The organism is Thalassospiraceae bacterium LMO-SO8 (assembly GCA_031655335.1).
Taxonomy (GTDB): Bacteria; Pseudomonadota; Alphaproteobacteria; order Rhodospirillales; family Casp-alpha2; genus UBA1479.
On the sequence record CP134226.1, the window covers coordinates 2536763 to 2594433 of the forward strand.

The window sequence follows — 57671 nt, forward strand, 5'->3', positions numbered from 1 at the left end:
CGCATCGGGCGGCCCGACGCGGCCCACGCCCTGGCCGACATGGTGGCGGACATGATGCCCAACGGGCATTCCGGCGAAGGAAGGCAGGCGGCATGAGAGCGCTTCCCCTCGACATCGGCACCCTGCATTTCGTCGGCATCGGCGGCATCGGCATGAGCGGCATCGCCGAGGTTCTGCATTCCCTGGGATATTCCGTCCAGGGGTCGGACATCGCCGACAGCGCCAACGTGAAACGCCTGCGCGATATGGGCATCGACGTCCATGTCGGCCATGACGCGGCGAACCTGGGACAGGCCCAGGTCGTGGTCGTGTCGTCCGCCGTGAAACCCGACAATCCCGAGGTCGTGGCCGCGCGCCAGAACCTGATCCCCGTCGTTCGCCGCGCCGAAATGCTGGGCGAACTGATGCGCCTGAAATGGTCGATCGCCGTCGGCGGCACCCATGGCAAGACCACGACAACCTCGCTGGTATCTGCCGTGCTGGACGGTGCCGGGCTCGACCCCACGGTCATCAACGGCGGCATCATCAATGCCTACGGCACCAATGCCCGTTTGGGCACCGGCGACTGGCTGGTGGCCGAGGCCGATGAAAGCGACGGCACCTTCCTGAAACTGCCGTCGACCATCGCCGTGGTCACCAACATCGACCCGGAACACATGGAACATTACGGCGACTTCGAAACACTCAAGCGCGCCTTCGTGCAGTTCGTCGAAAACATCCCGTTCTACGGCTTCGCGGTGCTGTGCATCGACCATGCCGAGGTTCAGAACCTGATCCCCCGGGTGTCCGACCGCCGCGTCGTGACCTACGGCTTCAGCCCCCAGGCCGACGTGCGCGCCGTCAACATGACGCCGGGCCTGGACGGCATCGCCTTCGACGCCGTGATCCGTGACCGCAAGACCGGCGAGACCCGCGAGATCGCCGACCTGCACCTGCCCATGTACGGCCAGCACAACGTGCAGAACGCCCTGGCGGCCATCGCCATCGCCAATGAAATGATGTTGTCCGATGCCGACGTGGCGCGGGCCCTGGCCAAGTTCGGCGGCGTCAAGCGGCGCTTCACCCGCACCGGCACGGTCGGCGGCATCACCGTGATCGACGACTACGGCCACCATCCTGTGGAAATTTCCGCCGTCCTGGCCGCCGCCCGCGACGCCACCAACGGCAAGGTCATCGCCGTGGTGCAACCGCATCGCTACACCCGCCTGCGCGACCTGTTCGAGGATTTTTGCACCTGCTTCAACGATGCCGATGCCGTGGTCGTCGCCCCCGTCTATGCGGCGGGCGAGGCGCCGATCGAGGGCATCGACCGGGATTCCCTGGTCGAGGGACTGAAGGTCCACGGCCACCGCAAGGTGATTGCCTTGGACGCCCCCGAGGACCTGGCCCGCATCACCCTGGATCTTGCGAAAAGCGGCGACTTCGTTGTCTGCCTGGGCGCCGGCACGATCACGGCCTGGGCCAACGCCCTGCCGGAACAGCTTCAGGAACTGGGCGGCGGGCTGCGTGAAATTCCCGGCGGCAGCAAGAGCGGGGAGATCAGCGCATGATGGCGGCGCGCTACGATACGACGTTGTTCGACCGGCTGCCGCCCGTACGGGGCCGGCTGACGGCCAATGCCGCGCTGGCGGGGTTCTCCTGGTTCCGCGTCGGCGGCCCGGCCGAGGTTCTGTTCGAACCCGCGGACACCGACGACCTTGCCGCCTTCATGGCGAACCTTCCCGCCGGCGTGCCGGTCACGGTGATCGGCGTGGCATCCAATCTTCTGGTTCGCGACGGCGGTGTCGCCGGTGTGGTGATCCGTCTGGGCAAGGCCTTTGCGGATATTTCCATCGATGGCGACACGGTCACCGCCGGGGCCGGTGCCATGGACGTCAACGTGGCCCGCGCGGCGCGCGACGCGGGTCTTGCGGGGCTTGAATTCCTGATCGGCATTCCGGGCACGGTGGGCGGTGCCTTGCGCATGAACGCCGGGGCCTACGGCGCCGAAGTTTCCGATATTTTCGCGGCCGCATGGGCAGTGACCGGCAGGGGAGAGGTTGCGGCCCTCTCCCCGGCCGACATGGCCTTCGCCTATCGTCACTGCGGCCAGCCCGAGGACGTGATCTTCACCCGGGCGACGTTCCGGGCCACGCCCGGCGACGTCGATGCCATTTCACAACGCATGGCCGAGATTCAGAAAGCGCGGGGCGATACCCAGCCCGTGAAATCGCGCACGGGCGGGTCGACCTTCGCCAATCCGTCATCTGGTGGAAAAGGGGGCCATAAGGCCTGGGAGCTGATCGACGAGGCCGGCTGCCGTGGCCTGACGCGGGGCGGGGCCCAGGTGTCGCCGCAGCATTGCAACTTCCTGATCAACACGGGCAACGCCACGGCGGCGGACCTGGAGGGTCTGGGCGAGGAAGTGCGTCGGCGGGTGCTCGAGGAAACCGGCGTCGAACTGCACTGGGAAATCCGCCGCATCGGCGTGCCGTCCCTGCCCAAGGCGCGGGAGGTCACGCCATGACCGGCCACGTCGCCGTGCTGATGGGTGGCTGGTCCGCCGAACGCGAGGTTTCCCTGGTGTCGGGTGCTGCCTGCGCCAAGGCCTTGCAGGACGCCGGGTATCAGGTCACGACCATCGACGTGCAGCGCGACGTCGGCGCGCTGATCACGCGCCTCTACCCGCGCCCGGACGCCGTGTTCAACGCCCTGCACGGCCGCTTCGGCGAGGACGGCTGTATCCAGGGCCTGCTCGACATTCTGGGCATCCCCTATACCCATTCGGGCGTACTGGCCTCCGCCGTCGCCATGGACAAGCCCATGGCCAAACGCCTGTTCGCGGCCGAGGGCATCCCCGTCGCCGACCATGTCGTCACCACCATCGAAGCGGCCCGCGCCAAGGAGCCCATGGCCCGGCCCTATGTCGCCAAACCCATGAACGAAGGGTCCAGCGTCGGTGTGCATATCGTCCGCGAGGGCGATAACGAGCCGCCGTTCGAGGGATCGGGGTGGAGCTACGGCGAGGAAGTGATGATCGAGCGCTATATCCCCGGGCGTGAGTTGACCGTCTCGGTGATGGGCGGCAAGGCCCTGGCGGTCACCGAAATCACCACCGCGCGCGGGTTCTACGACTATGACGCCAAGTACGCCAACGGCGGGTCGATCCACGTGATCCCCGCCGAGGTCGACAAGGGCGTCTACGACCAGGCGATGGACCTGTCCGAACGCGCGTTCAAGGCGATCGGCTGCCGCGGCGTGGCGCGGACCGATTTCCGCTACGACGGCGACACCCTCTACATGCTGGAAATCAATACCCAACCGGGCATGACGCCCACGTCCCTGGTGCCGGAACAGGCCGCCCATGCGGGCCTGTCCTTCCAGGACCTGGTCGTCTGGATGGTTGAACAGGCGGAGTGCGATTGATGGCCGAAAAGAAGACCGAAGCGAACGACACCCAGGCGGCGGGCAATCGCCGCGCGCGTAAACCGGGCGCGCCCAGAAAGCGCGTGCTGCGCGGGCAGGTGAGCCGCGCCGTCGGCGTGGGTGCCTTGGTCGCCGTGCTGGCCGGCGCGGGCGGTGGCGGATGGTGGGTGTGGTCCAACGACGTCGTGCCGCAGTTGTACACCAAGGCCCAGACCTGGACGGTCGATCAGACGGCCGAGGTCGGCTTGCGCATCGACGACATCTTCGTCACCGGGCGCTCGCAGACCACGCGCGACGACCTTTTGGCCGCGCTCAGGCTGACCCGGGGGGCGCCGATCTTCGGCTTCGATCCGGACGAAGCCCGCGAGCGGGTTGAGAAACTGCCCTGGGTCAAGCGCGCGGTGGTCGAACGCATGCTGCCGGGCACGGTGATGTTGCATATCGAGGAACGCTCCCCGCTCGCCCTTTGGCAGAACAAGGGGGTGTTTCACCTGATCGACGACGAAGGGGTGGTGATCCTCAACACGGGGTTGGAGCGGTTCTCCGACCTGCCCATCGTGGTCGGCCCCGAAGCGCCCCGCCATGCCAGGGCGCTTTTGGAAACGCTCAAGGCCGAACCGGATTTGATGAACCAGGTGCGGGCGGCTGTCTGGGTGTCCGGGCGTCGTTGGACGCTGACCCTGGAAAACGGCATCGACGTGCAGCTGCCCGAGGACGACCCCGGCGGCGCCTGGCTGCGGCTGGCGGAGTACGAACGCCAGCACAAGGTTCTGGACCGTGACGTGGAGGTTCTCGACCTGCGCCTGCCGGACCGCCTGATCGTACGCAAGGCCGCCAAGCCGCGCCCACCCCGAAAGCCCAAAGGCCAAGAAACGTGAGACTGACCAAGAACCATATGAGACGACGGCCATGAACAAACCATTGGGAAATGCAAAACCGCGCAGCGGACTGATCGCGGCCCTGGACTTGGGTTCGTCCAAGGTCACCTGCGTGATCGCGCGCCTGGCCACGGGCGTGTCGAGCAACCAGATGACGGCGCGGGTCGTCGGCATCGGCCATCAGAAATCCCACGGCCTGAAGTCGGGCAGCGTGATCGACCTGGAGGCCGCCGAGGCGACCATCCGCGCCACGGTCGAGGTCGCCGAGTCCATGGTCGGCGAAAACATTCACAAGGTCTTCGTCAACCTGTCCTGCGGCAAGCCCAAATCGAAGCTGGTTGCCCATGAAGCGGAAATCGGCGGCCGTGAGATCGAAGAGGCGGATTTGTACCGCGTTCTGACGGCCGATCAGGTCACCGCCGGCACCCCGGCCGACCGGGAGATGATCCATTCCATCCCCGTCGGCTATTCGGTCGATGACAACCGCGGCGTGCGCGATCCGCGCGGCATGTACGGTTCGCGCCTGGGCGCCAATGTGCATCTGGTGACGGCGCAACGGGGCCCGGTCAAGAACCTGCGCACGGTGATCGACCGCTGCCAGCTTGAGATCGACGCCATGGTGGCGACGCCCTTCGCCTCTGCCCTGGCCTGTTTGGTCGACGACGAACGTCAGCTCGGCACCACCTGCATCGACATCGGCGGCGGCGTCACATCGCTGGCCATCTTTTGCGACGGCGAACTGGTCCATACGGACGTTATTCCGCTCGGCGGCGGCCACATGACCAACGACATCGCGCGCGGCCTGTCGACGCCCCTGGAAAGCGCCGAACGGATGAAGACGCTGTTCGGCTGCGTCATTCCGTCGCCGTCCGACGATGCGGAAATGATCACCGTGCCGTTGATCGGCGAAGACAAGGAAGCGGCCCAGACGCAGGTGCCGCGGTCGGTCCTGGTCGGCATCGTCCGGCCCCGGGCCGAGGAAATCATGGAACTGGTGCGCGACCGTCTGGCGGCCAGCGGGTTCGACAAGGCCATCGGCCAGCGCGTGGTGCTGACCGGCGGGGCGAGCCAGCTGTCCGGATTGGCGGAACTCGCCGGAGACGTGCTCGGCCGTCAGGTTCGCCTGGCCCGGCCGCGCGGGGTCGAGGGGCTATCGGAAGCGGTTTCGGGGCCGGGGTTCGCAACCTCGGTCGGGTTGATCCGCTATGCGGTGGAAAACCCCTTGGAGGTGGCTGGGGGCGATTTTCAGCCGATCAAGGAACGCAGTGGCGCCTTCGGGCGGTTCGGCCAGTGGCTGCGGGAGAACTTCTGAATGAGCAATCAACAACGTGTTTTCAACCAATCCCCTGAATGTACCCACGGCGGGTCCGGTCGTAGTTGCATTTATTCAGGCGGCAAGTAATCATCGGAGGCAGAGAAATGACCATTAAAATTACAGTACCGGAAGATCACGACGCGCCCGAATTGAAACCTCGGATCAGCGTGATCGGCGTCGGCGGGGCCGGTGGCAACGCCGTCAACAATATGATCGCGGCCAATCTTGAAGGCTGCGACTTCATCGTCGCCAACACGGACGCCCAGGCCATCAAGGGCTCGAAGGCCGACCGCCGCATCCAACTCGGCACCGGCGTGACGAAAGGTCTCGGCGCTGGGTCCAAGCCGGAAGTCGGCAAGGCCGCCGCCGAGGAATCGATCAGCGAGATCCTTGACGAGTTGCACCAGTCCAACATGGTGTTCATCGCCGCCGGCATGGGCGGCGGGACGGGCACCGGCGCCGCGCCGGTGATCGCCAAGGCCGCGCGCGAGCACGGCATCCTGACGGTCGGCGTGGTGACCAAGCCCTTCCAGTTCGAGGGCAGCCACCGCATGCGTCTGGCCGAACAGGGCCTGGACGAACTGGCGGGATACGTCGATACCTTGATCATCATCCCCAACCAGAACCTGTTCCGTGTCGCCAACGAAAAGACGACCTTCGCCGACGCCTTCAAGATGGCGGACGACGTTCTGTATTCGGGCGTGCGCTCGATCACCGACCTGATGGTGATGCCGGGCCTCATCAACCTGGATTTCGCCGACGTGCAATCGGTCATGCAGGGCATGGGCCGGGCCATGATGGGCACGGGCGAGGCGGCCGGCGAACGCCGGGCCCTCGACGCGGCGGAAGCGGCCATTTCCAACCCGCTTCTGGACGACGCCTCCATGCGGGGCGCGCGCGGCGTGCTGATCAACATCACGGGCGGCGAGGACATCACGCTGTTCGAGGTCGATGAAGCCGCCAACCGGGTCCGCGCCGAAGTGGACGAAGACGCCTATATCATCATCGGTTCCGCCTTCGACCAATCCATGGAGGGCACCATGCGGGTGTCCGTCGTGGCCACGGGTCTGGAGGCCGCCGAAGGCGAACAGCCGTCGCACCTGCATATCCTGAACCAGGCCCAGCGCATCGCGCCGGTCCGCGTGCCCCGGCCTGAGGAAGAGCCGAAGGCCGCCCAGCCGGCCATCGTCACCATGCGTAACGAGCCGGTCCCGGCACCCGAGCCGGCCCCCGAAATCACCGACGACGTCGCCGAATCGGCCGCCGATTCGTTCGATTCCGAGCCCATGGACGCGGTCGCCGAAGCCGACGCCGAGCCCATGGACAGCCTGCCGGAAGTCGCCGAAGCGGCCCCGGCGGAACTGCAGCCCCGGGTTCCGGCGGCCATGCCGGGCGCGGGCAACGTGGAATCCTTCATTCCGCAGCGCGCCGTCGAGGTCGAAGACGACGACACCCTGGACGGTCCTGCTGCCGGTGCCGACCCCTTCGAAGTGGCGGCCATGGTCAACGGATCCCACGCCGAGGATGACGCGCCCAGGATGGGCGGGTTGCTGCGGCGGCCCAAGAAGGAAGGCGGCGGCCTGTCGCTGTTCGAACGGGTCACCGGCACCGGACGGGCCAAAAAACCCGAGGAAACCGCCGTTTCCGAACCTGCCCCGGCGGCACAACCGGCGGCGGTGTCCGAGCGGGGCACCATCGACGCCCTGATTCGGTCGCGCGCGGCGACCCCGCAAGCGGCGGAAAATCCCGCCCCGGCCCCCGTTCAGGCCCCGGCTCCGGTGCAGGCGGCCCCGGTTCAGTCGGCTCCCAAAGCGCCTTTGGGCGGGGTCGATCCGGCCGATCGGCTGCCCTCGGCGGACACGGAAGATGACCTTTTGGACATTCCGGCCTTCCTCCGCCGTCAGGCCAACTGAAGGGACGGTGGAACACCGTAACATTCGGAAACAATTAGTGATTTGAGGGGATCCCAGGTTCTGTTTATTCATGAGCCTGGGATTTCTTCAATTCTGCCGCACCGTGTCGAACGAAAATCGCGCGACCGGGGATGCGGTTGAAAATTACGACTTTGGGGGCCTGCGCCGGACATTCCGGGCAACAGTCTCGAAAAAAAACGAAAGAAACGGGGAACCTGATGGGTTTGATCACCGTCGGCCAGAAAGACCAGCAGACCAAAGCATCGTTTAAGGAAGCCGTTCGTCAGCGAACCTTGAAGGAAGCGGTGTCCCTGACCGGGATCGGTCTGCATTCCGGCGCGCCGGTCACCCTGACCCTGCATCCCGCCCCGGCCGATTACGGCATTCATTTCCATCGCACGGACTTGTCCGAAAACGGCGCCGTCGCCGCGCGCTGGGACTGTGTCTCTGACACCCGCATGTGTTCCGCCCTGGCCAACGACCAGGGCGTGTCCGTGGGCACGGTCGAACACCTGATGGCGGCCCTGGCCGGCTGCGGGATCGACAACGTGCGGATCGAATTGGACGGCCCGGAAGTGCCCGTCATGGATGGCAGCTCTCAGCATTTCGTCGATATCATCCGCGCCGCCGGCGTGGTGGCGCTTGTCGCCGACCGCCGCGTGATCCGCGTTCTCAAGCCGGTTTCCGTGGAAACCGACCAGGGCCGCGCCGAGCTGACCCCGTCGCCGGTGTTCTCGGTCGATTTCGAGATTGAATTCAAAAGCCAGGCGATCCGCCGCCAGCATCTGCGGCTCGGCGTCGTCAATGGTGCTTTCTGCAAGGAATTGGCGAATGCGCGGACCTTCGGCTTCATGCACGAGGTCGAAGCCATGCAGAAGGCCGGTCTGGCCCGCGGCGGCTCCCTCGACAACGCCATCGTCATCGACGGCGATAAGGTTCTGAACGACGGCGGTCTGCGCCACGACGACGAATTCGTGCGCCACAAGGCCCTGGACGCGATCGGCGACCTGTACCTGGCCGGCGGCCAGATCATCGGCGCCTACCGGGCCGAACGGGCGGGGCACGCCATCAACAACGCGCTGCTGCGCAAGCTGTTCGCCGATCCGGACGCCTGGTGCTACGACGTTCTGCGCGGCGACGAATCGAAGACCGCCATGGACGGCGGCATCAAGGCGGAAGCCGCCCTCGCCTGACGGACCGGAAATGACGCGGATTGCGGCGGCGCCTTGGGGCGCCGCTTTCGTTTTCCCGGGCCCCTGCCTTGCAATCCCGCGAAACCGGGCCAAATCCCGTGGAAAAGGGGATATTGGCCTTTTTCAATTGGTTTCCCCGCGTGATATATTCGCCGCTCCCGGCACGCCCCGGTTCGACCGGATAGGGAGTGCCCGACCTTGAGACCTGACACAGCAGATCATCCGCCGATGCGCATATCCGACCGGATCAGAATCCTCATTCCCGTCCTGGCGGTATCGCTGGCCGTTTCCGCCTGCTCGATCTTCGAGGACGACAAGCCCGCCTACGTGGAAAAGCCCGTGGACGAGTTGTACAACCGCGGCGTCGATCAAATGGGCGACCGTAAGTTCGCCGATGCGGCGCTGACCTTCGAAGAGGTCGAGCGCCAGCACCCCTATTCGGTCTGGGCCACCAAGGCGCAGATCATGGCGGCCTACGGTTATTACAAGTCGAACAATTATCAGGAAGCCGTCGCGGCGCTCGACCGCTTCATTCAGCTGCATCCGACCCACGAGGACGTGGGTTATGCCTACTATCTGAAGGGCCTGGCCTATTACGAGCAGATCTCCGACGTCACCCGCGACCAGCAGATGACGACCCTGGCGCTGCAAAGCCTGAAGGAAGTCGTCACCCGCTTCCCCGATTCGAAGTTCGCCCGTGACGCCAAGTTCAAGATGGAATTGACCTATGACCATCTGGCGGGCAAGGAGATGGAGATTGGCCGCTACTACCACAACCAGCACCAGTATTTGGCCGCCATCAACCGCTTCCGCGCCGTCGTCGACAAGTATCAGACGACGACCCACGTGCCCGAGGCCCTGCACCGCCTGACCGAGGCCTATCTCGCCCTCGGCCTCAAGGACGAGGCGCGCAAGACCGCCTCGGTCCTGGGCCATAACTTCCCGGGCAGTGAGTGGTACATGGATTCCTACGAAATGCTCACGGGCGAGCAGGTCCGGCCCCAGGCGGCGGAAGAGAAGGCCTGGTACGACCGTTTGAAGTTCTGGTAACCGGCCCATGCTGACGCACCTGACCGTCAGGGATGTCGTGCTCATTGACCGCCTTGCGCTGGATTTCCCGGCCGGGCTCTGTGTGCTGACCGGCGAAACGGGGGCCGGTAAATCGATCCTTCTGGATGCTTTGGGGCTGGCGCTCGGGGGGCGGGCCGAGGCCCGCCTTGTGCGCGCCGGCGCCGGTCCCGCGACCGTCACGGCGGCCTTTCAGATCGCGCCCGGGGCGCCGGTCCTGGCGGAGCTTGAGGAACACGGCATTCCCCCCCTGGACGACAGCGGCGACGGCGGCGGTCTCATCATCCTGCGCCGCACGTTGGGGACGGATGGCCGCTCGCGCGCCTTCATCAATGACGCGCCGGTCAGCGTCGCCCTGTTGAAACGGGTCGGCGAGGATTTGGTCGAAATTCATGGCCAGTTCGACAATCAACGCCTGTTGAACCCGGTTCAGCACCGCGCCTTGCTGGATGCCTTCGGCGGCCTGGCCAAGGCCCGGGAGGCCTGCCGCACCGCCTGGAACCTGTGGCAGGACGCCGCCCAGGCCCGTGCCCGGGCGGCCGAGGCCCTGGAAACGGCCCGCCGGGACGAGGAATTCCTGCGCCACGCCGTGGGCGAATTGTCGGCCCTGGCGCCGCAGGCCGGTGAAGAGACGGAATTGGCCCAGGAACGCTCCATGATGATGCACGGGGAAAAGGTCGTCGAGGCCATGAACCGGGCCAAGGCGAGCCTGAGCAGCGGCAAGGGCGTCGAAAGCGCCTTGCAATCGGCGCTCCGCGATCTGGAAAGCGTCGCCGAAAAGGCGGCGGGGGCGCTGGAAGCGCCCATCGCGGCCCTTGGCCGGGCGCTCGACGAGACGGCGGAGGCGGAGACCTTGTTGGACCGCGCCTTTCAGTCCGTGGACCTGGACCCCCGCAAGCTGGAGCAGACGGAGGAACGCCTGTTCGCGCTGCGTGCCCAGGCGCGCAAGCATAACGTCCCGGTCGACGGTCTGGCCGACCTGCTGGCGGGAATGGAGGCGCAGCTTGCTGCTCTGGATACGGGGTCCGGCGATCTGCAACGTTTGGAACAGGCCGAGGCCGAGGCCCGCAAGGGCTATATCCGCGCCGCCGGCGACCTGAGCCAGGGGCGTAAGACGGCGGCGGCGAAGCTTGACGCGGCGATCCTCCGGGAACTTGAGCCCCTGCACCTCAAGGGCGCGCGGTTCGAAACCCGGCTGACGCCGCTCGACGAGGACGCCTGGGGCCCCGCCGGGACCGAAAAAGCGCAGTTCCTGATCGCCACCAACCCGGGGGCCGAACCGGGGCCTTTGAACAAGATCGCGTCCGGCGGCGAGCTGGCGCGTTTCATGCTGGCGCTGAAGGTCGTGTTGGCCGACGCCGACCCGGTGCCGACCCTGATTTTCGACGAAGTGGACGCCGGCATCGGCGGCGCCACGGCGGCGGCGGTGGGTGAACGCCTGGCCAAGCTGGGCCGGGCCGTGCAGGTCCTGGTCGTCACCCATTCGCCCCAGGTCGCGGCCCAGGGAGGCAGTCACCTGAAGGTTCAGAAGGCGTCCCAGGACGACAGCGCGGCGACCACCGTGGCGGTGCTGGACGCCCAGGCCCGGCGCGAGGAAATCGCCCGCATGCTGGCCGGCACGGAAGTGACCGAGGAAGCCCGCGCGGCGGCGATTTCCCTGTTGGACCGCCGGGCGTCGTAATGTCGGTATCGGACGGCCTGCGCGACATTCCCGTCGACCGCCTGCGGCCCGAGGACGCGGCGATCGAACTGGAACGTCTGGCGGCGGAAATCGCCGCCCATGACGAGGCCTATTACCGGAACGACGACCCGGCAATCAGCGACGCCGCCTACGATGCCTTGCGTCAGCGCAACGCGGCCATCGAGGCGAAATTCCCCAAGCTGATCCGCGCCGACAGCCCGTCCAAACGGGTCGGCGCCGCCCCGGCGGAGGGCTTCGCCAAGGTCGTCCACTCCGTGCCCATGCTGTCCCTCGCCAACGCCTTCAGCCAGGAAGACGTGGCCGACTTCCTCGACCGCGTGCGGCGGTTCCTCAACCTGCCGGGCGACGAGGCGGTCGAGGTCATGGCCGAGCCCAAGATCGACGGCCTGTCGGTCACCGCGCGCTATGAGAAGGGCCGCTTCGTCATGGCGGCGACCCGAGGCGACGGCCGGGAAGGGGAGAACATCACGGAAAACCTGCGCACCCTGAAGGACCTGCCCGACCGCATCGCGGCCAAGGACCTGTTGGGCGCGGGCGTGCCCGAGGTGCTGGAGGTGCGCGGCGAGGTCTACATGGCCAAGTCCGATTTCCTTGCCCTGAACCGGCGCCAGGAAGCCGCCGGGGCCAAGATATTCGCCAATCCGCGCAACGCCGCCGCGGGATCGCTGCGCCAGAAGGACCCGGCCGTCACCAGGGCCCGGCCGCTCCGCGTGTTCTTCTATTCCTGGGGCGAAGTTTCGGACGTCACCTGGGCGACCCAGGCGGAATTCAACGACCGGCTGGTCGACTGGGGCTTTCAGGCCAATCCCCGGGCCAGGCTCTGCCGCTCCCTCGACGAGATCATGGCCGAATACACGCGGACGGAGGCCGACCGCGCCGGGCTCGACTACGACATCGACGGCATGGTCTACAAGGTCAACCGCCTTGACTGGCAGGAACGCCTGGGCCAGGTGTCCCGGGCACCCCGCTGGGCGACGGCGCACAAGTTCGCCGCCGAAAAGGCGACCACGGTGCTGGAAAAGATCACCATTCAGGTCGGGCGCACGGGCGTGTTGACGCCGGTCGCCAACCTGACCCCGGTCACCGTCGGCGGCGTGGTGGTCGGCCGCGCGACCCTGCATAACGAGGACTACATCGCGGAAAAAGACATCCGCGAGGGCGACACGGTGGTCGTGCAGCGGGCCGGCGACGTCATCCCCCAGGTGGTCGAGGTCGTCATCGACCGGCGCCCGGCGGCGGCCGTGCCCTTCGTCATGCCCGACACCTGCCCGGAATGCGGCAGCCTTGCGATCCGCGAGGAAGGGGCGGCGGCGAAACGCTGCACCGGCGGGCTGATCTGCCCGGCCCAGGCGGTCGAGCGGCTGAAGCATTTCGTGTCCCGCGACGCCTTCGACATCGAAGGCCTGGGCGCCAGGAACATCGAATCCTTCTGGGTCGAGGGTTGGCTTAAATCCCCCGCCGACATCTTCGACGTGGCGGGCCTGACGGCGAAGCTTGAGGGCCGCGAGGGATGGAAGGAAAAATCCATCGACAACCTGCGCAAGGCCATCGAGGACCGCCGCACGATCGGCCTCGACCGCTTCATCTATGCGCTGGGCATCCGCCAGGTCGGGCAGGCGACGGCGCGGCTGCTGGCCCGTACCTACGGCTCCTTCAAGGCGCTCAAGGCCGCCATGGCGGCCGCCCAGGACCGGGAGTCGGAAGCTTACGCGGACCTGATCGACATCGACCAGATCGGCCCCGCCGTGGCCGACGACCTGCTGGGATTCTTCGCCGAGGACCACAACCAGGAGGTCCTGGCGGCGCTCGAGGCCGCGCTCGACATCCAGGACATGGTGGCGGCCGATACCTCCGACTCACCCGTGGCCGGGAAGACCGTGGTGTTCACCGGCACCCTGGAAACCATGGGCCGCTCCGAAGCCAAGGCCCGGGCCGAAAACCTGGGTGCCAAGGTATCGGGCAGCATCTCCGCCAAGACGGATTTCCTCGTCGCCGGGCCGGGGGCGGGCTCCAAGCTGAAGAAGGCGGAAGACCTGGGCGTCACGGTACTGACGGAAGAGGAATGGTTGGCCCTGATCGGCTAGACCGCCAGTCCCCACCGCCGCCAGCCGGCCTTTTCGGCAGCACCGAGGCTTTTATAAAACGCCTGGGCCCGGGCATTGTCCGCCAGCACGTTCCATTCCACCCGTTCGCAGTCCGTTTCCCGGGCGTGCGCCAGGACCGCATCCATGAGGGCGCGGCCGACGCCCTGGGCGCGCCAGGGTTCCATCACGTAGAGCATTTCCAGTTCCAGGGACGGCCTTGCGGCATAGGCATAGGGAATTTCGAACACGGTGGCGAAGCCGACCGGGCTTCCCGCCGGTGCCTCGGCCAGGACGGCCCGCAGGGCAGGCGGGGTGGCGCGGATGCGGCTGGCGATTTCCGCCGCGGTGATGGACAGCAGCTCGGGCCAGCCTTCGAACACGGCGAGATCTCGCATCAAGGTGAGCAGGCGGGGCGCGTCGTCCTCGGCGCGGTCGGCGGTCATCCAGCGGGTTGTCGTGTCGGTTTTCATGGAAGGCGAGTCTATCAGCAGTGCCAGTTCGGGCATACGGGAGAGGTGCGGACTAACGTCCCAGGCCGCTCGAACGGGCGTTGGGGCAAAATTTTTTCAGTCTGGGGAAAGGCGCAAAAAGTGCGTGTCGGGCGTGTCCGGAAGGGCGCGAAAAGCGTCCCGAAAAATCCGGATAATATTGTTTTAGTTCAATTTATTACCTGGGGTTCGAAACGACAGGTTCGCTGAGGGGGGCGCTGCGGGCGGTCCGCGCATCGGTGCAATGCAAAAAGATGTGATCTGTTTTGAGAATTAGTTCTTTACAGCGGGGGCGTTCGACTTTAAATCGCCGGGTTCGGGCTCCTCGTGAGGCCGATTGGTGAGGCTGTTTTGGGAGTTTCCCATGCGATGGAAAAGTTCCCCTCTGCACGTGCGCTGGCTCGTTCACTAGCGCCTATCAATCCGGTAACGTGTCTCCGGCCGCATGCGGTCCGACGCGCGGTTCACTTTTTCCTTAACGAGTTCCCCGGCGAAATCCTCTACGCCGTCAAGACCAACCCCAGGCCGGAAGTCCTGGACGAAGTCTATGACGCGGGGGTCCGGAATTTCGATGTCGCCTCCTTGGCGGAAATCGAGCTGATCGCCGGGCGATACCCCGACGCCAAAATGGCCTTCATGAACCCGGTGAAGAACCGGGACGTGATCCGCCGCGCCTACGAGGAATTCAGGGTGCGCCACTTCGTGCTCGATTCCGAGGAGGAGTTGAAGAAGATCGTCGAGGCGACGGGCCATGCCCAGGACCTCAGCCTTCTCGTTCGCCTGGCCGTTCCCAACCATCATTCGGAACTGGAACTGTCGTCCAAGTACGGCGTGCAGCCCGAACAGGCCCCCGATCTGCTGATCGCGGCCCGTCAGGTCGCCAGCCGCCTGGGCGTCGCGTTCCACGTCGGCTCGCAGTGCATGCAGCCGTCGGCCTGGGGCACGGCGCTGCACATGGTCCGCGACCTGATCCTGAAATCGGGGATCATTCTCGACATCGTCGATGTCGGGGGCGGCTTTCCGTCGGTCTATCCCTACATGACGCCGCCGCCGCTGACCGACTACATGCGCGAAATCACGGCCGCCGTCGATAAACTGCCGATTTCGGAAGCCTGCGAAATCTGGGCCGAACCCGGCCGCGCGCTGGTCGCCGAAGGTGCGTCCACCCTGGTACGTGTTGAAATGCGCCGGGGCGACAACCTATATATCAACGACGGCACCTACGGCAGCCTGTTCGACGCCGGGTCGTTGAACTTCATCTACCCGGTGCGCCCGATCCGCACCGAGGGGCGGTTCCAGAAGCCGCTGATCGGTTATGCCTTCTACGGCCCGACCTGCGACAGCCTGGACCACATGAAGGGGCCGTTCTACCTGCCCGCCGACATGCGGGAAGGCGACTATATCGAGATCGGCCAGACCGGCGCCTACGGCTGCGCCATGCGGACCAAGTTCAACGGCTTTCATTCCGATGAAACAGTCGTGGTCCAGGATGAGCCCATGTTGACGGCCTATGGCGACCGCATCGCCGCGCAAAACGACACGGTTCCCGGGCTTTCCGGCGCCGTGCTGCTGGAGCAGATGAAATGAAAACCTCGGAACAGAAGATGGCCGACGAAAAAGCGGCCCTGCTGAGCAAGACCGTCGAACACGTCGACATCACCAAGATCGACGCCCGGCCGATCATCGACAGCATGTCGAAGATGTCGTTCACCTCGCGCGACCTGGCGCGGGCGACGGGCATCTACAACGACATGCTGGCCGACAAGGACTGCACGATCTTCCTGACGCTGGCGGGGTCGACCTCGGCCGGCGGCTGCATGAAGGTCTATGCCGACCTGATCCGCTACAACATGGTGGACGCCATCGTCTCGACCGGGGCCAGCATCGTCGACATGGATTTCTTCGAGGCCTTGGGCTTCCGCCATTATCAGGGCTCGCCGGACATCGACGACAACTATCTGCGCTCGCAGTACATCGACCGCATCTACGATACCTACATCGACGAGGAAGAGTTGCAGGCCTGCGATCACGCCATCGGCGAGATCGCCGACGGGCTGGAGCCGCGCGCCTATTCATCGCGCGAATTCATCCGCGAAATGGGCCGCTACCTCGCGGAAGGCGCGGCGCGCAAGAAGGATTCCCTGGTGCAACTGGCGTACGAGCACGACGTGCCCGTGTTCTGCCCGGCGTTCACGGATTCCAGCGCCGGGTTCGGCCTGGTCCTGCATCAGGTGCGCAATCCGAAGAACCACATGACCATCGATTCGATCGCCGATTTCCGCGAACTGACGGACATCAAGATCAAGTCCGGGACCTCGGGCCTGTTGATGGTCGGCGGTGGCGTGCCCAAGAACTTCGTGCAGGACACGGTCGTGTGCGCGGAAATCCTCGGCCACGAAGTGGACATGCACAAATACGCCGTGCAGATCACGGTCGCCGACGTGCGTGACGGGGCGTGCTCCTCCTCGACCCTCAAGGAAGCGTCGTCCTGGGGCAAGGTCGACACGGCGCTGGAACAGATGGTCTATGCCGAAGCCGGCAGCGTTATCCCGCTGCTGTGCAGCGACGCCTATCACCGGGGCCATTGGAAAGATCGGCCCAAGCGCCGCCACGCCAAGCTGTTCGACTGAACCTGGGTAGTAACCGTGAACATTCTGCCTCCTGAAGAGGGCTTCCTCGGCCTGAGCGGGGACGACGTTGCCGATGCGCAGGGCAAGCCCGGCGTGACGATCGTCCCCTATGGCCTGGAGGCCTCCGTCAGCTACGGTGGCGGCACGGCGGCGGGGCCGCAGGCGATGATCGACGCCTCGCACCAGGTCGAACTGTTCGACGAGGAACTGTGGCGGGAACCCTGCCGGGATTTTCACCTGGACACCCTGGCTCCCTTCGACATCCCCACTGATATTCCGGCCGCCCTCGACCAGTTGGCGGGCGTGGTCGGCGGGATTCTCGACGCGGGACGTTTTCCGCTGACCTTCGGCGGCGAGCATTCGATCACGCCGGGCGCCATCCGGCCCTTCGTCGAACGTTATCCCGACCTGTGCCTGCTGCAATTCGATGCCCATGCGGATCTGCGCGACGGGTACGAAGGCGAACATTTCTCCCACGCCGCCGCCATGCGCCGCTGCCTGGATCACCCCGGCCTGTCGATCGTTTCGGTCGGCATCCGCAACATCTCGGCCGGGGAAATTCCGTTCCTCGACGCCAACCGGGATCGCATCCACATCTACTGGGGCAAGGACCGGCGGGACTGGGACGTGGACCGGATCGTCTCCCATCTTGCCGGCAAGACGGTCTACATCACCTTCGATCTCGACGGCTTCGATTCCAGCCTGATGCAGGCCACGGGCACGCCGGAGCCGGGCGGCGTGTTCTGGGACGACGCCGTGCGCATCATCCGCGCCGCCAACCGGGTCGCGGGCAAGGTCGTGGGCGCCGACATCAACGAACTGGCCCCCATCGAGGGCCTGCATTCGTGCAACTTCCTGGCCGCCAAGCTGGCCTACAAGATCCTCGCCTACAAGTTCGCGGACGGCCTGCCCCAGGCCGCCTAAGTCGTCGATATCCCCCCCTCACCCTGCCCTCTCCCCCCGGGAGGGGGAGAGGGATAAGGAGGCTTGGCGAGGCGACGCCGCGCCTAGCCGGAGTTGGGTGAGGGGGTAAATTCGCGCAGCGGACAAAATAAAAGGGGCTCCGGTCGGAGCCCCTTTCGTTTGCTTGGATGTTTCTTCGAAAGCTTAGTGCAGCTTGCCGGGCAGGGCGCCGATGGCGTCGTCGATCAGCTGATCGGCCTTCTTGCCCTTGATGCTGTCGGCCAGAACCTGGCGCGTGGCCGCCATGGCGACCTCGACCGTATGGGCCTTGAGGTGATCCAGGGCGGCGGCCTCGGCCTGGGACAGACGGTCCATCGCCTGCTTTTCGCGGCGGGCCAGGGAATCCTTCAGGCGCTGCTCGCCAAGCTTGGCCATGCGGGCGGCCTCTTCCTTGGCGGCGACGACGATCTTCTCGGCTTCCTTCTGGGCGTCGCGCTGCTTTTTCTGGTAGTCGGCCAGCAGCTTCTGCGCTTCCTCGCGGAGTTTTTCCGCCTCTTCGATGTCGGCCTTGATCTTGGCCGCCCGCTCGTCGAGGGCGCCGCCGATCAGGCCCGGCACCTTGAGGTAGACCAGCACGCCGATGAAGGCGGCGAAGGCGGTGGCGACCCAGAATGTGGGATCCTGCAACATGTGGTCCATGATCCGCTTCCTTCCTAGGCCTGACGCGCTTTGGCGGCGCCGGCGACGGCCTTTTGCAGGGCCTTGGCGTCGGGTGCTTCGCCGGTCAGACGTTCGCAGGCGGCCGTCGCGACCTCGGTCGCCATGGCGTCAAGACCCGCCAGGGCGTCCTGCAAGGCCTTGTCGATGGCTGCCTCGCCTTCCTTGATGCGGGCCTGCAGGGTCTGGGAAAGCTTGGCTTCCTCCGCGTCCTGCTTGGCCTTCAGGTCGGCCTGCACCTTGACGATTTCCTCGTGCGCCGTGGCGCGCGCCTCGGTCAGGGCCTTTTCATAGGCTTCGATGGCGGCCTCGGCCTCGGCCTTCAGGTCCGCCGCGCGCTCCAGGTTCTGCTCGATCTTCTTCTGCCGCGCCTCAAGGGCGCCGCCGATCCGGGGCACGCAGACCTTCCACATGACCAGGAACATGGCGGTGAAGGAAATCACCAGCCAGATGATCTGGGGCACGTAGGTTGTGAAGTCCAATTGAGGCATGGAAAGACCTCTTTATCCGAAAGCCGTTGATCCTTGGGTCAGCCGTCCGAAGACGAAACGCCGTGGCCGGGGCGGTAACCGCCCCGGACCCGCGCAAGACCGAAAGATCAGCCGAACAGAATGACCAGGGCGATAACCAGCGCGAACAGCGCGATGGCTTCCACGAGGGCGAAGCCCAGCATGGTCATGGGGAACACGGCGCCCTGAGCGGAGGGGTTGCGGCCCACGGCCTGAATGAACGAGGCAAAGATGGTACCGATGCCGATACCGGAACCAATCACGCCGATAACGGCCAGGCCGGCACCGAGCAGCTTCGCAGCTTGAACTTCCATGGGGTTGATCCTTTCTTGATGCTAGATCTTGAGTGTTTGAGTTGACTGGTGAATGGGGTCGTTTGGTCGCCTGTCCGGTTCGCAGCGCCTTAGTGAAGGTGCAGGGCGTCGTTCAGGTACAGGCAGGTCAGAATGGTGAACACGAAGGCCTGCAGGAAGGCGATGACGATTTCCAGGCCGGTCAGCGCGACCACGAACAGCCAGGGCGCCACGCCGAACACGCCGAGCGAGATGATGAACCCGGCGAACACCTTCAGCAGCGTGTGTCCGGCCAGCATGTTGGCGAACAGACGGACGCTGAGGGAAATGGGACGCGACAGGTAGGAAATGATCTCGATCGGGATCAGCAGCGGCGCCATGAGAATCGGCACGCCCGGCGGCATGAAGAACGAGAAGAAGTGCATCTTGTGCTTGGCCAGGGCGATCAGGGTCACACCGATGAAGATCACCGCCGCCATGGTGAAGGTCACCACGATGTGCGAGGTGAAGGTAAAGCTGTAGGGGACCATGCCCAGCAGGTTGCCGAACAGCACGAACATGAACACCGTGAAGATGAACGGGAAGTAGTTGCGGCCCTCGGATCCGACCGTGTCCTTCACCAGATTGGCGATGAACACATAGGAGAGTTCCGCGATCGACTGCCAGCGCCCGGGGACCAGGGCGTTGCGGCGCATTCCCAGGATCAGGAAGGCGCTGACCACGACCACCGTCGCCACCATCATAAGCGCCGAATTGGTGAAAGAGGCATCGAGGCCGCCGAAATTCAGCGGCACAAGTGTTTTGATCTCGAACTGTGCGAGCGGGCTGTGCTTCTCGGCCAAGGCTCGGTTTCCCGTCTGTCTATAGCGCGTTTAAGCGGGTGCAAGTTATCGGCGGTCTGTGTCGTCAGTCGGATTTTCATCCTGCTGATAACCCGCGGCGTAACCGTAGCCACGGGCCATCCGGTAGACGTTCAGAATGCCGGCGCATCCCCCTAGGATTATGAACACCAACATGAGCCAAGGCTTGGTATCGAGCCACTTATCAAGCAGCCAACCGATACCCAACCCAACGGCGACGGCGGAAACTAACTCAATGCCGACACGAAATGCAAGGCTAAGAGCGCTATTTGGCGGCTCCTTGTCGCGATTTTTCTGCGCTTGCGAAAACCCGCCCTTGTCGAGGGCGCCGTCGATGCGCTTTTGCAGGCCGTCCAGGTCCGAATGGGGCCGTTCGTCGGTCATGTGAAATACCTAGGCATGAAGGGGGTTAGGGCTCTGGCGGGAACAATAGCACCCGCGGGGGGTGGTTGTCAGGCGCTCTCGCGGAAGCTTTCCGCCTGTTGCAGATCGACGGAGACAAGCTGCGACACGCCGCGTTCCTGCATGGTCACGCCGAACAGACGGTGCATGCGGGCCATGGTCATGCGGTGGTGGGTGATGACGATGAAGCGGGTCTGCCCCGTGGCCGCCATTTCGTCGAGCATGGAGCAGAATCGGTCGACGTTGGCGTCGTCCAGCGGCGCGTCCACTTCGTCGAGCACGCAGATCGGGGCCGGATTGGTCTGGAACACCCCGAACAGCAACGCCAGGGCCGTCAGCGCCTGTTCCCCGCCCGACAAAAGCGACAGCACCTGCAGGCGTTTGCCCGGGGGGCTGGCGAAGATTTCCAGGCCGGCTTCCAGAGGATCGTCCGATTCCACCAGTTCCAAATGCGCCTTGCCGCCGCCGAACAGGCGCTGGAACAGGACCTGGAAGTGGCCGTTGACCTCTTCGAACGAGGCCAGCAGCCGGGCCCGGCCCTCGCGGTTCAGTTCGTTGATGCCCTGGCGCAGCTTGTCGATGGCGGCAAGAAGGTCGGTCTTTTCCGTTTCCAGGCCGGTGATCTGTTCCGACAGCTCGGTCATTTCCTGTTCGGCGCGCAGGTTGACCGGGCCCATGGTGTCGCGTTCGCGCAGCAGGCGGTCGACCCGGCTTTCCGCGTTCTCCAATTCGGGCAGGTCCTTGCCGTCTTCCGCTTCCGCCAATTCGGCCAGCTTGTCGGGGCCGACGTGCAGGCGGTCGTTGATGCGCTCGATCAGGCCACGGCAGCCCTGTTCGGCCTGCTCCACAGCACCCTCGGCACGGACCCGGGTTTCGCGGGCGAAGGACAGATCGTGTTCGGCCTGGCGCATGTCGCGGTCGGCTTCGGCCAGGGCGGCTTCCGCCTGGGCCAGCTGGTCGGCGGCGGTGTTGCGGCGTTCCTCGGCGCCCTGAATGGCGGTCAACAACTCGTCGCGCTTGGCCGCGATCTCGGCCGGTTTCTGTTGCAGGGCGTCCAGATCCGCCTGCAAGGCCGTGGCCCGTTCCGCCAGTTCGCCGAGCTGGCTTTCCGAACGCGAGCGGCGGGTCACCCACATCTGGGATTCGGAGGCGACGGCGAGCAGGCGTTGCTTGCGGGCTTCCGACGCCTGGAACAGTTGGTCGTGGCGCGACCGGCATTCCATCTGATGGGTGCGCTTCTCGGCCAGGGCCGTGCGCTTGTCGGCCAGCGCCGTGCGCGCGGCTTCCAGGTCCGGCAGTTCGCCGCGTTCGGTTTCAATCGCCGCCTTCTGGGCCCCGGATTCTTCCTGGTCGGCGGCGATGGACGCCTGGGTTTCGGCCAGGGCGGCCAGCTTGTTCTGTACGGCGGCGGCGCGGTCCTTGACCTCGGCCAGGCGGTCGCGGGCGGCGTTGAAGGCGCGGTCGGCCTCGTTCAGGGCCTGACGGGCGTCGCGTTCCTGGGCGCGCAGGGCTTCGGCCTTGGCCTTGGCGGCCTCGGCGGTGGCCCGCAGGGCGTCCAGGGTTTCGCGCGCGGCCGCGGCCTGGGCCGCGACCTCGTTCAAACGGTTGCGCTGAGCCAGGCGTTGGGCGGCGGCGGTTTCCGCCCCTTCGGCGACGCGGAAGCCGTCCCAGCGCCACAGGCCGCCGGCGCGGCTGACCAGGCGCTGGCCGGGGGCCAGGCCGGCCTGTAGGCGGGTGCCTTCGGCGGCGTCCTCGACGATGCCGATCTGCGACAGGCGGCGGTCGAGGGCGGCGGGGGCCTTCACGACGTCTGACAGGGCGCGCACGCCGGCGGGCAGGCCAGGGGCCGTCGCCATGGGCCCCAAGGCGCGCCAGCCGATGACGGCGCCGTCGTCGTCGCCCAGGGCCGGGGCCGACAGATCCTCGCCGAGCGCGGCGCCCAGCGCATCCTCGAACCCCTTGTCGACGCTGATCTGGTCGAGCATCGGCGGCAGGTCCGTTTCCGGCCCGGCGGCGAGGACGCGCTCCAGGGTGCGGATTTCCGTTTCCAGGGCCGTTTGCTCGGTCGCCTTCTCCCGCGCGGCCTGGGCGGCCTGTTCCGATGCCTGATCGGCCTCGGCGCGGGCGGTCTCTGTCGTGGTCAGGGTCTCGCGGGCCGTGTCGGCGGCGGTGCGCGTGGTTTCCACGGCGGCATCGGCCTGGGCCAGATCGACCAGATCGGCGGATCGGGATTCCAGGTCGGCCTTCTGGGCCTCGGCGTCGGCGGCGCGCTGGGCCAGCCGGTTCAGGCGGTTTTCCAGTTCGGCCAGGCGCTGGTTCAGGGCGTTGCGGCGGGCTTCGGCGGCGGCCAGATCGTTGGTGTCGCGGTCGACCTCGCGGTCCATCTCGGCGACGGCCACGTCGGCGGCGGCGCGGGCCTCGGCGGCGGCCGTCAGGTCGTCGGCTTCCTGCGTCTGGGCGGTCTCGATGTCCTGCTTTTCGGCGGCCAGGCGCTGGATGGCCTCGGCCGCGTCGGTCATCAGGCCCTGTTCGCGCTCACGGTCGCGGGCGGTCTGCTCCAGCCGGCCCCGGGTTTCGGCCATGGTCTGGGTGATGCGGGCCTCTTCCTCGTCCAGGCCCTCGCGGGCCAGGGTCAGGCGCTGCAACTCCGCCGCCACCTGGGCCTCGCCCTGGCGCAGTTCGGGCAGGCCTTCGGCCGCCTGGGCCTGGCGGGTCGTCGCCTGGGCCGCGCGCTGGGTCAGTTCGGTGACCGCGTGTTCGGCCTCCTTCAGTTGCGCACGGGCCGTGTCGCGGGCGGTTTCCGCGTTCGACCACAGGATATGGAACAGGGTCGCCTCGGCCTTGTGGATATGATCCGACAGGTTGCGGTAACGGGTCGCCTGGCGCGCCTGTTTCTTCAGGTTGTTCATCTGGGCGTCCAGGGTGACCAGGATGTCGTCCAGGCGCTCCATGTTGGCTTCGGCACCCTTGAGGCGCAGTTCCGCCTCGTGGCGGCGGGAATGCAGGCCGGTGATGCCGGCGGCTTCTTCCAGCAGAAGTCGCCGTTGCGCCGGCTTGGCGTTAATCACGGTGCCGATGCGGCCCTGGCTGACCAGGGCGGTCGAGCGCGCGCCGGTCGCCTGGTCGGCGAACAGCAGCTGCACGTCGCGGGCGCGGACCTCCTTGCCGTTGATGCGGTAGTTCGACCCCTTTTCGCGTTCGATGCGGCGGGTGACCTCCAGTTCGTCCGTGTCGTTGAACTGGGCCGGGGCCTTGCGCTCGCTGTTGTCGAGGGTCAGGGTGACCTCGGCGATGTTGCGCGACGGCCGGTCCTGCGTTCCGGAGAAGATGACGTCTTCCATCTCCGTGCCGCGCATCTGCTTGGCCGAGGTCTCGCCCATCACCCATTTCAAGGATTCGACCACGTTCGATTTGCCGCAGCCGTTCGGGCCGACCACGCCCGTCAGGCCCGGTTCGATGAACAGCTCCGTGGGGTCGACGAAGGATTTGAACCCCAGAACGCGGATTTTCTTGAAATTGAGCAAGTCGCCTCGCCGATCCTGATTGCCTGTTTGCGCCGCTTATTTCTTCAGGGCACGTTCGATGATGTCCTCGAATACCTTGAAGTCCTGCGCGCCCGAGACCTTTTCCCCGGCGACGATGAAGAACGGCGTGGAATCGACGCCGTGATCCTTGTTGCCGGCTTCGGCGGTCTTCTGGATGCCTTGCAGAAGGTCTTCGTTGCGCAGGCAGGCATCGACCTGGGCCGGCGACATGCCGCCTTTCTTGGCCGTGGTCTGAATGGCGGCAAGGCCATCCGGCGCCTGTGCCCAGATCGCCTGGTCGCGGAACAGGATGCTGATCATGGCGAAATAGCGCACGGGGCCGGCGCAGCTGGCGACCATATGCGCGGCCAGGGCGCGCTGGCCCAGGGGAAAGTCGCGGAAGATCAGTTTCACCTTGCCCGTGTCGATGTACTTTTCCTTGATCTGGGGCAGGGTCTTTTCATGGAACTCGCGGCAATGGGGGCAACTCAGCGAGGCATACTCGATCATCGTCACCGGCGCGTCGGCCTTGCCGAGCACCTTTTCCGCCAACATGTCCTGAGCGCTCTGCGCCTGTGCCGAGCCCGCGAAGGGGCCGGAAAGGGCCAAAATCAGTGTCATTGCGAGCGCAAGACCTTGTGCTAATTGCAGCAAATTAACCTCCTGAAACACAAGATGTTGATGACTATAGAATCGGCCCCGAGACGGAGTCGACTCCTTTTGCTAAATCGTTGATATGGGCCGCCGATCCGCAATTTATCCACCGTCCCCGCGGCGCCGCCGGACGGCCTGTCCCAGGCCTTCGAGGGCGCGGCGCAGGTCCGGGTCCGTCACGGCCTTCAGGTCGCGCTCCAGCGCCGCCCGTTCGGCCGGGCTCAGCGTTCGGGGCGGGGTCGGGGTGGTGTCCTCGCGCGGCGGCAGGGGGCGTTGGAAAATGTGGATGCCCCTGACGGCGCCATAGCCGAAATAGGTGTTCACCTTTTCCACGATCAGGGGCTCCAGGTGCTGGACTTCGGTCGCCACGGCGGAATTGCCGGCCTGCAGGTGCAGAAGCCCGCCCGTGCGCTGGCCGCGGGGAAAGATGATGCGGTCGGGCAGGGTATGGCGGGCCAGCAGTTCGCCGGCGATTTCCGGCCAATGGCGCAGGATGTCGCCCTGGGCGAAGCCGCGCTTGCCATAGGCGGCGGCGGTCACCTTGCCCAGCGCCTGGCCGACGGCACGCACCCCACCTTTGCGGCGGCGGGGCGGCTTGGTCGTTTCGTCGTCCTGGGCCATGGTGTTCCTTTCGGGCCGTCGCCGCCCTTTTCCGCGTGCAGGCGGCGTGGCATTAACGGGGGATGCATTTAAGAGTGCCGACCCAGGGCCCCGCAAGGGCCTGCCGGCGGAAGCCGGGGGATAACACGGATATTGCCGGAATCGGGAGCCTGCCATGAGTCTTGCGTCCGCCGATGATGCCCTGCCCGGGGCGTTGCTGGGCTGGTACGACCGCCACCGGCGGGTATTGCCGTGGCGCGCACCCGCGGGCCGGCGGGCGGACCCCTACCACGTCTGGCTGTCGGAAATCATGCTGCAACAGACCACCGTGGCGACCGTAAAAACCTATTTTGACGACTTTGTGGCGCGCTGGCCCCGGGTCGAGGACCTGGCGGCGGCGGATCTGGACGACGTCCTGCACGCCTGGCAGGGGCTGGGTTATTACGCCCGTGCGCGCAACCTGCACAAATGCGCGAAGGCCGTCGCCGGAGATCACGGCGGCCGGTTTCCCGATACGGAAGCAGGGCTTTTGGCCCTGCCCGGCGTCGGCCCCTATACGGCGGCGGCCATCGCCGCCATCGCCTTCGACGTGCCGGCGTCGCCCGTGGACGGCAATATCGAACGGGTCACCGCGCGTCTGCGGCGCATCACCGAACCGCTGCCGGGCGGCAAGAAGGCGATCCAGGCGGCGGCGCGGGACCTGACCCCCAACCGGCGGCCCGGCGATTTCGCCCAGGCAATGATGGACCTGGGAGCCATGGTTTGCACGCCGCGGGCACCCAAATGCGATCTCTGCCCCTGGCGCGACCCGTGCGCCGCGCGGGCGGCGGGAGATGCGGAGGAGTTGCCAGCCCGTCCGCCGAAAAAAGCCAAGCCGACGCGCCACGGCGTGGTGTTCTGGATCAACGACGCGCAGGACCGGGTGCTGCTGCGCCGGCGGGCCGAACGGGGACTTCTGGGCGGCATGATGGAAGTGCCGTCGACGGACTGGCGGGAAGATTCCTGGAATCTGGACGAGGCGTCGGGCCGCGCGCCCCTGCCGGCGGCGGCCTGGGCCGAGGCCGGTGAGGTCCGCCATACCTTCACCCATTTCCATCTGCGCCTTACGGTCGTGCACGGGACGGTGGCGGGCGGAGATATCGCCGACGGAATTTGGGTGCATCCCAGCGATTTCGGCGCCCAGGCCCTGCCGACCCTGATGAAGAAGGTGGTGAAGGCGGCCCTCGGCTAGTCCAATTCCAAGGTCAGGAAACAGCTGTGCGGGTCGGGGCCATAGCCGGGGATCGGCCCGGTCTCGGTGAAACCGGCGGTGCGGTAGAGCATCTGCGCCGCCTGGAAAGATGCCGTGGCGCCCGTCTCCAGACTAAGCCGGCGATATCCCCGGCGCTGTGCTTCGGCCAGGATGTGGGACAACATGGCGCGCCCGTACCCCTTGCCCCGGAACCGCGCCAGGGTATGCATGGATTTGATCTCGCCGTGGCGGGGGTCGAGTTCCTTGAGCGCCCCGCAGCCGACGATCTCATCCCCGTCCCAGACGGACCAGAAGGTGACCTCGGGCGCGGTCAGGCCGGACAGGTCCAGGGCATAAACGCTTTCAGCCGGCGTCTGGCTGAACATCTGGTCCAAGTGCGCGCGGATCACGCCGCGCGCGGCGTCGCCCCTCAGGTCGTCTTCGCGGATATCCACTGGGCGGTCCGCCGCCGGGTCAGTCGTCGTAGGCCATCAGCGCGCTGAACGGCACGTCCAGCTTGTCACGGCCCTTCAGGAAGGTCAGTTCGATCAGGCAGGTCGCGCCCACGACCTCGGCCCCCGCACCCCGCAACAGGTCGATCGACGCGGCCATGGTGCCGCCGGTCGCCAGCAGGTCGTCCATGACCACCACGCGCTGGCCCGGTTCGATGGCGTCCTTTTGAATCTCGATGGTGTCGGTGCCGTATTCCAGGGCGTATTCGTGGGCGATGGTCTCGCCGGGCAGTTTGCCCTTCTTGCGCACCATGATGAAGCCGCAGCCCAGCCGGGAGGCCAGGGGGGCGGCCGTCAGGAACCCGCGCGATTCGATGCCGACGAGAAGGTCCGGCCGAAACCCGGAGACGATCTTGGCCAGGCGGCCCAAGGCCACCTGCCAGGCGTCGGGATGCCGCAGCAAGGTCGAAATATCGTAAAACAAAATACCGGGAATGGGAAAATCGGGAATGCCCCGGATGTGGTCTTTCAGGTTCATATGCCCCCCTGGGGAAAAATCTATCTGTGTGAATGCCGGACGCATCCTATTGGATTGACGCGCGGCCATGCAATCGCGTCCTATGGCCGGGTGGGTTGCGCAGCGGACGATCCGATGACCAACGTTTTTTATCGCGAACTCAAGTCCGACATGCCGGTCGCCGTGAAGGGCGACGGCATCTACCTGATCGACGAGACCGGAAAACGCTATCTGGATGCCTCCGGCGGGGCCGCCGTATCCTGCCTGGGGCATAGCGACGCCGACGTCATCCAGGCGATCAAGGATCAGGTCGACAAGGTCGCCTTCGCCCATACGGGGTTCTTCACCACGCAGCCGGCGGAAGACCTGGCTGAATTTCTGGTCGGCGCGGCGCCGGACGGCATGTCGATGGTCTACTTCCTGTCCGGCGGGTCGGAAGCGGTGGAGGCGGCGCTCAAGATGGCGCGCCAGTATTTCCTGGAAACAGGCGCGCCGGAGCGCACGAAGTTCATCGCTCGGCGGCAGAGCTATCACGGCAACACCCTGGGGGCGCTGTCCGTCGGCGGCAACGTGTGGCGGCGGGAGCCCTATAAGGAAATGCTCATGCCGGCGTCGCACATCGCGCCCTGTTATCCCTACCGCGACATGCGGGACGGTGAGGGCGAAGAAGAATACGGACATCGCGTCGCCGACGAGCTTGAGGCCGAAATCCTGCGCCTGGGCCCGCGCAACGTGGCCGCCTTCATCGCCGAGACCGTGGGCGGGGCGACGGCGGGCGTGCTCGCCCCCGTGCCCGGATACTTCAAGCGCATCCGTGAAATTTGCGACAGATACGGCGTGCTGATGATCCTGGACGAGGTGATGTGCGGCATGGGCCGCACGGGCACCTTGTTCGCCTGTGAGCAGGACGGCGTGGCGCCGGACATCATCTGTATCGCCAAGGGCCTGGGCGCGGGTTATCAGCCGATTGGTGCTACCCTGGTGTCTGGCGACGTCTACCGCGCGTTCAAGGACGGCTCTGGCGCGTTCCAGCACGGCCATACCTACATGGGCCATCCCGTGGCCTGCGCGGCGGCCCTGGCGGTTCAGCGCAAGGTGCGGGACGCCAACCTGCTGGACAGCGTGAAGGCCATGGGGGCGGTTCTGGTCGACCAACTGCACGACCGCCTGGGCAATCACCCGCACGTCGGCGACATCCGGGGGCGGGGGCTGTTCCAGGGGATCGAGCTGGTCGCCGACAGGGCGACCAAGGAAACCCTCGACCCGACCCTGAAGATTCACGCGCGGGTGAAGAAGGCGGCGTTCCAGCGCGGGCTGATCTGCTATCCCGCCGGCGGCACGGCGGACGGCGCGCGCGGCGACCATATTTTGCTGGCCCCGCCCTTCATCATCGACGTGACCCAGGTCAAGGACCTGGTCGAACTGTTGGGCGAATCTATCGACGCAACGTTGAAGGAGGCGGGGATCATGTGATCCGGGGGGAGGAACCGGATTAACATCAAAAGAGGCGATTGAAATATGGCCATTCAGGGCGGCCCGGGCGGAACCCGGTTCAAGGGGATGTTGGTGAACGGCATCGCCATGGCGGGTTGCGCCGTGTTCCTGACGTGGGGCGTTCCGGCTTCGGCGCAGGCGAAGACCCTGACCATCGGCACCGGCAGCAACAGCGGTGTCTATATTCAACTCGGCAAGGCGATCTGCGACATCGTGCGGCGGGAAATGCGCGGCACGCAATGCCGTGCCGTTACCAGCACGGGGTCCATCGACAACCTGATCGGCATCAAAAAGGGCACCTTCGACCTCGGCATCGTCCAGTCGGACGTCCAATATCACGCGGTGAACGGAACCGGCACCTTCGCCAACATCGGGGCGGTCAAGGGCATCTATTCACTGTTTTCGGCGCATCCCGAATCCCTGGCCATCGTGACCAAGAAGGGCAGCGGGATCGAGGATCTGGACGACCTGTCCGGAAACCGCATCGATATCGGCAAGGTGAAGTCGGGCACCAATGCGACCATGCGCCTGCTGTTCGAGGCCATGGGCAAACCGCTTTCCAGCTTTCCCCTGATCGCGACCCTGGACGTTAAGGATCAGTACGGCGCGATCTGTGGGCATCAGGTGGACGCCACGGCGTTTCTCGCCGGCCACCCCAATGCCGGCATCAGGAAGTTGATCAAGCTGTGCGATATCGGTTTCGTGCGGGCCGACGGCGTGGCGGTGGACCGGCTTCTGGCGTCCAATCCTTATTATGTGCGGGCGCTGATTTCCAAGGATTCATACGACGGCATGCAAGAAGACGTGCCGACGGTGGGGCTGGTCGCGACGGTCATGGCCTCGGACAAGCTTGATTCCACGACGGCCTATTTCCTGACCAAGGCGGTGTTCGAAAACCTTTTCTTCATCCATTCGAAACATCGCGCGTTCCTGCGGCTGCACCCCCTGGAAATGGCCCGCAAGGGCATGACCGCCCCCCGCCACCCGGGGGCCGAACAATATCTGCGCGAGGTCGGACGCCTGCCTTGATGCCCCAGCCTTGATGTTGATGTCCGCGTCTTTCTGAGGAACAAGCCCGCACAGCATAAGACAAGGTTAATCTTCGCCGTTGGCCTTTCCCGGCGATGTGTTACACTTTGGCACAACGACATGGTTCAGGGAATCACATGGCATTGTCAGGGGGGAGTCTGAAGAGGACGCCTGCGGTGGGAATTTGCGCACCGGCACCGGCAAGGCCGCCCCGATCCCTGGTATACCAAGACAATCGCCAGCCTTGCAGGTCGCGTCGTTTCCCGTTCATTCATCGAAATTCGGTCCCGCGGGACGGCTTCGGGGCTGCAACCCCAGGATTCCGCATGACCGATACGCCGGGGTATTCCCGGCAACTCCCCCTGCCGGACGGCTCGGCGCATGCCGCGTCCCGGCGTTTAATCATTACCCAACCCGAAAAAATCCAAGGAGGAATGGAGATGTTCCTGAGAAAAACTCTGGCCGCGGCCGTCGCCGTCGCCGCGATGGCGGCGACCGTCGGCGGCGCCCATGCGGCGGATGAGAAATTCATCACCATCGGCACCGGCGGGCAGACCGGCGTGTACTTCGTCGTCGGCCAGTCGATCTGCAAGCTGGTCAACCGCAACACATCGAAGCACGGCATCAAGTGCACGGCGCCGTCGACCGGCGGCTCGATCGCCAACATCAACGCCATCAAGGCAGGCAACCAGGATATGGGCGTGGCCCAGTCCGATTGGCAGTATCACGCCTATCACGGCACGTCGAAGTTCAAGGACGACGGTGCCTTCAAGGACCTGCGGTCGGTGTTTTCGGTGCATGGTGAGCCGTTCACCGTGGTCGCCCGCAAGGATTCCGGCGCCACCAAGTTCGACGACCTGAAGGGCAAACGCGTCAACGTCGGCAACCCCGGTTCCGGCCAGCGCGCGACCATGAGCGTCGTGCTCGAAGCGCTCGGCTGGGACGAGTCCGCGTTTTCCCTGGCTTCCGAGCTGAAGTCCTCGGAACAGGCGGCGGCGCTTGGCGACAACAAGGTCGACGCCATCGTGTTCACGGCCGGTCATCCGAACGGCTCGATCCAGGAAGCGACGACCACCACCGACGCGCTGCTGATCCCCGTGGTCGGTCCGGCCATCGACAAGCTGGTCGCCGACAATCCCTACTACGCGCACGCCACGGTTCCGGGCGGCATGTACAAGGGCAACGCGAAGGACACCAAGACCTTCGGCGTGAAGGCGACCTTCGTGTCCTCGGCCAAGGTGCCGGATGACGTGGTCTATCAGGTCGTCAAGGCCGTGTTCGACAACTTCGGACGTTTCAAGAAGCTGCACCCGGCCTTCGAACACCTGAAGGAAACGGACATGATCTCCGCCGGCAACTCTGCCCCGCTGCATAACGGCGCGGCCAAGTACTACAAGGAAAAGGGCTGGTTGAAGTAATCAGCGACCGCTTCCCCGCCGGGTGACCGGCGGGGAAGCCCTTCGCCCAACCGTCCGCGCGGCATCGCCTTTATTGGGGGCCTTAAGAAAAAAGCGAGAAGAGCATGAGCGAACAGACGAACGATACCGGCGCCAGCGCCGACGAGTTGGCCGATCTGGTAGCATCGACCGATACCGGCGGGCGGCATCCCGGCAAGGCCTGGACGGCGGTTCTGTTCTTCACCGCCCTGGCCTGGTCCCTGTTCCAGCTTTGGTTTGCGTCGCCGCTGCCTTTCGCCCTGCACATCGGCGTGTTTAACGATACCGAGGCCCGCTCGATCCATCTGGCTTTCGCGATTTTCCTGGCATTCCTGGCCTATCCGGCGTTCAGCCGCTCGCCCCGCAATTACATCCCCGTTCTCGACATCGCCTTCGCCTTCGTCGGCGCGGCGGCCGCGGCCTACCTGTTCGTATTCTACCGCGACATCGCCGACCGCGTTGGCGCGCCGATCGAACAGGATTTCGTGGTCGCGGTGATCGGGGTGCTGCTTCTGTTGGAAGCCACCCGCCGCGCGCTGGGTCCGGCGCTGGCCATCGTCGCTTCCGTATTTCTACTCTATACCTTCCTCGGTCCGTACATGCCGGGGATCATCGCCCATAAGGGCAATTCCCTGGCCGAGGTGGTCAACCATCACTGGATCACCACCGAAGGCGTGTTCGGCATCGCGCTCGGCGTGTCGACCAGCTTCGTGTTCCTGTTCGTGCTGTTCGGCGCGTTGCTGGACAAGGCCGGGGCCGGCAACTACTTCATCCAGGTCGCGTTCTCGCTGATGGGGCACATGAAGGGCGGGCCGGCCAAGGCCGCCGTCGTCGCCTCGGCCATGACGGGTCTGATTTCCGGCTCCTCCATCGCCAACGTGGTGACCACGGGCACGTTCACCATCCCGCTCATGAAGCGCGTCGGGTTTTCCAGCGAGAAGGCGGGTGCGGTCGAGGTCGCGTCCTCGGTCAACGGCCAGATCATGCCGCCGGTCATGGGGGCTGCCGCGTTCCTGATGGTCGAATACGTGGGCATTCCCTATTTCGACGTGGTCAAACACGCCTTTATTCCGGCCCTGATCAGCTATATCGCCCTGGTCTACATCGTGCATCTGGAAGCCATGAAGCTGGGCATGGAAGGCCTGCCGCGCGCGGTCGAGCCCAAGCCCTGGGTGCAGCGCCTGGTCGGACTGGCCTTCGGCATCGCCATGGTGTCCGGCCTGTCGCTTGCGGTCTATTACGGGCTCGGCTGGATGAAGCCGATCCTGGGCGGTTATGCGTCGATCGTCGTCGCGTTGGGCATTACCGTCGTCTATGTCCTGCTGGTGCGCTTCGCGGCCCAGTTCCCGGACCTCAAGATGGACGACCCGAACAAGCCGGTGGTCAGCCTTCCCGAACCGGCGCCGACCATCAAGTCGGGCCTGCATTTCCTGCTGCCGGTCATCGTTCTGGTGTGGTGTTTGATGGTCGAACAGCTGTCGCCCGGCCTGTCGGCGTTCTGGGGTTCGGTGCTGATGATCTTCATCCTGCTGACCCAGCGCCCGATATACGCCTATTTCCGCAATCAGACGGATTTCAATGCCCAGATCAAACGCGGCTGGCACGAACTGCTCGACGGCCTGGTCACCGGGGCCCGCAACATGATCGGCATCGGCATCGCCACGGCGACCGCCGGGATCATCGTCGGCGTGGTCAGCCAGACCGGCGTCGGATCGGCGCTGGCCGACGTGGTCGAGGTGCTGTCCGGCGGCAACCTGATGGCGATCCTGTTCCTGACCGCCTTCCTGTCGCTGATCCTGGGCATGGGCCTGCCGACCACCGCCAACTACATCGTGGTGTCGGCGCTGCTGGCCCCCGTCATCGTGACCCTGGGACAGCAGAACGGCCTGATCGTGCCGCTGATTGCGGTGCATCTGTTCGTGTTCTACTTCGGGATCATGGCCGACGTGACGCCGCCCGTGGGCCTGGCGTCGTTCGCTGCCGCCGCCGTGTCGGGCGGCGATCCGATCCGCACGGGCTTCGTCGCCTTCTTCTATTCCCTGCGCACGGCGGCGCTGCCGTTCCTGTTCATCTTCAACACCGATCTTCTGCTCATCAACGTCGATGTCCTGCACGGGGTGTTCGTGTTCATCACGGCGACATTGGCGATGCTGTTGTTCGCGGCGGCGACGCAGGGATACTTCCTGACCAGAAGCAAGATATGGGAGACGGCGTTGCTGTTGTTGCTGGCGTTCTCGTTCTTCCGGCCCGGGTTCTGGATGGACATGATCTCGGCGCCCTATATCGACCACAAACCGGCGGAGATGGCGACGGCCTTCGAAAACACGCCGGAGGGCGAAAAAATCCGTCTGATGATCGCCGGCAAGGACGAGGTCGGCAATCCCCGCGAATGGATGGTCGTGTTGCCCATGGGGCCGGCGGCAAGCGGGGCCGAACGCATCAAGGCGGCCGGCATCACGCTCCGCGAAGACGACGGCAAGGTTCTGATCGACGACGTCGCCTTCGGCTCCGAGGCCAAGAAAGTCGGCCTGGATTGGGACCAGGAAATCACCCATGTCCTGCAACCGGCCGATCAGTTGAACAAGTACTGGGTCTATCTTCCCGCGTTTCTGATCTTGTGCCTGGTTGTTCTGGCGCAGAAAGCACGTATCCGCAAAACATCGGCCCAGGCGGCCTGACCGAGGAGCCCGCAAGACATGTATAAGGACATCCTCCTTGCCATCGACATCGACGACAAATCGTCCTGGACGGCGTCCGCGCCGATCGCCGTCGAGCTTGCCGAAAAGTTCGGGGCGACGCTTCACGTGATGGTCGTCATCCCGACCTTCGGATCTTCCCTGGTCGCCAATTTCTTTCCCGAGGGCTACGAAAAGAAGACCATGGAGGAAGCGGCGGCCCGCCTGCATGCCTGGACCAAGGCGAACATCCCGGGCGGGATCAAGAAACAGCATATTGTCGGTCACGGCCGGGTCTATGAGGAAATCCTTCGCGGCGCGCAGGAAACCGACTGCGACCTGATCGTCCTGTGCGACCGGCGCACCGATGCGGACATGCTCGGCCATAACGCGGACAAGGTCGCCCATCAGGCCAAGCAGTCGGTGCTAATCGTCCGCAACTGATCCTCGGCGGCATTCCCGTGCAGATCGGCCCTCATCAAACGTCATAGGAACGGCTATCATCCGCGCGAGCGTGGGGCTGGCGGTGTTCTCCGCGCGGCACATGGACGGCAGGCATCCACCAGGGAGCAGACGAATGTGGGTTAGACGGGGCGCTTTGATCGTGGCGATGTCCATCGCCTGGGCGGCGGGGCCGGGGGCCGCGCGGGCGGCCGAATTCGTTTCGATCGGCACGGGCGGGGTCACGGGGGTCTATTTTCCCGCCGGCGGCGCCGTCTGCCGGCTGGTCAACAAGGGCCGCAAGGACCATGGCGTGCGCTGTTCGGTCGAATCGACCTTTGGGTCCGTATTCAACATCAACGCGATCAGATCCGGCGATCTGGACCTGGGGCTGGCCCAGTCGGATACCCAGTACAGCGCCCTGCGCGGCGAAGGGCCGTTCGACAAGCGCGGCCCCTATGGCGAACTGCGCGCCGTGTTCTCGCTGCATGCCGAGCCGGTGACCCTGATGGCGCGGGCGGATTCAGGCATCAAGCACATCAACGACGTCAAGGGCCGGCGCATGAACATCGGCAATCCCGGCTCGGGGACGCTGGCGACCTGGCAGGTGATCGAACAGGCGCTCGGCTGGAAGCGCCGCGACTTGGCGCTGGCCGCCGAGTTCAAGGCCAACCAGCAGGGCGAGGCCTTGTGCGACAACAAGATCGACGCCTTCTTCACGCTGGTCGGCCACCCGTCCGCCGCGACCCGCGAGACGGCGAACGCCTGTGCCGCGGTTCTTGTGCCGATCGACGGCCCCGGTATCCAGGCCCTGGTCAAGACCAGCCCCTTCTACCGCTGGGCGGCGATTCCGGGCGGCATGTACCGGGGCAATCCGAAGGACGTGAAGACGTTCGGTGTCGGCGCGACATTGGTCAGTTCGACCAAGACCAAGCCCGAGACCGTCTACACCATCGTCAAGGCCGTGTTCGACAACTTCGACGCCTTCCGCGAGATGCATCCGGCGCTCGCCAATCTGCGGAAAGAGGAAATGGTGCGCGACTCCCTGACCGCGCCCCTGCATGAAGGGGCGGCGCGGTACTTCCGAGAAAAGGGATTGATCAAGTGACCGACCCGCGGCCGGCGAGCGGCCGCGGGCGCCGATCATTTCGCGCTTTTCAGGTATTCGATGATCAGCGCGCGCTGATCTTCTTTCTTCAGGCCCGGATAGGCCATCTTGGTCGTCGCCTTGGGGTCGCCCAGATAGTCTTGCAGGAACTTTTTGGGGTTGGTGATATAGGCGTCGAGGGTCTTGGCGTCCCACACCAGGCCTTTTTCGCCGGCGGCGACCATGGAGCTGGAATAGCGCGACGTCTTGAAGCCTTCGGCCGTACCGGCCTTGCGCCCGATGATGTTGTTCAGGGACGGGCCGATGGTGTGCTTGCCGGAAACCGTATGACACTGTGCGCAGCGGTTGCCCTTGAACGCCTTGGCGGCGTCGGCCTGGACGGGGGCGGCGGCCACCATCATCGAGGCTGTGATGCCGGCCACCGCGGCGGCCATTAGGGAAGCGTGTTTCATGAGACAAAACCTTCCATCGTGTTTTGGTTGGAAATCTTAACCACACCCTTGCGGGTGGGGCCGCATTATCTGCATCCCGTCCGGGATGTGCAATCGGCAACCCTGGCAGCGGAGATGATTTCATTCATCCGGCGATCCGCATTATACTGTTCGCCATGGAAGTCGTGGGCGCAGTCATGGGGGATATCCCCCGGACTGTGAAAGGAGTGTTGCATACTCATGCCGGTAGATAATCTAAGCAAAGCGGATGTTGCCAAGCTTTTGTCCGACCCCACGCCGGACAACCGCGCCGCGACCGCCGCCAAGGTCGCCGGGGCCTTCGATCCCGGCAAGCTGAGCCCCACCGAGCGGGCCCTTGCCGAGGAAATCTTTCGCCTGATGGTCAAGGACGCGGAGGTCCGCGTGCGTCAGGCATTGACGGAAAACCTGAAGCAGAACGGCAACGTGCCGCACGACGTGGCGGTGGCTTTGGCCAACGACATCGACCAGGTGGCGCTGCCGATGATCGAGTTTTCCCAAGTCCTGAACGACGACGACCTGATCGCCATCATCGGATCGCAAGACCCCGCCAAGCAGGAAGCCGTCGCCGGCCGCGCCACCGTGTCGGAGGCATTATCCGACGCCCTGGTCAGTTCCGGCAACGAGGCGGCGGTGACCCGTCTGGTCGCCAACGAGGGGGCGGCCATTTCCGAAAGCACCTTCCAGAAGGTGGTTGACGATTTCGGCGACCGCGCCGGGGTGCAGTCGGCCATGGTCAACCGAGCCTCCCTGCCGGTGACGGTGGCCGAACGGCTGGTGACCCTGGTGTCGGAAAACCTGCGTGACCAGTTGGTCAAACGCCACGAACTGCCCGCGTCGATGACCACGGACATCATCCTGCAATCGCGCGAGCGGGCGACCATCAGCCTGTCCTCCGATTCCGGTGTCGATGACGTGATGATCCTGACCCGCCAGTTGAATGACAATGGCCGCCTGACGCCGTCGATCACCCTGCGGGCGCTGTGCATGGGCGACATCACCTTTTTCGAATGCGCGATGGCGACACGGGCGGGGGTCACGCTGGAAAATGCGCGGCGTCTGATCCACGACCGCGGCCCCCTGGGCCTGCGCGCGATATTCGACAAGGCCAAGCTGCCGCCGGCCCAGTTCATGGCCGTGCGCGCGGCGCTCGACGTCAGCCGGGAAACGGAAATGGATGGTGGCGAGAACGACCGCGAACGCTATGCCCGGCGCATGATTGAGCGGATCATGACCCAGTACGACGACCTGGGCGTCGAGTTCGAGTCCTCGGACCTGGAATACCTGTTGACCAAGATGGATGAATTGCCCGCCGACGTGCTGGGCGACGACGGGCCGGGCACCGTGGCCGGCGCGGGCCAGTAAGCAAGCCGAAATCAGGGTGAATGAGCGGAGCGGGGCCTATCTGCCGCCCGCGTCGCGCCATACGGCGTAATCCTTGCGGAACCGATCAAGCGATTTCCACACCTTGGCGAAATCCTTGTCCTGCTTCGCGGTGTCGCGCGCGACTTCGTCCCAGGCCTTGGACAATTTGCCGAGAATCTCCCGCGGCCAGCGACGTACGGTCACGCCTTCCTTGGTCAGGTTCAGAAGAGCGCGATACTGCGAGGCCTCGCCCTCGGCCAGGCCGTGGCGCACGTTGTCGCCGCACACGGCGCGCAGCTGCGAGCGCTGCACCGGCTTGAGGGCGGCCCAGCGGTCATTGTTGACGACCAGCGCCAGCAGTGTCGCCGGTTGATGCCAGCCGGGGAAATAGTAGTTCCGCGCCATGCGGTGCAGGCCGAGCTGCACGTCGATGGCCGGCATGGAATACTCGGCGGCGTCGATCGCGCCGGTTTCCAGGGCGTGGAAGATTTCCCCTTCGTTCAGGGTGACCGTCTTGGCGCCCAGGCGGTTCATTACCCTGGCCCCCAGGCCCGTCATGCGCACCCGCAGCCCCTTCAGGTCCTCGACCGTGGTCAGCGGCCGGCGGTACCAGCCGGCCCCTTCGGGCGACACCAGTCCGCAGATTACGATCCGCACACCAAGGCCCTCGGCCAGGCCGTTCAACAGCTTTTCGCCGCCGCCGAAATAAAGCCAGGCCAGGTATTCCTCGGCCCGCGGGCCGAATGGCACGGCGCCGAACAGTTGCAGGGCGGGGATGGCCGCCGGCCAGCTTTCGGGGGCGACAAAGGCGGCATCGACGGTGCCGTCCTTGACGGCGCTGATCATGTCCTTGCCCTGCACCAGGGTTCCCGGCTCGTTGAAGGCGATCTCCATCCCGCCGGCGGACACGCGCCAGATCTCCGTCTCGATCCGCTTGGCCTGGGCGCCGAGCTGCGGCAGGCCGCTGGCGAAGGCGCTTTCCATGCGCCAGCGCACGATGGGATCGGGGGTGATGGCGGGGGCCAGCAGACTTTCCGCGGCGGCGGTCGGGCCGGAGGGCTCTGCCGCCGGTGCGGGGGAGGGCTCGCTTGGCGCCGAGGGCTCGGGGGTAAGCCCGGCCACGGCCTGGGCGGCGGTTTCGGGCAGCGATGCGTTCAGGCGGGGGGCGATGATGGAGACCCCCAGGACAACGCCGACAACCAACCCCACGACGATGCCGATGACGGCATTGCGCATGATGATGACCTTTCCGTTCCGCCCTCCCTTGGGCGGCCCTCCACGGGCGCGCAAGTGTACCCGAAGTGGCCCGGGGCTCGGAGTCCTTAGGCCACGGGGTTATTCACAATCTGTGGATATGTCCGAAGCGCTCCGTGCCGGAAACCTCCGAGGTGTTGATTTAGATCAATGCCGGCGCCTTTCCCGGCGCCCTAAAGTCATGCCATTGGAACCACGGGAATTTCGAAAGATGACGACAGGAAGCATGATTTTTCTTGGTGTTTGCATCGCCGCCGCCGTTGCGTTCATGGCTGCGGCCGCCTACGGCATTCGTCACACCAACAACCCCCGCTAGGCGGGTCCGCATTCGTTAGGGCATTACGCCCGATCCGACCCCAAGGATTGGCAAACCCACGGCCCCGGTCCGCGTTCGCGCGGGCCGGGGTTTTGCGTTTGGCGGCGAATCGGACGGGGCGCGAAATTCGAAGGGGTCGGGCGGCCGTCAGTCGCACTTGCGGTAGACGAGGTCCACCTGATGCCATTGGTCGTTGTACTTGACGGCGTAGGACCGCAGTTCCGTCGCGCTGACGATCTTGTCCTGGTAGATCAGGCCGTCGGCCTCCAGCACCAGGATGTCGTCCTCGCGGCGTACGGCATAGACGGCGGCGCTGCCGTCGTCTCGGATGACCCGGACCTTGCCGGCATCGACCTGATTGTAGGTGACGCCGTTGCCGCCTTCCTTGCGCGAACAGTCGATGGCCCAGCGGCCCAGGACCCAGGGCACGGGGAACTGGCCCGGCGGGGCGGGCGGCGGCATCTGCCCCGTGGTGTGGCGAACCTGGGGCGGCCGCGGCTGTTCCGTCGCATAGGTCGAGGGAACATGCGTTCCCTGGGTCGGCTGCAGGGTCGCCAGCCGGCGGCGTGCCAGATGGGTCAGGGCGCTGTCCGGATAGGTTTCGATGAAAGTCTGGAACACGGTCGGATCGTCGGATTCGCGGATGCGTTCCCATTTCTCCACGTCGGCGCGGCGTTCGCGGGTGGGGTCGCGGCTGAGTTCCCTGTCCTCGCCCCGGGCAAACGGCGATGACATGGTGTTCCACAGTTCCGCGGATTTGTCGGCAACGGTCGAGAGGGCGTTGTTGGCCGTCTCGCAGCCGCCGAGCAGCAACAGGACGGCCAGCATCGGCGCGGCCGCCAGACGGCGGGTCCTGGCGGCGCGGCGCGGCGTTTCGGTCAAAGAAGTCATGGCACGGCCCCGGCGTGTGGTTCTTGAATCTGCAAGGAGCGGTGCTCCTCCCCTTCGGCCGCCTAACCTAGCCAATTAAACGCGAAAGCGAAAGCGCCCGGTCCCGGCCCGGCGGGCCGTCAAATGCATTTAAGCGATTGCTGTCATGATGTTCTTGCGGGGGATTTGGCCCCGGATTTCCTGGGGGTTGGTTCGCGAAAGGCGTATTATCCGCAATTGAGGACTCTGGGATTGAAGACCTGTCGCGCGCGTCCCCGCAAAAATCGGACGCGCCGCTCGCGCGGGCCCCGGGAAACCGGACGGGCCCGCGGTGTCAGGCGCCACATGCTGCTTGTTCAGCCCTTAATGCGTCACTCTCAGCGCCCCTGGTTGGAACCGGGGAGCGCCTTTGATGGAGCACTTCCATGTCGCTTTCGAGCGCCAAAAAGACCGCCGCCGTTCTTGGTTTTCTTTCTTTCGTGCCGTTCGCCACGGCCGTTTCCGCGCAGGAAATCGCCACCCTGCCGGTATGTGAACAGGTCATCGCCGATACGCTGAAGACGAAGGACGAAAACCCCGTCGTCGGCGAACAGTCGGAACTGCTGTTCAACCAACTGATCGAGCGGGCCCGCGTCGAATGTGCCGACGGCAACTTCCGCGACGCCGGCGCCACGCTGAATCAGGCCCGCACGGTGGTCGCCGCCGAATAACGGCAGGCCTATAAGACACGTTCCGCCCGGCGCGGGTTAGCATCCGCCGCCGGTAAGAGCGCCGACCGCTGGCGAGAGGCTGGTGGGAAAGATTAGCGCCCGGAACGGAAAAACGGCCCCTGGGGGATAAAATCCCCAGGGGCCGTTTCCGTTTCAACACATCGGGCTTCCGCCCAGAATGGTCGGAGTGAGAGGATTCGAACCTCCGACCCCCGCCTCCCGAAGACGGTGCTCTACCAGGCTGAGCTACACTCCGGCATGGACGCCGCGGACAAGGCCGGCAGGGACGTGACGTCCGTTGCCGCCGGGCCGCGACGGGCGCCCGTTATAGCGGTGCTTGAGGGCCAGAGCAAGCGCCGGGACGCGGCAGGCGGCAAGTGTTTTGGCGGGGGCATTCGGCGGGGCAATCGGCGGGCTTCGCGCCGGCCGGCGGCGGACGAATTTCTTGATTGATCGGGCCGGGCGCGGGCTGTAGTCTGAAAATACGCACTTTGTGCGGTTTTGTGCGGCGAATGACGCATCGCGAACGGTCAAACAGGGAAGAATCGCGGGACGATGATTGTCCGGCGGGGGGCATTTTGACGGATAGCACGCAGCGCGGCCGGGGGGGAGAGACCATGACGGCGACGGCGTCCCATGCCGCTGGGCATGGCGACCGGGAATACGAATGCAAGCTGGGCGGCACGGTTGCCCAACTGCGCGCCGTCCGGAAGGCGGCCCAGAACCTGTCCAGCGGCCGCATCACCTGGGTCACCGACGATCTGGAAAGCGTCTATTACGACACCCCGGACATGCGCCTCGGCCGGCGGGGGGCGACCCTGCGCGTGCGCCGCAAGAAGGGCCGGTTCATCCAGAACGTGAAATCGCAAAACGACGGCACCGGCGCGCTGTTCGCGCGCGGCGAATGGGAACAGGAAGTCGACAGCCTGACCCCGCGCCTGGACCTTTTGCCCGAGGCGGCGGTCGAGGTCATGGGCCTTGTTCTGCCCGGCGAGTTGCAGGAAACCTTCCGCACCCGCTTCACGCGCGAGCGGGCGGTGGTGACCCGCCGTGGCGCCATGGGCCCGGAAAGCCGCATCGAAATCGCCATCGACAACGGCGAGGTCGTCGCCGTCAATCGCAACGCCGCGGGCATTCCGGTAAAGGGCGCCCGCGCCAAGCTGCGCGAGAAGATTCAGGAATGCGAACTGGAACTGTTGCAGGGCGACCCCCGCGACCTGTTCGAGGTGGCGCTGGAATTACAGCAGACGGCGGGCCTGACGATCATTCAGGAAACCAAGGCGGCGCGTGGTTACCGGCTGCTGACGCCACCCGTGGTCGCTCCCGTGCGTGCCGGGCGCACGGCCTTGCGCCCTGATCAATCGGTCAACGCGGCCATCGCCGAGATTTTGCGCGCCGGTACCCGCCACATGTTGGCCAACGAAGGGCCGGCCATAGAGGGCACGGACCCAGAAGGCGTGCATCAGTTCCGCGTCGCCGTCCGGCGCATGCGGTCCATGTTGTCGGTGTTTTCCAAGCTGCTCGATCCGGCCCGGGTGGACTGGTTGAAGGCGGAATTGAAATGGATCGCCGACCAGTTCGGCCCGGCCCGCGACTGGGACGTGTTCACCGCCGAAATTCTCGGCCCGCCGAAAAAGGCGGGGGTCGAGCCGGCGGCCATGATCGAGCTTGCCGCCGCCGCCGAGGACCGAAGGCTCGACGCCTATGTGCTGGTTCGCGAGGCCTTGAAATCGCCGCGTTATGCCGGTCTCGTGCTGCGCTTGTCGGCCTTCACGGAAACCCAGGGCTGGGCGCCGCAGCCCTGTCCGCCGGACCATCCGTTGGCCCAGCCGATCATGGATTGGGCCGGCCCGATCCTGAACCGCGCCCATAAAAAGACGCTACAGGCCGGCGACGGCCTGGCGAAACTGGACGTGCCGGCACGCCACCTGCTGCGCATCCGGCTTAAGAAGCTGCGCTACAACACCGATTTTCTGCAAGGGCTCTACGAGTCGCCGGCCAAGAAGAAATACCTGCGGGCACTTGAGCGTTTGCAGGACGACTTCGGTCACCTCAACGACGTCGCCGTCGCGGAGACCCTGCTGGCCGATCTCGCCGCCGACCATCGGGGCGGGCGCAGCGGCAAGGAACCCGCGGTCCGCGCGGCCTCGGCCGCCATCATGGGTTGGCACGCGCGGGGTTTGCACGACAGCGAACCGCGCCTGCTGGCCGATTGGGACAAGTTCACCAACGCCCCGCCGTTCTGGCGCAAGGGCAAATAGCCACCGGCAGGCCGGAGAGGGACGACGGATATGGCGCGCGCGATTTTGGTCGCAAATTCCAAGGGCGGCTGCGGCAAGACGACCATCGCCACCAATCTGGCCGCCGCCTTCGCCCAGGGCGGCCTGAACACGGCGCTGGCCGACGTCGACCGCCAGAAAAGCAGTCTGTCCTGGCTCAAGCGCCGCCCTTCGGATTTGCCGGGCATCACCGGATTGGATTGGACCAAGACCTTCAAGGCACCGCCCAAGAAGGTTCAGCGTCTGGTCATCGACGCGCCGGCGGCGCTCGGCCTGGCGCGGTTCCGCGAACTGCTGAAGATGGCCGAGGTCATCATCCTGCCGATCCTGCCCTCGGCCTTCGACCAGGCGGCGACGCAGCGGTTCCTGAAGAAGATCGACGATCTGAAGCCGATCCGCAGCCATCGGAAGCCGGTGATCCTGGTCGGCAACCGGGTGCGGGCGCGTACGCGCTCGGCCCAGGAATTGGACACATTCATCGAAAGCCTGGAGCATCCGGTGGGGGCGATCATCGCCGACCGGGCGCTATATACGGATGGGGCCTATTCGGGCGTCAGCGTGTTCGACAAGGGCGATCGGCGGTCCCTGGATGCCCAGGCCGATTGGTCCCCATTGATCACCTTCGTCGAGACGAACTAAATTGCCATGACACTTGAGTTACAGAACATGAGCATGGACGGCGACGCATTCCGGCATTGGCGCAAGCGCCACAAGTTGTCGCAGAAGGACGCGGCAAAGGCGTTGGGCCTGAAGCCCCGCATCATCCAGTATTATGAAAAGGGTGAGCGCGACGGAAAGACGGTGGAGATTCCGCTGTCCGTCCGGCTGGCCTGCTATGCCATCGAAAGCGGCGTCGGCGATTTCGACGGCAAGGACAGCGCCAAGCTGAAGCCGCGATCGAAGAAGGGCAAGGACTGAACCGGAAATCGCGGCTGGCCGCGCCGGGTTCGGAATTTAGGTCAGTACGCCCGCTCGATACAAAAATCGACCAGTTCCAGCAGCGCCTGTTTCTGCGCATTGTCGGGGAAAATGCCGAGCGCGTCGCGCGCCACGGCGCCGTAATGCCGCGCCCGGTCGACGGTGTCGGAAAGCGCGTGATGCTTGGTCATCAGGGTAATGGCATGCGCCAGATCGTCGTCGGTCTGTTCCATGTCCTCAAGCGTGCGGCGCCAGAACGTGCGCTCGGTCTCATTACCCCGGTTGAACGCCAGGATCGTCGGCAGCGAGATCTTGCCCTCGCGGAAATCGTCGCCCACGGTTTTGCCCAGTTCGGCCTGCTTGGCCGAATAGTCCAGCACGTCGTCGATCAGCTGAAACGCGATGCCCAGATTGGTGCCGTAGGACAGCAGGGCGTCTTCTTCCGCCTTGGGGCGTTCGGCGACCACGGCGCCGATGCGGCAGGCGGCGGCGAACAGTTCCGCCGTCTTGGCGGTGATGACTTCCAGATAATTGGCTTCGCCCGTCGCGGTGTCGCCGGTGGTCATCAACTGCATGACCTCGCCCTCGGCGATCACCGCCGAGGCGTCGGACAGAATCTTCAGCACCTTGATCGCGCCGTCGGCGACCATCACCTGGAACGCGCGGGAAAACAGGAAATCGCCGACCAGCACGCTGGCCTGATTACCCCAGACCGCGTTGGCCGATGCCTGGCCCCGGCGCAGTTCGCTTTCATCGACCACGTCGTCATGCAGCAGGGTCGCCGTGTGGATGAATTCGACGCAAGCGGCGAGCGGGATATGGCGCTTGCCTTGGTAGCCGCACATGCGGGCCGACGCGAGTGTCAGAATGGGGCGCAGACGCTTGCCGCCCGATGCCACCAGATGACCCGCCAGTTGCGGAATCAGCGCGACCGGGCTTTCCATGCGCTGGACGATGACTTCGTTCACGGCCTTCAGGTCGTCGGCGACCAGGGCCTGAAGCTTGTCCAGATTGGGTTTCTTTTGGCGTTCGCCTTCAAGGTCGACCACAAGGGCCACGGCGTTTCCCCTTATATCCGATTGTTCGTCGCTTGACGGTTGTTCCAGGAGCCGTGAGCATAGGGACCGCCAGGCCCCATGGTCAACTGCGACGGACGGGCCGGGGCGGCGAAGGGGCATGCCATGGTCGAACTGTTCCGCACCAACGATCCGGTGCTGTTGTCCTGGATGCAGGCGCGGCTGGCGGCGCTCGACGTGCCGGCCCAGGTGTTCGACACCCACGCCAGCGTCATGGACGGCAATGTCCTGGCCATCCAGCGCCGCATCATGGTGGATGAGGGCGACCTTGCCCGCGCCAAGCGGGTTGTCGTCGAGGCCGAGGAAATCGCCCGCGGCGACCGCGATCCCCTGGATTGAGGCCCGCCATGACCGCTGCCGCCATCGACGCCGAGGAGACCCGCCTGCTGGACGGCAGGGTCGTCTGTTTTCAGCCCCGGCGCGGCTATCGCTCCGCCATCGACCCGATCCTGATGCAGGCGGCCGTTCCGGCTCGGCCCGGCGACCGCGTGCTCGACCTGGGATGCGGTGCCGGTGCGGCGGCGCTTTGCCTGGCCCATCGCGTGGCCGGGGTGTCGGTCACCGGGCTGGATATTCAGGAACCGCTGATCGCCCTGGCCCGCGAAAGTGCCGCGGCCAACGGCATGGCGGAGGCGGTCCGGTTCGTGGCGGGCGATTTGTTGGCTCCGCCGGGTGGCGTCGGGGCCGGGGCCTTCGACCATGTCATGGCCAATCCACCCTTTCAAAAAGCCGGCACCTCGCGTCCCTCGCCCGATCCGGTGAAGGCACTGGCGACGGTGGAGGGGCGGGCCGGCCTGGCCGATTGGGTGCGGACGGCGGCCAGCCTGGTGCGGGGCGGCGGCACGGTCACCTTCATCCACCACGGCGGGCGGGGGGATGAACTGGCCGATCTTATGTCGGGGTTTTTCGGCGCGGTTACCCTACAGCCGGTTCAGGGCAAGCCGGAGGAGGGGCGTCCAGGGCGGATGATCGCGCAGGGAATCAAGGGTGCTGCGATGGACATGCGCAGGCTGGCGCCCCTGGTTTTGCATGAACCGGAGGGTGGTTTTTCCGCCCCTGTGGATGAAATCCTACGGGGGTATGCGGATATCGCCCTGAATCGCCCTTGAGGTCCAGAAAGTGGCCCAAACTGTGCGTCTCGTCACTTGTCAGGCCTGTCCCTACCTGGGATATTCCCTTACAGAATGCTTACATAATATATGGCGCGAAACGACGCCAAATATCAAAAATTCAGGGACGGTCTTCGAGGGCCGGTGAGATAGTGGGTAACGCAGCGGTTATCGCCATCATTGGCGCATTCATCGCATTGGGCGTTCTGGGCGTGCTGTTCTACGTCAGCACGCTGGCCAAGAACGTCTATCAGATCAAAATTCAGATGAAGGACGACCTGGCTTACGAGCTGGACCGTCTGAAGGATCACGTCGAAAAGGAAATGGTCCAGCGCCAGAAATGGATCACCCGTGACGTCGCCAGCGTGTCCGACGCCAAGTTCGACCTTGTCGACGGTGAAATGGCGGCGCTCAAGTCGCAGGTCCGCGCCGATCTCAATATCCTCGATGAAAAGCTCCGCAAACTGGCCGCCTTGCAGCAGGCCATGGCGGCGAAGTCGAACCGGCAGGGGGCCGATTTCGACGAACCGGATCTGGCCGCCGCCTTCACGGTGGACAGCGTGGGGCGCAAGGCCGCACAATAGGGCATGTCAGACACCCAGCCGGAATCCCGTGGTCTCGGCGGCCTTCCCATCATCGGCGCCCTGCTCGACCCGCCGCCCACGGTGGCGGTGGTCCGGCTGTCCGGCGTTATCGGAGGCATGGGCGGGTTGCGCCGGGGGCTCAGCCTGGGCACCCAGGCGGGCGTTCTTCAGCGCGCGTTCAAGCTGCGCAACCTCAAGGCCGTGGCGCTGGCCGTCAACTCGCCGGGCGGCTCGCCCGTGCAGTCGGCGCTGATCGCGGGCCGCATCCGCCAATTGGCCGATGAAAAGCAGATTCCCGTCGTCGCCTTCGCCGAAGATGTCGCTGCGTCCGGCGGTTATTGGCTGGCCTGCGCCGCCGACGAAATCTATGCGGATGCGTCCTCCATCATCGGGTCCATCGGCGTGGTGTCGGGCGGATTCGGCCTGCAAGGCCTGATCGAAAAGCTGGGGGTGGAACGCCGCCTGCATACGGCCGGCGACAAGAAGGCGATGCTCGACCCGTTCCAGCCGGAAAAGCCGGCCGAGGTGAAACACCTGAAGGACATTCAGGGCGATATCCACGAGGCGTTCAAGGACATGGTCCGCGCCCGCCGGGGCGACCGCCTCAAGGGCGCGGAAAAAGACCTGTTCTCCGGCGCCTTCTGGACCGGGAGCAAGGCCGTGGAATTGGGCCTGATCGATGGCCTTGGCGACCTGCGGGCGGTCATGCGCGCGCGTTATGGCGACAAGGTGAAACTGCGGGTGGTCGGCGAGCGGCGGGGGCTTTTCGGCCGTCTGCGCTTCGGCGCCTTGTCGGGCGATGCCCCCGCCGGCCCCGATTGGGCGGGCCAGGCGGTGGCCGCTATCGAGGAACGGATGATCTGGAACCGTTTCGGTCTTTAAGAGGCCACGGGATTCCTTGACCACTCTGCCGCCCAACCCCTAAAAGGCCTCATGTTCGGATTTTCCATCCAAAAGCTGTTGTTCACGGGTTTGGCCATCGCCGCCGTGTGGTATGCGTTCAAGTGGCTGGGCCGCGTTCAGGCCCAGAAACGCGCGCTCGACCGCCAGGACGCCCGCCGGATGAAGGAATCCGGGCCCGCCAAGGCCAGGACACCCGAGGTCGAGGACATGGTCGAATGCGCCACCTGCGGTGCCTTCGTCGCCGCCCAGGGCATGCGAAATTGCGGTAAAACCGACTGTCCCTATCCGGAGTGACGAAGGTGCGGTTCCTTCCTTGACCGTCCGGACCCCGCCCCCTATTTTCTGGCACCGCAACATAACGCGATTTCTTAACCGCAAATCCTTTGGAACCCGCCGCCATGGCGAACACCTCCGGCGACAAGCCGAGCTTTCAGTCGCTCATCCTCACGCTTCAGCAGTTCTGGGCCGACCAGGGCTGCGTGATCCTGCAGCCCTACGACATGGAAGTGGGGGCGGGCACCTTCCACCCGGCGACCACCCTGCGTTCGCTGGGCAAGCCGGATGACGTGTGGAAATGCGCCTATGTGCAGCCGTCGCGCCGCCCGACCGACGGCCGTTACGGCGAGAACCCCAACCGCCTGCAACATTATTACCAGTTTCAGGTGCTCATGAAGCCGAGCCCGGCGGACGTGCAGCAGACCTATCTGGAAAGCCTCTATGCCATCGGCATCGACAAGGACACCCACGACATCCGTTTCGTCGAGGACGACTGGGAAAGCCCGACCTTGGGCGCCTGGGGGCTGGGCTGGGAAGTCTGGTGCGACGGCATGGAGGTGACGCAGTTCACCTATTTCCAGCAGGTCGGCGGATATGAATGCGATCCGGTGCCGGTGGAAATCACCTACGGGTTGGAACGTCTGGCGATGTACGTGCAGGGCGTCGAAAACGTCTACGACCTGGACTGGGACGGCATTCCGAAAGACAAGGGCGGCAAGACCTACGGCGACGTGTTCCTGCAGGCCGAACGGGAATATTCCGCCCATAACTTCGAACATGCCTCGACCGACATGCTGCGCCGCCATTTCGAGGACGCGGAAAAGGAATGCGCGCACCTGCTGTCCAAGGATCTGGCGCTGCCCGCCTATGACTACTGTCTGAAGGCGTCGCACCTGTTCAATTTGCTGGATGCGCGGGGCGTCATCAGCGTCACCGAACGCCAGGCGTTCATCCTGCGCGTGCGTGATCTGGCCAAGGGATCGGCCAGGGCCTGGATGAAATCCCAAGGGGTCGAGGTCGCGTGATGCCCGAGCTTCTTCTGGAACTGCTGTCCGAGGAAATCCCCGCCCGCATGCAGGCGCGCGCCGCCGACGACCTGAAACGTCTGGTCGGCGACGGCCTGAAGGGCGCCGGGCTGTCCTTCACCAATGCGCAGACCTATGTCACCCCGCGCCGTCTGACCCTGGTCGTCCACGGTCTGCCGGCCAAGCAGGCCGACATTTCCGAGGAACGCCGCGGCCCCCGCGCCGACGCGCCGGAACAGGCCAAGCAGGGCTTTATGAAGTCCCTGCCCAAGAACACCAAGGTCACGGAACGGGAAACGGAAAAAGGCACCTTCCTGTTCGCCCAGGTCGAACAGGCGGGCGGCAAGACGCGCCTGATCCTGCCGGACATCATCCAGGCGGCCCTACAGGCCCTGCCCTGGCCCAAGTCCATGCGTTGGGGCACGGGCAAGGCGCGCTGGGTCCGCCCGCTGCATTCCATCCTGGCGGTCTACGATCAGGAAGGCCTGGAATTGGAATTCGCCGGCATTCAGGCCGGGGTCACCACCCGCGGTCATGCCTTCATGGCGCCGGCCGGCATCTCGGTGTCCGATTTCGCCGACTACGAAAAGGCGATGAAGGCGGCCAAGGTCGTCATCGACCCGGACGCCCGCAAGCAGACCATCGCCGCCGACGCCGCCAGAATGTGCAAGGGTGCCGGCGTGACCCTGAAGGACGACCCGGCGCTGTTGGATGAGGTCGCGGGACTGGTCGAATGGCCGGTCGTGCTGATGGGCGACATCGACGCCGAATTCATGGACGTGCCGCCGGAGGTTCTCATCACCTCCATGCGCAAGCACCAGAAATATTTCGCGACGGAAGACGCCAAGGGCAACCTGGCGCCCAGGTTCGTGGTCGTCGCCAACCGGGAAACCGCCGACGGCGGCCGCCAGGTCATCGCCGGGAACGAACGGGTTCTGCGCGCGCGGCTGGCCGACGCCAAGTTCTTCTGGGACCAGGACCGCAAGACGACCCTGGCGTCGAAGGCGCCGCAGTTGAAGGACCGGGTGTTCCACGCCAAGCTGGGCACGCTCGACGAAAAGGTCGACCGCATGCAGGCCCTGGCGGTTGCCTTGTGCGACTATGTGCCCAAGGCGGACCGCGACAAGGTGCGTTCCGCCGCGCGCCTCGCCAAGGCGGACCTGTCGACCGGCATGGTCGGCGAATTCCCTGACCTGCAGGGCGTCATGGGCGCCTATTACGCCCGCCACGACGGCGAGAGCGAGGCCGTGGCCGCCGCCATTTCCGATCATTATTCGCCGCTTGGTCCCTCCGACGCCTGCCCGTCGAAGCCGGAAAGCGTCTGCGTGGCGCTGGCCGACAAGATCGACAGCCTGGTCGGCTTCTGGACCATCGGCGAAAAGCCGACGGGATCGAAAGACCCCTATGCGCTCCGCCGCGCGGCGCTGGGCGTCATCCGCCTGATCATTGAAAACAAGCTGAGCCTGCCGCTGCTCGCCGCCTTCACTCAGGCGCGGGAACTTTACGGCAAGGGCGATGCGGTCGGGTCGGACCTGCTGGCCTTCTTCGCGGACCGTCTGAAGGTCCATCTGCGCGAACAGGGCGTGAAGCACGACCATATCGACGCGGTCTTCGCACTGGGCGGGGAAGACGACCTGGTGCGTCTGCTGGCCCGGGTCGAGGCCCTGGCCGATTTCCTCGGCAGCGACGACGGCGGCAATCTTTTGACCGCCTACCGGCGCGCGGCCAACATCCTGAAGATCGAGGAAAAGAAGGACGCCACGTCCTACGCGGCGCAGCCCGACGACACGCTTCTGAAGGACGACGAAGAACGGGCGCTTTACAGCGCGCTCGAGGACGCGGCACCGGCGATCGCGGAAAAGGTCTCGGCCGAGGACTTCACCGGCGCCATGGCGGCGCTGGCCGGCCTGCGCGCGCCCGTCGACGCCTTTTTCGACAAAGTCACCGTCAATACGGACGACGCCAAGGTTCGCGAGAACCGTTTGAAACTGCTCTCCATGATCCGGACGGCGCTGGAAGGCGTCGCCGACTTTTCCAAGATCGAAGGATAGGTATTCGATGACACAATGGGTCTACAACTTCGGGAACGGCACTGCCGACGGCGATGCGGGGATGAAGGAACTTCTGGGCGGCAAGGGTGCCAACCTGGCCGAAATGGCGGGCCTGGGCCTGCCGGTGCCCCCCGGGTTCACGATCACGACCGAGGTCTGCACCTATTACTATGACCACGAAAAGACCTATCCCGGCGACTTGAAGGACGCCGTCGCGGGGGCCTTGGCCCAGGTCGAAAAGGGGCTCGGCCGTAAATTCGGTTCGACGGACAAGCCGCTTCTGGTTTCCGTCCGCTCCGGCGCCCGTGCCTCCATGCCGGGGATGATGGACACCATCCTCAACCTGGGCCTCAACGACGAAACGGTCGAGGCCCTGGCCAAGGAAAGCGGCGACGCGCGGTTCGCCTATGACAGTTACCGCCGTTTCATCCAGATGTTCTCCGACGTCGTGCTGGGTGTCGAGCACCACAATTTCGAGGACGTTCTGGAAGAGCACAAGGACCGCCTGGGCAAGAGCCTGGACACCGAGCTGACCGGCGACGACTGGAAGGCCGTGGTCAAGGATTTCAAGAAGCTGGTGCAGGACGAGCGCGGCGAAGGCTTTCCCCAGGACCCGCAGGCGCAGTTGTGGGGCGCCATCGGCGCCGTGTTCGGCAGCTGGATGAACACCCGCGCCATCACCTACCGGCGCCTCAACGACATTCCCGCCGCCTGGGGCACCGCCGTCAACGTGCAGGCCATGGTGTTCGGCAACATGGGCGACGACTGCGCCACGGGCGTGTGCTTCACGCGCAACCCGTCCACGGGCGACGACCATTTCTATGGCGAGTTCCTGATCAACGCCCAGGGCGAGGACGTGGTCGCCGGCATCCGCACGCCGCAGCCGCTGACCGAGTTCGAACGCGATCAGCAGGAATCCAATCTGCAATCCCTTGAAACCGCCATGCCGCCCGTGTTCGGCGAGCTGGTCGCCGTGCGCGACAAGCTGGAGCGCCATTACAAGGACATGCAGGACATGGAGTTCACCATCGAGCGGGGCAAGTTGTGGATGCTGCAGACCCGTTCGGGCAAGCGCACGGCCAAGGCCGCGCTGAAGATCGCCGTCGACATGGTGGCCGAAGGTCTGATCACCAAGGACGAGGCCGTGGCCCGCATCGACCCGGCGCAGTTGGACCAGCTTCTCCACCCGACCCTGGACGCCAAGGCGGAAAAGACCGTCATCGGGCGCGGCCTGCCGGCTTCGCCGGGGGCGGCCACCGGACGCATCGTGTTCTCCGCCGAGGACGCGGAAGCCTGGGTCGAAAAGGGTGAGAAGGTCATCCTGTGCCGCACGGAAACCAGCCCGGAAGACATCACCGGCATGCATGTTTCCGAAGGCATCCTGACGACCCGTGGCGGCATGACCAGCCACGCCGCCGTTGTCGCCCGCGGCATGGGCACGCCCTGCGTGTCCGGGGCGGGTGAACTGCGCGTCGACTACAGTAAGAAGACCCTGCACGCCCTCGGCCAGACCCTTAACGAAGGCGACGTCATCACCCTGGACGGCTCCACCGGCGAGATCATGCTGGGCGAAGTCGCGATGATTCAGCCCGAGGTGTCCGGCGATTTCGGCGAACTGATGGCCTGGGTCGACGAGATCAAGGTGATCGGCGTGCGCGCCAACGCGGAAACGCCCCTTGATGCGCTGACCGCCAAGAAGTTCGGCGCCGAGGGCATCGGCCTGTCGCGCACGGAACACATGTTCTTCGACCCACACCGCATCGTCCACATGCGCCAGATGATCCTGGCCCGCGACGAGACCGAGCGGCGCAAGGCGCTGGACAACCTGTTGCCGCATCAACGCCAGGATTTCCTGGAGCTGTTCCACATCATGGACGGCCTGCCCATCACCATCCGTCTGCTCGACCCGCCCTTGAACGAATTCCTGCCGCACACGGACGCGGAATTGGCCGAGGTCGCCAAGGCGGCCGGCGTGACCACGGAAGACGTGCGCGTGCGCCGGGCGGAACTGGATGAAAGCAACCCCATGCTGGGCCATCGCGGCTGCCGCCTGGCCATCGCCTATCCGGAAATCTGCGAAATGCAGGCCCGCGCCATCTTCGAGGCCCAGGCCGAGATCATGAAGGAAGGCAAGAAGGCGTTCCCCGAGGTCATGGTGCCGCTCGTCTCCATCAAGAAGGAGTTCGAGATGCAGAAGGCGATCATCGACCGCATCGCCAAGGAAGTCATGGCCGAGCAGGGCATCGAACTGCCCTACATGGTCGGCACCATGATCGAGCTGCCGCGCGCCTGCCTGATCGCCGACCAGATCGCCGAGCAGGCGGAATTCTTTTCCTTCGGCACCAACGACCTGACGCAGACCGCCTACGGTTTCTCGCGCGACGATGCGGGCACGTTCCTCGACATCTATCAGCGTCAGGGCGTGCTGGAACAGGACCCGTTCGTGTCCATCGACCAGGAAGGCGTGGGCGAACTGGTGCAGATCGGTGTGGAGCGCGGACGCAAGACCCGCCCGGACATCAAGCTCGGCATCTGCGGCGAACACGGCGGCGATCCGGCCTCCGTCGCCTTCTGTCATCGGGTTGGGCTGACCTACGTATCCTGTTCGCCCTACCGCGTGCCGATCGCGCGCCTTGCGGCGGCGCAGGCGGCGCTTGCCGATAAATAGGCCGCCGCCCGCGTATCCTGCGGGTATAATCGGTGCACCCTGAGGGGCAGAGGGAGGAACCAGCCGCGTGTCCGATAAAGTTGCACTGATTACCGGCGTGACCGGCCAGGACGGGGCCCTTTTGGCCGAACTGCTGCTTGCCAAGGGATACACCGTTCATGGGGTGAAGCGGCGGTCGTCGTCGTTCAACACCGACCGCGTCGATCATCTGTACCAGGATCCCCACGAACGGGACGTCCGCTTTCACCTGCACTACGGCGACATGACGGACGCCACCAATCTGATCCGCCTGGTGCAGGAAACCCAGCCCACGGAAATCTACAACCTGGCGGCGCAAAGCCACGTCCAGGTCAGCTTCGAAACCCCGGAATACACGGCGAACTCCGACGCACTCGGCACGCTGCGGCTGCTCGAGGCCATGCGGATTTTAGGTCTGGAGAAGACCGCGAAATTCTATCAGGCCTCGACGTCGGAACTGTACGGCAACGCGCCGGCGCCGCAGAACGAGGACACCCCGTTCGAGCCGCGCAGCCCCTATGCGGCGGCCAAGCTGTACGCCTATTGGATCACCCGAAACTACCGCGAGGCCTATGGCCTGCATGCCTCCAACGGCATCCTGTTCAACCACGAAGGCCCGACCCGGGGGGAGACCTTCGTGACCCGCAAGATCACCCGCGCGGTCGCCGCCATCGCCCAGGGGTTTCAGGACAAGCTGTTCCTCGGCAACCTGGACGCCAAGCGCGACTGGGGTCATGCCCGGGATTACGTCGAGGGCATGTGGCGGATCGTGCAGCAGAAAACGCCTGACGATTTCGTGCTGGCGACCGGCGAAACCCACAGCGTGCGCGAGTTCGTCGAACTGGCCTTCGCCGAAACCGGCGTGACCATCCGCTGGCAGGGCAAGGGCGTCGCGGAACAAGGCCTGGACGACGCCAGCGGCCGCGTTCTGATCGAAATCGATCCCCGCTATTTCCGCCCGACGGAGGTCGAACTTCTGCTCGGCGATCCGGCCAAGGCGCATAAGGTTCTGGGCTGGAAACACACGACACCGTTCAAGACCCTGGTCACGGAAATGGTCGCGGCCGACATGGCGGCGGTCGCCAAGACCGGCCAGGGCCGGGTCCGCGGCGGTGACTGACGAATTGTTCAGCCTGTCCGGCAAGCGTGTCTGGGTGGCGGGCCACCGGGGCATGGTCGGATCGGCTTTGGTTCGGCGGCTGGCCGACGAGGACTGCGAGGTCGTGACGGTCGGCCGCGCCACCGCCGACCTGACCCGCCAGGCCGAGGTCGAGGCCTGGATGGCCGACGCCAAGCCCGACGCCGTGTTCCTGGCGGCGGCCAAGGTCGGCGGCATTCTCGCTAACGCGACCTGCGCGGCGGACTTCATCTACGACAACCTGATGATCGAGGCGAACATCATCCACGGCGCCTACCGCACCGGGGTGAAGAAGCTGATGTTCCTGGGGTCGAGCTGCATCTATCCCAAGCTGGCGGACCAGCCCATGCGCGAGGACGCGCTGTTGACCGGCCCGCTGGAGCCGACGAATCAATGGTACGCCGTCGCCAAGATCGCCGGCATCAAGCTGTGTCAGGCCTACCGCGAACAGCACGGCTGCGATTTCATTTCCGCCATGCCGACCAACCTGTACGGCCCCGGCGACAACTTCGATCTGGTGACCAGCCATGTCGCCGCCGCCCTGATGGTGAAAATCCATCAGGCCAAGGTGTCCGGGGCGGACAGCGTGGAAATCTGGGGCACGGGGTCCCCCTTGCGCGAATTCCTGTATGTCGACGATCTGGCCGACGCCCTGGTGTTCCTGATGACCCGCTATTCCGATGCCGACCACGTCAACGTCGGCAGCGGAACGGAAGTCTCGATCAAGGATCTGGCCCATCTGCTTGCGCGGATCATCGGCTACAAAGGCGGCTTTCATTTCGATGCGGCCAAGCCCGACGGCACGCCCCGCAAGCTGATGGATTCGTCCAGGCTGGCGGCCATGGGATGGGCCGCCGCCCGGCCGCCCGAGGCCGGGTTCGCCGATGCCTATGCCTGGTATGTCGCCAACGTGGCGGACAATGCCGATGGCTGAGGCGGGCAAGCTTTATCCGGTCATTCTGTCGGGCGGGTCGGGCTCGCGCCTATGGCCCCTGTCCCGTGCGTCCTATCCCAAGCAGCTGCTGCCGCTGACCGGGGACGACAGCCTGTTGCAGGAAACCGCCGAGCGCGTCGCCGACCGCGCGCGGTTCGCGCCCATTCTGGTGCTGGCCAATGATGAACACCGTTTCGTGGTGGCGGAACAGCTGCGTAGCCAAGGCCACGTGGACGCCCGCATCGTGCTGGAGCCCGTGGGCCGCAACACCGCGCCTGCCGCCGCCGTGGCGGCTCTGGTGATCGCCGAGGACGACCCCGATGGCGTGATGGTGCTGCTGCCGTCCGATCACGTGATCGGCGACCGGGCGGCGTTCCTGGACGCTGTCGATCGCGCCCATGCCTTGGCGCGGGAGGGCATGCTGGTGACCTTCGGCGTGCAGCCGTCCCACGCATCTACGGAATACGGCTACATCAAGCGCGGGGCCGGTCTGGGCGGGGAGGGGTGTTTCCGCGTCGATCGGTTCGTGGAAAAACCGGATGCCGCGACGGCGCAAAGCTATCTCGACAGCGGCGATTACGCCTGGAACAGCGGCATGTTCGTGTTTCCCGTGCGCGAATTCTTGGCCGAACTGGAGACACTTAATCCGGACATCGTCGCCGCCTGCCGCAAGGCGGTGGCCGGGCGCGGCGCGGACCTGGATTTCATCCGCCTGGACGCCGCCGCCTTCGCGGAAAGCCCCGCCGATTCCATCGACTACGCGGTCATGGAAAAGACCGATGCCGCCGCCGTGGTGACCGCCGATTTCCGCTGGAACGACGTGGGCGCGTGGAACGCGCTGTGGGATCTGGCCGACAAGGACGGGGACGGCAACGCCCTGATCGGCGACGTCGTCGCCGAGGACGTCGCCGGGTGCTACCTGCGCAACGAGGACGGCGGCCTGGTCGCCGCCCTGGGCCTGCGCGATCTCTGCGTCGTCGCGACCGGGGACGCCGTGTTCGTGGCGCCCCGCGCGCGGGCGTCCGAGGTCAAGGCCCTGGTCGAGCGCCTGGCCGGGGCGGGGCGGGGCGAAATCACGTCCCACCCCCGCGTGCACCGGCCCTGGGGTGCGTTCACGGATATCGAGCGCGGCGACCGCTTCAAGGTCAAGCGCCTGGTCGTCAAGCCGGGTGGGCGGCTGTCCCTGCAACGGCACAAGCATCGCACGGAGCATTGGGTGGTGGTCGAGGGCACGGCGACGGTCGTCAACGGCGACAAGGAATTCACCCTGCAACGGGACCAGTCGGCCTATATCGACGCGGGCGCGGTCCATCGCCTGGAAAACCGCACGGACCAGTCCCTGCACCTGATCGAGGTGCAGGTCGGCGATTACCTTGAGGAAGACGACATCGAACGCCTTCAGGACGACTACAAGCGCGGCTAGAGCCGGGCCTTAGACCTTCCAGCGCTTGGGGCGAAGGCTCCGCGGCACCGCGCGCTTCAGGCGCTTGCGCAGCTTGCGGAGTTCGGAATCGCGGTATTCGGATTCCGGCTGAAGGACCATCGGTCGCGGGGCCTGCCGCACCGGGCGTTCGGCCAGCCGGGCCATCAGCGCGAAGATGTTGTATTCGTCCATCAGGCGCACGCGGTCGGCGTCGCGGATCGCCTGGGTCTTCTCGTACAGGCCTTCGTCGATGGCGGTGGCGATCGTTTCGGCCGCGCCTTCGGGATCGTAGACGTTGATGCGGCGGAAGCCTTCTGGATTGAAATAATCCTCGACGTTGGGGCAACCCCAATAGAACGGGAAGGTGTCGCCCAGATAGGCGTCCGCCAGTTTTTCCGTGAAATAGTTGGGAAAGCGGCTGTTTTCCAAGGCGACGTGGTACTTGAAGGGCGCGACGGCGCTCCACTTCTCGGTGAACGGAATGGCGTCCCGGCCCATCACGGCGACCTGATCGCCGAACTTTTTCTTCAAGGCCTCGACCAGGGCGATGCGCGCGCGGTGGCCGTTGGTCGTGTTGCGGAACGACGCGATGACGGAAAGCAGTCCCGTCTTTTCCGGCCGCGCCGCGCGGTGGTCCTCCAGCGTCATGATCGCCTTGTTGGGGGCGTCCACGTACTGGCCGATCCCGGCCAACCAGGGCTGCGCCGTCTGGCTGTCGATCAGGCTGGGATGCGGCGTGTTGGTGTCGGGTGACACGACGTTG

General features: G+C 65.3%; 53 protein-coding genes and 1 tRNA gene (2 of these 54 running past the window's edge). 37 read left to right on the forward strand and 17 right to left on the reverse strand.

Annotation, left to right across the window (positions count from 1 at the left end):
• The 11 genes from murG to ligA form a co-directional block, all read left to right on the forward strand.
• Nucleotides 1-96 carry the 3' portion of an undecaprenyldiphospho-muramoylpentapeptide beta-N-acetylglucosaminyltransferase gene (gene murG / locus RJ527_12120; protein ID WND74787.1) on the forward strand. The gene continues 1044 nt to the left of window position 1, outside the view, so the window shows 96 of its 1140 coding nt (coding positions 1045-1140); the start codon falls outside the window, past its left edge; the stop codon is at nucleotides 94-96.
• Entirely contained in the window at nucleotides 93-1550 is a 1458-nt protein-coding gene (murC, locus tag RJ527_12125) for a UDP-N-acetylmuramate--L-alanine ligase (protein WND74788.1), read from the forward strand. The genes murG and murC overlap by 4 nt, the downstream gene beginning before the upstream one ends.
• A complete protein-coding gene (gene murB, locus RJ527_12130; GenBank protein ID WND74789.1) occupies nucleotides 1547-2506 on the forward strand; it encodes a UDP-N-acetylmuramate dehydrogenase in 960 nt (319 codons plus the stop codon). Before murC ends, murB begins: the two co-directional genes overlap by 4 nt.
• Nucleotides 2503-3405, forward strand: coding sequence for a D-alanine--D-alanine ligase (locus RJ527_12135; GenBank protein WND74790.1), 903 nt, complete (start codon nucleotides 2503-2505; stop codon nucleotides 3403-3405). The genes murB and RJ527_12135 overlap by 4 nt, the downstream gene beginning before the upstream one ends.
• Complete coding sequence (locus RJ527_12140) at nucleotides 3405-4283, forward strand: FtsQ-type POTRA domain-containing protein (GenBank protein ID WND74791.1); 879 nt, start codon at nucleotides 3405-3407, stop codon at nucleotides 4281-4283. Before RJ527_12135 ends, RJ527_12140 begins: the two co-directional genes overlap by 1 nt.
• A 31-nt stretch (nucleotides 4284-4314) precedes the next feature.
• Nucleotides 4315-5595 (forward strand): cell division protein FtsA, encoded by a 1281-nt coding sequence (gene ftsA / locus RJ527_12145; GenBank protein WND74792.1) that lies wholly within the window; start codon nucleotides 4315-4317, stop codon nucleotides 5593-5595.
• Between the two features lie 107 nt (nucleotides 5596-5702).
• Nucleotides 5703-7511 carry a cell division protein FtsZ gene (gene ftsZ, locus RJ527_12150; GenBank protein WND74793.1) on the forward strand — a complete coding sequence of 603 codons (1809 nt, stop codon included), beginning with the start codon at nucleotides 5703-5705 and terminating at the stop codon, nucleotides 7509-7511.
• A 218-nt stretch (nucleotides 7512-7729) separates the two neighbouring features.
• Nucleotides 7730-8704, forward strand: coding sequence for a UDP-3-O-acyl-N-acetylglucosamine deacetylase (gene lpxC / locus RJ527_12155; GenBank protein WND74794.1), 975 nt, complete (start codon nucleotides 7730-7732; stop codon nucleotides 8702-8704).
• 198 nt (nucleotides 8705-8902) lie between these two features.
• Nucleotides 8903-9754 carry an outer membrane protein assembly factor BamD gene (locus RJ527_12160; protein ID WND74795.1) on the forward strand — a complete coding sequence of 284 codons (852 nt, stop codon included), beginning with the start codon at nucleotides 8903-8905 and terminating at the stop codon, nucleotides 9752-9754.
• Nucleotides 9755-9761: 7 nt separating this feature from the next.
• Nucleotides 9762-11453, forward strand: coding sequence for a DNA repair protein RecN (gene recN, locus RJ527_12165; GenBank protein WND74796.1), 1692 nt, complete (start codon nucleotides 9762-9764; stop codon nucleotides 11451-11453).
• Nucleotides 11453-13558 (forward strand): NAD-dependent DNA ligase LigA, encoded by a 2106-nt coding sequence (gene ligA, locus RJ527_12170; GenBank protein WND74797.1) that lies wholly within the window; start codon nucleotides 11453-11455, stop codon nucleotides 13556-13558. The genes recN and ligA overlap by 1 nt, the downstream gene beginning before the upstream one ends.
• Here the strand turns inward: ligA and RJ527_12175 are convergent.
• Entirely contained in the window at nucleotides 13555-14028 is a 474-nt protein-coding gene (locus tag RJ527_12175) for a GNAT family N-acetyltransferase (protein WND74798.1), read from the reverse strand. The genes ligA and RJ527_12175 overlap by 4 nt on opposite strands.
• 387 nt (nucleotides 14029-14415) lie before the next feature.
• Between RJ527_12175 and RJ527_12180 the strand changes: the two genes are divergently transcribed.
• Genes RJ527_12180 through speB form a run of 3 tightly spaced genes read left to right on the forward strand, consistent with a single transcriptional unit; the run spans nucleotide 14416 to nucleotide 17600 of the window.
• The gene (locus tag RJ527_12180; GenBank protein ID WND74799.1) at nucleotides 14416-15633 is read left to right on the forward strand and encodes a type III PLP-dependent enzyme; all 1218 of its coding nucleotides are present in this window, start codon (nucleotides 14416-14418) and stop codon (nucleotides 15631-15633) included.
• Entirely contained in the window at nucleotides 15630-16676 is a 1047-nt protein-coding gene (locus RJ527_12185) for a deoxyhypusine synthase (GenBank protein ID WND74800.1), read from the forward strand. Before RJ527_12180 ends, RJ527_12185 begins: the two co-directional genes overlap by 4 nt.
• A 15-nt stretch (nucleotides 16677-16691) precedes the next feature.
• On the forward strand, nucleotides 16692-17600 hold the full coding sequence (gene speB, locus RJ527_12190) for an agmatinase (GenBank protein WND74801.1): 909 nt from the start codon (nucleotides 16692-16694) through the stop codon (nucleotides 17598-17600).
• A gap of 183 nt (nucleotides 17601-17783) precedes the next feature.
• Here speB and RJ527_12195 read toward each other — a convergent pair whose 3' ends face one another.
• The 8 genes from RJ527_12195 to RJ527_12230 all read right to left on the reverse strand — a co-directional run bounded on the left by RJ527_12195 (nucleotide 17784) and on the right by RJ527_12230 (nucleotide 25159).
• The gene (locus RJ527_12195; protein ID WND74802.1) at nucleotides 17784-18278 is read right to left on the reverse strand and encodes a F0F1 ATP synthase subunit B; all 495 of its coding nucleotides are present in this window, start codon (nucleotides 18276-18278) and stop codon (nucleotides 17784-17786) included.
• A gap of 14 nt (nucleotides 18279-18292) precedes the next feature.
• A complete protein-coding gene (locus RJ527_12200) occupies nucleotides 18293-18787 on the reverse strand; it encodes a F0F1 ATP synthase subunit B' (protein WND74803.1) in 495 nt (164 codons plus the stop codon).
• Between the two features lie 107 nt (nucleotides 18788-18894).
• Nucleotides 18895-19119: a F0F1 ATP synthase subunit C gene (locus tag RJ527_12205; protein ID WND74804.1), complete on the reverse strand. Its 225-nt coding sequence runs from the start codon at nucleotides 19117-19119 to the stop codon at nucleotides 18895-18897.
• A gap of 89 nt (nucleotides 19120-19208) precedes the next feature.
• The gene (locus RJ527_12210; GenBank protein WND74805.1) at nucleotides 19209-19940 is read right to left on the reverse strand and encodes a F0F1 ATP synthase subunit A; all 732 of its coding nucleotides are present in this window, start codon (nucleotides 19938-19940) and stop codon (nucleotides 19209-19211) included.
• A 45-nt stretch (nucleotides 19941-19985) separates the two neighbouring features.
• Nucleotides 19986-20342, reverse strand: a complete 357-nt coding sequence (locus RJ527_12215; GenBank protein WND74806.1) for an AtpZ/AtpI family protein — start codon at nucleotides 20340-20342, stop codon at nucleotides 19986-19988.
• A 68-nt stretch (nucleotides 20343-20410) separates the two neighbouring features.
• The gene (smc, locus tag RJ527_12220) at nucleotides 20411-23884 is read right to left on the reverse strand and encodes a chromosome segregation protein SMC (protein WND74807.1); all 3474 of its coding nucleotides are present in this window, start codon (nucleotides 23882-23884) and stop codon (nucleotides 20411-20413) included.
• Nucleotides 23885-23920: 36 nt separating this feature from the next.
• Nucleotides 23921-24505 (reverse strand): DsbA family protein, encoded by a 585-nt coding sequence (locus RJ527_12225; GenBank protein ID WND74808.1) that lies wholly within the window; start codon nucleotides 24503-24505, stop codon nucleotides 23921-23923.
• A gap of 135 nt (nucleotides 24506-24640) precedes the next feature.
• Nucleotides 24641-25159: a DUF721 domain-containing protein gene (locus RJ527_12230; protein ID WND74809.1), complete on the reverse strand. Its 519-nt coding sequence runs from the start codon at nucleotides 25157-25159 to the stop codon at nucleotides 24641-24643.
• A gap of 154 nt (nucleotides 25160-25313) precedes the next feature.
• Here RJ527_12230 and mutY point away from each other — a divergent pair, with 154 nt between their 5' ends.
• Nucleotides 25314-26369 carry an A/G-specific adenine glycosylase gene (mutY, locus tag RJ527_12235; GenBank protein ID WND74810.1) on the forward strand — a complete coding sequence of 352 codons (1056 nt, stop codon included), beginning with the start codon at nucleotides 25314-25316 and terminating at the stop codon, nucleotides 26367-26369.
• Here the strand turns inward: mutY and RJ527_12240 are convergent.
• Both RJ527_12240 and RJ527_12245 read right to left on the reverse strand, forming a co-directional pair.
• Nucleotides 26366-26824 carry a GNAT family N-acetyltransferase gene (locus tag RJ527_12240; GenBank protein WND74811.1) on the reverse strand — a complete coding sequence of 153 codons (459 nt, stop codon included), beginning with the start codon at nucleotides 26822-26824 and terminating at the stop codon, nucleotides 26366-26368. The two genes, mutY and RJ527_12240, sit on opposite strands and share 4 nt — an antisense overlap.
• Before the next feature lie 19 nt (nucleotides 26825-26843).
• Nucleotides 26844-27359, reverse strand: coding sequence for an adenine phosphoribosyltransferase (locus RJ527_12245; protein ID WND74812.1), 516 nt, complete (start codon nucleotides 27357-27359; stop codon nucleotides 26844-26846).
• Between the two features lie 114 nt (nucleotides 27360-27473).
• Here RJ527_12245 and RJ527_12250 point away from each other — a divergent pair, with 114 nt between their 5' ends.
• The 6 genes from RJ527_12250 to RJ527_12275 all read left to right on the forward strand — a co-directional run bounded on the left by RJ527_12250 (nucleotide 27474) and on the right by RJ527_12275 (nucleotide 35521).
• Nucleotides 27474-28811 carry an aspartate aminotransferase family protein gene (locus tag RJ527_12250; protein ID WND74813.1) on the forward strand — a complete coding sequence of 446 codons (1338 nt, stop codon included), beginning with the start codon at nucleotides 27474-27476 and terminating at the stop codon, nucleotides 28809-28811.
• A gap of 45 nt (nucleotides 28812-28856) precedes the next feature.
• The gene (locus tag RJ527_12255; GenBank protein ID WND74814.1) at nucleotides 28857-29861 is read left to right on the forward strand and encodes a TAXI family TRAP transporter solute-binding subunit; all 1005 of its coding nucleotides are present in this window, start codon (nucleotides 28857-28859) and stop codon (nucleotides 29859-29861) included.
• 440 nt (nucleotides 29862-30301) lie between these two features.
• Nucleotides 30302-31279, forward strand: coding sequence for a TAXI family TRAP transporter solute-binding subunit (locus RJ527_12260; GenBank protein WND74815.1), 978 nt, complete (start codon nucleotides 30302-30304; stop codon nucleotides 31277-31279).
• Nucleotides 31280-31383: 104 nt separating this feature from the next.
• A complete protein-coding gene (locus RJ527_12265; protein ID WND74816.1) occupies nucleotides 31384-33975 on the forward strand; it encodes a TRAP transporter permease in 2592 nt (863 codons plus the stop codon).
• Between the two features lie 18 nt (nucleotides 33976-33993).
• Nucleotides 33994-34416: a universal stress protein gene (locus RJ527_12270; protein WND74817.1), complete on the forward strand. Its 423-nt coding sequence runs from the start codon at nucleotides 33994-33996 to the stop codon at nucleotides 34414-34416.
• A 133-nt stretch (nucleotides 34417-34549) separates the two neighbouring features.
• Entirely contained in the window at nucleotides 34550-35521 is a 972-nt protein-coding gene (locus RJ527_12275) for a TAXI family TRAP transporter solute-binding subunit (protein ID WND74818.1), read from the forward strand.
• A gap of 35 nt (nucleotides 35522-35556) precedes the next feature.
• Here RJ527_12275 and RJ527_12280 read toward each other — a convergent pair whose 3' ends face one another.
• On the reverse strand, nucleotides 35557-35973 hold the full coding sequence (locus RJ527_12280) for a c-type cytochrome (protein ID WND74819.1): 417 nt from the start codon (nucleotides 35971-35973) through the stop codon (nucleotides 35557-35559).
• A 219-nt stretch (nucleotides 35974-36192) separates the two neighbouring features.
• On the opposite strand from RJ527_12280, the gene RJ527_12285 reads away from it, so the two are divergent.
• Nucleotides 36193-37356: a DUF2336 domain-containing protein gene (locus RJ527_12285; protein ID WND74820.1), complete on the forward strand. Its 1164-nt coding sequence runs from the start codon at nucleotides 36193-36195 to the stop codon at nucleotides 37354-37356.
• 36 nt (nucleotides 37357-37392) lie between these two features.
• On the opposite strand, the gene RJ527_12290 is transcribed toward RJ527_12285, so the two are convergent.
• Complete coding sequence (locus RJ527_12290) at nucleotides 37393-38592, reverse strand: TRAP transporter substrate-binding protein (protein ID WND74821.1); 1200 nt, start codon at nucleotides 38590-38592, stop codon at nucleotides 37393-37395.
• Between the two features lie 481 nt (nucleotides 38593-39073).
• A complete protein-coding gene (locus RJ527_12295) occupies nucleotides 39074-39817 on the reverse strand; it encodes a hypothetical protein (protein WND74822.1) in 744 nt (247 codons plus the stop codon).
• A 404-nt stretch (nucleotides 39818-40221) separates the two neighbouring features.
• Between RJ527_12295 and RJ527_12300 the strand changes: the two genes are divergently transcribed.
• Nucleotides 40222-40506, forward strand: a complete 285-nt coding sequence (locus tag RJ527_12300) for a hypothetical protein (protein WND74823.1) — start codon at nucleotides 40222-40224, stop codon at nucleotides 40504-40506.
• Between the two features lie 179 nt (nucleotides 40507-40685).
• On the opposite strand, the gene RJ527_12305 is transcribed toward RJ527_12300, so the two are convergent.
• Nucleotides 40686-40762, reverse strand: a tRNA-Pro gene (locus RJ527_12305).
• A gap of 322 nt (nucleotides 40763-41084) precedes the next feature.
• Here RJ527_12305 and RJ527_12310 point away from each other — a divergent pair.
• From RJ527_12310 to RJ527_12320, 3 genes are read left to right on the forward strand one after another with little or no spacing between them, the layout of a single operon-like run.
• A complete protein-coding gene (locus RJ527_12310; GenBank protein WND74824.1) occupies nucleotides 41085-42767 on the forward strand; it encodes a CHAD domain-containing protein in 1683 nt (560 codons plus the stop codon).
• Between the two features lie 30 nt (nucleotides 42768-42797).
• Complete coding sequence (locus tag RJ527_12315; protein WND74825.1) at nucleotides 42798-43424, forward strand: ParA family protein; 627 nt, start codon at nucleotides 42798-42800, stop codon at nucleotides 43422-43424.
• A gap of 33 nt (nucleotides 43425-43457) precedes the next feature.
• Nucleotides 43458-43703, forward strand: coding sequence for a helix-turn-helix transcriptional regulator (locus RJ527_12320; GenBank protein WND74826.1), 246 nt, complete (start codon nucleotides 43458-43460; stop codon nucleotides 43701-43703).
• A 41-nt stretch (nucleotides 43704-43744) separates the two neighbouring features.
• Here the strand turns inward: RJ527_12320 and RJ527_12325 are convergent, their stop codons facing one another.
• Entirely contained in the window at nucleotides 43745-44761 is a 1017-nt protein-coding gene (locus tag RJ527_12325) for a polyprenyl synthetase family protein (protein WND74827.1), read from the reverse strand.
• 78 nt (nucleotides 44762-44839) lie between these two features.
• Here RJ527_12325 and RJ527_12330 point away from each other — a divergent pair, with 78 nt between their 5' ends.
• The 11 genes from RJ527_12330 (at nucleotide 44840) to RJ527_12380 (ending at nucleotide 56908) form a co-directional block, all read left to right on the forward strand.
• Nucleotides 44840-45118 (forward strand): DUF2007 domain-containing protein, encoded by a 279-nt coding sequence (locus RJ527_12330; GenBank protein ID WND74828.1) that lies wholly within the window; start codon nucleotides 44840-44842, stop codon nucleotides 45116-45118.
• An 8-nt stretch (nucleotides 45119-45126) separates the two neighbouring features.
• Nucleotides 45127-45888 (forward strand): methyltransferase, encoded by a 762-nt coding sequence (locus tag RJ527_12335; GenBank protein ID WND74829.1) that lies wholly within the window; start codon nucleotides 45127-45129, stop codon nucleotides 45886-45888.
• 152 nt (nucleotides 45889-46040) lie between these two features.
• Nucleotides 46041-46472 carry a hypothetical protein gene (locus RJ527_12340; protein ID WND74830.1) on the forward strand — a complete coding sequence of 144 codons (432 nt, stop codon included), beginning with the start codon at nucleotides 46041-46043 and terminating at the stop codon, nucleotides 46470-46472.
• Between the two features lie 3 nt (nucleotides 46473-46475).
• Nucleotides 46476-47354 carry a S49 family peptidase gene (locus tag RJ527_12345; protein ID WND74831.1) on the forward strand — a complete coding sequence of 293 codons (879 nt, stop codon included), beginning with the start codon at nucleotides 46476-46478 and terminating at the stop codon, nucleotides 47352-47354.
• A gap of 51 nt (nucleotides 47355-47405) precedes the next feature.
• The gene (locus RJ527_12350; GenBank protein WND74832.1) at nucleotides 47406-47669 is read left to right on the forward strand and encodes a hypothetical protein; all 264 of its coding nucleotides are present in this window, start codon (nucleotides 47406-47408) and stop codon (nucleotides 47667-47669) included.
• Between the two features lie 104 nt (nucleotides 47670-47773).
• Nucleotides 47774-48676, forward strand: coding sequence for a glycine--tRNA ligase subunit alpha (locus RJ527_12355; GenBank protein WND74833.1), 903 nt, complete (start codon nucleotides 47774-47776; stop codon nucleotides 48674-48676).
• Entirely contained in the window at nucleotides 48676-50727 is a 2052-nt protein-coding gene (glyS, locus tag RJ527_12360; GenBank protein WND74834.1) for a glycine--tRNA ligase subunit beta, read from the forward strand. Before RJ527_12355 ends, glyS begins: the two co-directional genes overlap by 1 nt.
• 7 nt (nucleotides 50728-50734) lie before the next feature.
• Nucleotides 50735-53395 (forward strand): pyruvate, phosphate dikinase, encoded by a 2661-nt coding sequence (ppdK, locus tag RJ527_12365; protein WND74835.1) that lies wholly within the window; start codon nucleotides 50735-50737, stop codon nucleotides 53393-53395.
• Nucleotides 53396-53462: 67 nt separating this feature from the next.
• Nucleotides 53463-54533, forward strand: a complete 1071-nt coding sequence (gmd, locus tag RJ527_12370) for a GDP-mannose 4,6-dehydratase (protein WND74836.1) — start codon at nucleotides 53463-53465, stop codon at nucleotides 54531-54533.
• 52 nt (nucleotides 54534-54585) lie between these two features.
• Nucleotides 54586-55485 carry a GDP-L-fucose synthase gene (locus tag RJ527_12375; protein WND78052.1) on the forward strand — a complete coding sequence of 300 codons (900 nt, stop codon included), beginning with the start codon at nucleotides 54586-54588 and terminating at the stop codon, nucleotides 55483-55485.
• Nucleotides 55478-56908 (forward strand): mannose-1-phosphate guanylyltransferase/mannose-6-phosphate isomerase, encoded by a 1431-nt coding sequence (locus RJ527_12380; GenBank protein ID WND74837.1) that lies wholly within the window; start codon nucleotides 55478-55480, stop codon nucleotides 56906-56908. The genes RJ527_12375 and RJ527_12380 overlap by 8 nt, the downstream gene beginning before the upstream one ends.
• A gap of 9 nt (nucleotides 56909-56917) precedes the next feature.
• On the opposite strand, the gene RJ527_12385 is transcribed toward RJ527_12380, so the two are convergent.
• Nucleotides 56918-57671, reverse strand: partial view of a glycosyltransferase family 10 gene (locus tag RJ527_12385; protein WND74838.1) — the 3' portion only. 272 nt of this gene lie beyond the right edge of the window; the window shows 754 of its 1026 coding nt (coding positions 273-1026); its start codon lies off the right edge, out of view; the stop codon is at nucleotides 56918-56920.

Coding starts and splice junctions, on each gene's coding strand:
- murC (WND74788.1), top strand. CDS start 93: ATGAGAGCGCTTCCCCTCGACATCGGCACCCTGCATTTCGTCGGCATC.
- murB (WND74789.1), top strand. CDS start 1,547: ATGATGGCGGCGCGCTACGATACGACGTTGTTCGACCGGCTGCCGCCC.
- RJ527_12135 (WND74790.1), top strand. CDS start 2,503: ATGACCGGCCACGTCGCCGTGCTGATGGGTGGCTGGTCCGCCGAACGC.
- RJ527_12140 (WND74791.1), top strand. CDS start 3,405: ATGGCCGAAAAGAAGACCGAAGCGAACGACACCCAGGCGGCGGGCAAT.
- ftsA (WND74792.1), top strand. CDS start 4,315: ATGAACAAACCATTGGGAAATGCAAAACCGCGCAGCGGACTGATCGCG.
- ftsZ (WND74793.1), top strand. CDS start 5,703: ATGACCATTAAAATTACAGTACCGGAAGATCACGACGCGCCCGAATTG.
- lpxC (WND74794.1), top strand. CDS start 7,730: ATGGGTTTGATCACCGTCGGCCAGAAAGACCAGCAGACCAAAGCATCG.
- recN (WND74796.1), top strand. CDS start 9,762: ATGCTGACGCACCTGACCGTCAGGGATGTCGTGCTCATTGACCGCCTT.
- ligA (WND74797.1), top strand. CDS start 11,453: ATGTCGGTATCGGACGGCCTGCGCGACATTCCCGTCGACCGCCTGCGG.
- RJ527_12175 (WND74798.1), bottom strand. CDS start 14,028: ATGAAAACCGACACGACAACCCGCTGGATGACCGCCGACCGCGCCGAG.
- RJ527_12180 (WND74799.1), top strand. CDS start 14,416: ATGGAAAAGTTCCCCTCTGCACGTGCGCTGGCTCGTTCACTAGCGCCT.
- RJ527_12185 (WND74800.1), top strand. CDS start 15,630: ATGAAAACCTCGGAACAGAAGATGGCCGACGAAAAAGCGGCCCTGCTG.
- RJ527_12195 (WND74802.1), bottom strand. CDS start 18,278: ATGGACCACATGTTGCAGGATCCCACATTCTGGGTCGCCACCGCCTTC.
- RJ527_12200 (WND74803.1), bottom strand. CDS start 18,787: ATGCCTCAATTGGACTTCACAACCTACGTGCCCCAGATCATCTGGCTG.
- RJ527_12205 (WND74804.1), bottom strand. CDS start 19,119: ATGGAAGTTCAAGCTGCGAAGCTGCTCGGTGCCGGCCTGGCCGTTATC.
- RJ527_12215 (WND74806.1), bottom strand. CDS start 20,342: ATGACCGACGAACGGCCCCATTCGGACCTGGACGGCCTGCAAAAGCGC.
- RJ527_12225 (WND74808.1), bottom strand. CDS start 24,505: ATGACACTGATTTTGGCCCTTTCCGGCCCCTTCGCGGGCTCGGCACAG.
- RJ527_12230 (WND74809.1), bottom strand. CDS start 25,159: ATGGCCCAGGACGACGAAACGACCAAGCCGCCCCGCCGCCGCAAAGGT.
- mutY (WND74810.1), top strand. CDS start 25,314: ATGAGTCTTGCGTCCGCCGATGATGCCCTGCCCGGGGCGTTGCTGGGC.
- RJ527_12245 (WND74812.1), bottom strand. CDS start 27,359: ATGAACCTGAAAGACCACATCCGGGGCATTCCCGATTTTCCCATTCCC.
- RJ527_12250 (WND74813.1), top strand. CDS start 27,474: ATGACCAACGTTTTTTATCGCGAACTCAAGTCCGACATGCCGGTCGCC.
- RJ527_12255 (WND74814.1), top strand. CDS start 28,857: ATGGCCATTCAGGGCGGCCCGGGCGGAACCCGGTTCAAGGGGATGTTG.
- RJ527_12260 (WND74815.1), top strand. CDS start 30,302: ATGTTCCTGAGAAAAACTCTGGCCGCGGCCGTCGCCGTCGCCGCGATG.
- RJ527_12265 (WND74816.1), top strand. CDS start 31,384: ATGAGCGAACAGACGAACGATACCGGCGCCAGCGCCGACGAGTTGGCC.
- RJ527_12270 (WND74817.1), top strand. CDS start 33,994: ATGTATAAGGACATCCTCCTTGCCATCGACATCGACGACAAATCGTCC.
- RJ527_12275 (WND74818.1), top strand. CDS start 34,550: ATGTGGGTTAGACGGGGCGCTTTGATCGTGGCGATGTCCATCGCCTGG.
- RJ527_12280 (WND74819.1), bottom strand. CDS start 35,973: ATGAAACACGCTTCCCTAATGGCCGCCGCGGTGGCCGGCATCACAGCC.
- RJ527_12285 (WND74820.1), top strand. CDS start 36,193: ATGCCGGTAGATAATCTAAGCAAAGCGGATGTTGCCAAGCTTTTGTCC.
- RJ527_12290 (WND74821.1), bottom strand. CDS start 38,592: ATGCGCAATGCCGTCATCGGCATCGTCGTGGGGTTGGTTGTCGGCGTT.
- RJ527_12295 (WND74822.1), bottom strand. CDS start 39,817: ATGACTTCTTTGACCGAAACGCCGCGCCGCGCCGCCAGGACCCGCCGT.
- RJ527_12300 (WND74823.1), top strand. CDS start 40,222: ATGTCGCTTTCGAGCGCCAAAAAGACCGCCGCCGTTCTTGGTTTTCTT.
- RJ527_12315 (WND74825.1), top strand. CDS start 42,798: ATGGCGCGCGCGATTTTGGTCGCAAATTCCAAGGGCGGCTGCGGCAAG.
- RJ527_12320 (WND74826.1), top strand. CDS start 43,458: ATGGACGGCGACGCATTCCGGCATTGGCGCAAGCGCCACAAGTTGTCG.
- RJ527_12330 (WND74828.1), top strand. CDS start 44,840: ATGGTCAACTGCGACGGACGGGCCGGGGCGGCGAAGGGGCATGCCATG.
- RJ527_12335 (WND74829.1), top strand. CDS start 45,127: ATGACCGCTGCCGCCATCGACGCCGAGGAGACCCGCCTGCTGGACGGC.
- RJ527_12345 (WND74831.1), top strand. CDS start 46,476: ATGTCAGACACCCAGCCGGAATCCCGTGGTCTCGGCGGCCTTCCCATC.
- RJ527_12350 (WND74832.1), top strand. CDS start 47,406: ATGTTCGGATTTTCCATCCAAAAGCTGTTGTTCACGGGTTTGGCCATC.
- RJ527_12355 (WND74833.1), top strand. CDS start 47,774: ATGGCGAACACCTCCGGCGACAAGCCGAGCTTTCAGTCGCTCATCCTC.
- glyS (WND74834.1), top strand. CDS start 48,676: ATGCCCGAGCTTCTTCTGGAACTGCTGTCCGAGGAAATCCCCGCCCGC.
- ppdK (WND74835.1), top strand. CDS start 50,735: ATGACACAATGGGTCTACAACTTCGGGAACGGCACTGCCGACGGCGAT.
- RJ527_12375 (WND78052.1), top strand. CDS start 54,586: ATGGTCGGATCGGCTTTGGTTCGGCGGCTGGCCGACGAGGACTGCGAG.
- RJ527_12380 (WND74837.1), top strand. CDS start 55,478: ATGGCTGAGGCGGGCAAGCTTTATCCGGTCATTCTGTCGGGCGGGTCG.